The sequence below is a fragment of the Neobacillus drentensis NBRC 102427 genome, assembly GCF_001591445.1.
GTDB classification, from domain to species: domain Bacteria; phylum Bacillota; class Bacilli; order Bacillales; family Cytobacillaceae; genus Neobacillus; species Neobacillus drentensis.
The window spans coordinates 56985-110425 of sequence record NZ_BCUX01000001.1 but is presented as its reverse complement, the minus strand read 5'-3'; the positions used below and the strand labels follow the sequence as shown (position 1 = coordinate 110425).

At 39.0% G+C, this 53441-nt stretch carries 46 protein-coding genes, 1 pseudogene and 1 other annotated feature (1 of these 48 only partly in view); of the genes and pseudogenes, 26 read left to right on the top strand and 21 right to left on the bottom strand.

What is annotated here, in order from left to right; genetic code table 11:
• Positions 1-209 precede the first annotated feature (209 nt).
• Complete coding sequence (locus BDR01S_RS00530) at positions 210-1454, bottom strand: MFS transporter (protein ID WP_066253402.1); 1245 nt, start codon at positions 1452-1454, stop codon at positions 210-212.
• Between the two features lie 194 nt (positions 1455-1648).
• Between BDR01S_RS00530 and BDR01S_RS00525 the strand changes: the two genes are divergently transcribed.
• Positions 1649-2071: a MarR family winged helix-turn-helix transcriptional regulator gene (locus tag BDR01S_RS00525; protein ID WP_066253404.1), complete on the top strand. Its 423-nt coding sequence runs from the start codon at positions 1649-1651 to the stop codon at positions 2069-2071.
• A gap of 89 nt (positions 2072-2160) precedes the next feature.
• A complete protein-coding gene (gene aspA / locus BDR01S_RS00520; protein WP_439951468.1) occupies positions 2161-3579 on the top strand; it encodes an aspartate ammonia-lyase in 1419 nt (472 codons plus the stop codon).
• Positions 3580-3662: 83 nt separating this feature from the next.
• On the opposite strand, the gene BDR01S_RS00515 is transcribed toward aspA, so the two are convergent.
• Positions 3663-4829 carry a polysaccharide deacetylase family protein gene (locus BDR01S_RS00515; RefSeq protein ID WP_066253409.1) on the bottom strand — a complete coding sequence of 389 codons (1167 nt, stop codon included), beginning with the start codon at positions 4827-4829 and terminating at the stop codon, positions 3663-3665.
• Between the two features lie 350 nt (positions 4830-5179).
• On the opposite strand from BDR01S_RS00515, the gene BDR01S_RS00510 reads away from it, so the two are divergent.
• The gene (locus BDR01S_RS00510; protein ID WP_066259919.1) at positions 5180-6211 is read left to right on the top strand and encodes a VanW family protein; all 1032 of its coding nucleotides are present in this window, start codon (positions 5180-5182) and stop codon (positions 6209-6211) included.
• Between the two features lie 108 nt (positions 6212-6319).
• Here BDR01S_RS00510 and BDR01S_RS00505 read toward each other — a convergent pair whose 3' ends face one another.
• Together BDR01S_RS00505 and BDR01S_RS00500 are read right to left on the bottom strand one after the other, a co-directional pair.
• Positions 6320-6526, bottom strand: coding sequence for a methionine aminopeptidase (locus tag BDR01S_RS00505; protein WP_066253411.1), 207 nt, complete (start codon positions 6524-6526; stop codon positions 6320-6322).
• Between the two features lie 224 nt (positions 6527-6750).
• The gene (locus BDR01S_RS00500) at positions 6751-8169 is read right to left on the bottom strand and encodes a sigma-54 interaction domain-containing protein (protein WP_280513215.1); all 1419 of its coding nucleotides are present in this window, start codon (positions 8167-8169) and stop codon (positions 6751-6753) included.
• Positions 8170-8667: 498 nt separating this feature from the next.
• On the opposite strand from BDR01S_RS00500, the gene BDR01S_RS00495 reads away from it, so the two are divergent.
• The 5 genes from BDR01S_RS00495 to BDR01S_RS00480 all read left to right on the top strand — a co-directional run bounded on the left by BDR01S_RS00495 (position 8668) and on the right by BDR01S_RS00480 (position 12991).
• Positions 8668-10110, top strand: a complete 1443-nt coding sequence (locus BDR01S_RS00495) for an amino acid permease (protein WP_066253416.1) — start codon at positions 8668-8670, stop codon at positions 10108-10110.
• 93 nt (positions 10111-10203) lie between these two features.
• Positions 10204-10377 carry a hypothetical protein gene (locus BDR01S_RS25610; protein ID WP_166254322.1) on the top strand — a complete coding sequence of 58 codons (174 nt, stop codon included), beginning with the start codon at positions 10204-10206 and terminating at the stop codon, positions 10375-10377.
• Positions 10378-10494: 117 nt separating this feature from the next.
• The gene (locus BDR01S_RS00490; protein WP_066253419.1) at positions 10495-10842 is read left to right on the top strand and encodes a PadR family transcriptional regulator; all 348 of its coding nucleotides are present in this window, start codon (positions 10495-10497) and stop codon (positions 10840-10842) included.
• Complete coding sequence (locus BDR01S_RS00485) at positions 10823-11461, top strand: HAAS signaling domain-containing protein (protein WP_066253423.1); 639 nt, start codon at positions 10823-10825, stop codon at positions 11459-11461. The genes BDR01S_RS00490 and BDR01S_RS00485 overlap by 20 nt, the downstream gene beginning before the upstream one ends.
• 69 nt (positions 11462-11530) lie before the next feature.
• The gene (locus BDR01S_RS00480; protein ID WP_066253424.1) at positions 11531-12991 is read left to right on the top strand and encodes a DUF4153 domain-containing protein; all 1461 of its coding nucleotides are present in this window, start codon (positions 11531-11533) and stop codon (positions 12989-12991) included.
• Positions 12992-13055: 64 nt separating this feature from the next.
• Here the strand turns inward: BDR01S_RS00480 and BDR01S_RS00475 are convergent, their stop codons facing one another.
• On the bottom strand, positions 13056-13850 hold the full coding sequence (locus BDR01S_RS00475; protein WP_066253426.1) for a TIGR00266 family protein: 795 nt from the start codon (positions 13848-13850) through the stop codon (positions 13056-13058).
• A 345-nt stretch (positions 13851-14195) separates the two neighbouring features.
• Here BDR01S_RS00475 and BDR01S_RS00470 point away from each other — a divergent pair, with 345 nt between their 5' ends.
• The 6 genes from BDR01S_RS00470 (at position 14196) to BDR01S_RS00445 (ending at position 23296) form a co-directional block, all read left to right on the top strand.
• The gene (locus tag BDR01S_RS00470; RefSeq protein WP_066253429.1) at positions 14196-15944 is read left to right on the top strand and encodes a SulP family inorganic anion transporter; all 1749 of its coding nucleotides are present in this window, start codon (positions 14196-14198) and stop codon (positions 15942-15944) included.
• Between the two features lie 21 nt (positions 15945-15965).
• Entirely contained in the window at positions 15966-16319 is a 354-nt protein-coding gene (locus BDR01S_RS00465; protein ID WP_066253432.1) for an ArsR/SmtB family transcription factor, read from the top strand.
• 158 nt (positions 16320-16477) lie between these two features.
• Positions 16478-18295: a TIGR04190 family B12-binding domain/radical SAM domain protein gene (locus tag BDR01S_RS00460; protein ID WP_066253435.1), complete on the top strand. Its 1818-nt coding sequence runs from the start codon at positions 16478-16480 to the stop codon at positions 18293-18295.
• A gap of 324 nt (positions 18296-18619) precedes the next feature.
• Positions 18620-18820, top strand: coding sequence for a cold-shock protein (locus BDR01S_RS00455; RefSeq protein ID WP_007083969.1), 201 nt, complete (start codon positions 18620-18622; stop codon positions 18818-18820).
• A gap of 196 nt (positions 18821-19016) precedes the next feature.
• Positions 19017-20162 (top strand): exonuclease SbcCD subunit D, encoded by a 1146-nt coding sequence (locus BDR01S_RS00450; RefSeq protein WP_066253438.1) that lies wholly within the window; start codon positions 19017-19019, stop codon positions 20160-20162.
• Positions 20159-23296: an AAA family ATPase gene (locus tag BDR01S_RS00445; protein ID WP_066253440.1), complete on the top strand. Its 3138-nt coding sequence runs from the start codon at positions 20159-20161 to the stop codon at positions 23294-23296. The genes BDR01S_RS00450 and BDR01S_RS00445 overlap by 4 nt, the downstream gene beginning before the upstream one ends.
• 393 nt (positions 23297-23689) lie before the next feature.
• On the opposite strand, the gene BDR01S_RS00440 is transcribed toward BDR01S_RS00445, so the two are convergent.
• From BDR01S_RS00440 to BDR01S_RS00425, 4 genes are all read right to left on the bottom strand, one after another.
• Entirely contained in the window at positions 23690-24010 is a 321-nt protein-coding gene (locus BDR01S_RS00440; protein WP_066253443.1) for a putative quinol monooxygenase, read from the bottom strand.
• 34 nt (positions 24011-24044) lie between these two features.
• Positions 24045-25697 (bottom strand): FAD-binding dehydrogenase, encoded by a 1653-nt coding sequence (locus BDR01S_RS00435; RefSeq protein ID WP_066253446.1) that lies wholly within the window; start codon positions 25695-25697, stop codon positions 24045-24047.
• 236 nt (positions 25698-25933) lie between these two features.
• Positions 25934-27238, bottom strand: a complete 1305-nt coding sequence (locus tag BDR01S_RS00430; protein ID WP_066253448.1) for an Nramp family divalent metal transporter — start codon at positions 27236-27238, stop codon at positions 25934-25936.
• Positions 27239-27558: 320 nt separating this feature from the next.
• A complete protein-coding gene (locus BDR01S_RS00425; RefSeq protein WP_066253450.1) occupies positions 27559-27978 on the bottom strand; it encodes a hypothetical protein in 420 nt (139 codons plus the stop codon).
• Between the two features lie 185 nt (positions 27979-28163).
• Here BDR01S_RS00425 and selB point away from each other — a divergent pair, with 185 nt between their 5' ends.
• Positions 28164-30047 (top strand): selenocysteine-specific translation elongation factor, encoded by a 1884-nt coding sequence (gene selB / locus BDR01S_RS00420; protein WP_082797262.1) that lies wholly within the window; start codon positions 28164-28166, stop codon positions 30045-30047.
• 43 nt (positions 30048-30090) lie between these two features.
• Here selB and BDR01S_RS00415 read toward each other — a convergent pair whose 3' ends face one another.
• The 3 genes from BDR01S_RS00415 to BDR01S_RS00405 form a co-directional block, all read right to left on the bottom strand.
• The gene (locus BDR01S_RS00415) at positions 30091-31548 is read right to left on the bottom strand and encodes a TerD family protein (RefSeq protein WP_066253453.1); all 1458 of its coding nucleotides are present in this window, start codon (positions 31546-31548) and stop codon (positions 30091-30093) included.
• 184 nt (positions 31549-31732) lie between these two features.
• On the bottom strand, positions 31733-34873 hold the full coding sequence (locus BDR01S_RS00410; RefSeq protein WP_066253456.1) for an MMPL family transporter: 3141 nt from the start codon (positions 34871-34873) through the stop codon (positions 31733-31735).
• 4 nt (positions 34874-34877) lie between these two features.
• Positions 34878-35339, bottom strand: coding sequence for a MarR family winged helix-turn-helix transcriptional regulator (locus BDR01S_RS00405; RefSeq protein WP_066253459.1), 462 nt, complete (start codon positions 35337-35339; stop codon positions 34878-34880).
• A 325-nt stretch (positions 35340-35664) separates the two neighbouring features.
• Here BDR01S_RS00405 and BDR01S_RS00400 point away from each other — a divergent pair, with 325 nt between their 5' ends.
• Both BDR01S_RS00400 and BDR01S_RS24630 read left to right on the top strand, forming a co-directional pair.
• Positions 35665-35910, top strand: a complete 246-nt coding sequence (locus BDR01S_RS00400) for a hypothetical protein (protein WP_066253461.1) — start codon at positions 35665-35667, stop codon at positions 35908-35910.
• Positions 35911-35915: 5 nt separating this feature from the next.
• A pseudogene (locus BDR01S_RS24630) lies at positions 35916-36164 on the top strand (sensor histidine kinase); the annotation flags it as partial.
• Between the two features lie 41 nt (positions 36165-36205).
• Here the strand turns inward: BDR01S_RS24630 and BDR01S_RS00395 are convergent.
• A complete protein-coding gene (locus tag BDR01S_RS00395) occupies positions 36206-37099 on the bottom strand; it encodes a cupredoxin domain-containing protein (RefSeq protein WP_066253464.1) in 894 nt (297 codons plus the stop codon).
• A gap of 151 nt (positions 37100-37250) precedes the next feature.
• Positions 37251-37382, bottom strand: coding sequence for a hypothetical protein (locus tag BDR01S_RS26435; protein ID WP_268874639.1), 132 nt, complete (start codon positions 37380-37382; stop codon positions 37251-37253).
• Between the two features lie 153 nt (positions 37383-37535).
• Positions 37536-37752, top strand: a binding site (T-box leader).
• Between the two features lie 74 nt (positions 37753-37826).
• On the opposite strand from BDR01S_RS26435, the gene proS reads away from it, so the two are divergent.
• On the top strand, positions 37827-39257 hold the full coding sequence (gene proS, locus BDR01S_RS00390) for a proline--tRNA ligase (RefSeq protein ID WP_066253467.1): 1431 nt from the start codon (positions 37827-37829) through the stop codon (positions 39255-39257).
• Positions 39258-39607: 350 nt separating this feature from the next.
• On the top strand, positions 39608-40174 hold the full coding sequence (locus BDR01S_RS00385; protein WP_066253470.1) for a GNAT family N-acetyltransferase: 567 nt from the start codon (positions 39608-39610) through the stop codon (positions 40172-40174).
• A gap of 46 nt (positions 40175-40220) precedes the next feature.
• On the opposite strand, the gene BDR01S_RS00380 is transcribed toward BDR01S_RS00385, so the two are convergent.
• Positions 40221-40808: a YdcF family protein gene (locus tag BDR01S_RS00380; RefSeq protein WP_235846461.1), complete on the bottom strand. Its 588-nt coding sequence runs from the start codon at positions 40806-40808 to the stop codon at positions 40221-40223.
• Between the two features lie 163 nt (positions 40809-40971).
• Between BDR01S_RS00380 and BDR01S_RS00375 the strand changes: the two genes are divergently transcribed.
• Positions 40972-41637 (top strand): vWA domain-containing protein, encoded by a 666-nt coding sequence (locus BDR01S_RS00375; protein WP_066253474.1) that lies wholly within the window; start codon positions 40972-40974, stop codon positions 41635-41637.
• Positions 41638-41784: 147 nt separating this feature from the next.
• Here BDR01S_RS00375 and BDR01S_RS00370 read toward each other — a convergent pair whose 3' ends face one another.
• Positions 41785-42633, bottom strand: a complete 849-nt coding sequence (locus BDR01S_RS00370) for a DegV family protein (RefSeq protein ID WP_066253477.1) — start codon at positions 42631-42633, stop codon at positions 41785-41787.
• Between the two features lie 303 nt (positions 42634-42936).
• Here BDR01S_RS00370 and hmpA point away from each other — a divergent pair, with 303 nt between their 5' ends.
• The 5 genes from hmpA to BDR01S_RS00345 all read left to right on the top strand — a co-directional run bounded on the left by hmpA (position 42937) and on the right by BDR01S_RS00345 (position 47501).
• On the top strand, positions 42937-44151 hold the full coding sequence (hmpA, locus tag BDR01S_RS00365; RefSeq protein WP_066253480.1) for an NO-inducible flavohemoprotein: 1215 nt from the start codon (positions 42937-42939) through the stop codon (positions 44149-44151).
• 190 nt (positions 44152-44341) lie between these two features.
• Positions 44342-45115 (top strand): SGNH/GDSL hydrolase family protein, encoded by a 774-nt coding sequence (locus tag BDR01S_RS00360; RefSeq protein ID WP_066253484.1) that lies wholly within the window; start codon positions 44342-44344, stop codon positions 45113-45115.
• A 13-nt stretch (positions 45116-45128) separates the two neighbouring features.
• Complete coding sequence (locus tag BDR01S_RS00355) at positions 45129-46043, top strand: ABC transporter ATP-binding protein (protein WP_066253485.1); 915 nt, start codon at positions 45129-45131, stop codon at positions 46041-46043.
• Complete coding sequence (locus BDR01S_RS00350; RefSeq protein WP_066253489.1) at positions 46036-47016, top strand: ABC transporter permease; 981 nt, start codon at positions 46036-46038, stop codon at positions 47014-47016. Before BDR01S_RS00355 ends, BDR01S_RS00350 begins: the two co-directional genes overlap by 8 nt.
• Before the next feature lie 116 nt (positions 47017-47132).
• Entirely contained in the window at positions 47133-47501 is a 369-nt protein-coding gene (locus tag BDR01S_RS00345) for a VOC family protein (RefSeq protein WP_066253492.1), read from the top strand.
• Positions 47502-47671: 170 nt separating this feature from the next.
• Here BDR01S_RS00345 and BDR01S_RS00340 read toward each other — a convergent pair whose 3' ends face one another.
• Entirely contained in the window at positions 47672-48895 is a 1224-nt protein-coding gene (locus tag BDR01S_RS00340) for an NAD(P)/FAD-dependent oxidoreductase (protein WP_066253495.1), read from the bottom strand.
• Between the two features lie 284 nt (positions 48896-49179).
• Here BDR01S_RS00340 and BDR01S_RS00335 point away from each other — a divergent pair, with 284 nt between their 5' ends.
• Positions 49180-49746: a hypothetical protein gene (locus BDR01S_RS00335; protein ID WP_066253498.1), complete on the top strand. Its 567-nt coding sequence runs from the start codon at positions 49180-49182 to the stop codon at positions 49744-49746.
• A 168-nt stretch (positions 49747-49914) separates the two neighbouring features.
• Here the strand turns inward: BDR01S_RS00335 and BDR01S_RS00330 are convergent, their stop codons facing one another.
• The 4 genes from BDR01S_RS00330 to BDR01S_RS00315 form a co-directional block, all read right to left on the bottom strand.
• Complete coding sequence (locus BDR01S_RS00330) at positions 49915-50130, bottom strand: twin-arginine translocase TatA/TatE family subunit (RefSeq protein ID WP_066253501.1); 216 nt, start codon at positions 50128-50130, stop codon at positions 49915-49917.
• A gap of 11 nt (positions 50131-50141) precedes the next feature.
• The gene (locus tag BDR01S_RS00325) at positions 50142-51191 is read right to left on the bottom strand and encodes a M42 family metallopeptidase (protein ID WP_066253507.1); all 1050 of its coding nucleotides are present in this window, start codon (positions 51189-51191) and stop codon (positions 50142-50144) included.
• Positions 51192-51278: 87 nt separating this feature from the next.
• On the bottom strand, positions 51279-52229 hold the full coding sequence (gene corA / locus BDR01S_RS00320) for a magnesium/cobalt transporter CorA (protein WP_066253509.1): 951 nt from the start codon (positions 52227-52229) through the stop codon (positions 51279-51281).
• Positions 52230-52361: 132 nt separating this feature from the next.
• Positions 52362-53441, bottom strand: partial view of a TIGR04053 family radical SAM/SPASM domain-containing protein gene (locus BDR01S_RS00315; RefSeq protein WP_066253513.1) — the 3' portion only. 102 nt of this gene lie beyond the right edge of the window; 1080 of the gene's 1182 nt are visible here — the last part of the coding sequence; its start codon lies off the right edge, out of view; the stop codon is at positions 52362-52364.

The following is a 53441-nucleotide window of genomic DNA, read 5'->3' as shown; positions in this document are numbered from 1 at the left end:
TTTTAGCGTCAAATGGACTTGTACAACTTACTGGTGCTTTTATGAAAAAAAGGCTTAGAGATTTATGCTTCTCTAAGCCTTTTTTACTGTGCAATATACTGTGAATTGTGTTGTGAAATTCATGTGATTTGCTATGGATTAGGTTTGTGATTAACCGTTTTGCATCTCACAAGTAACCGTTAGAATAACCCCAGATCCTTTAATTAACATTAGTGGCCTAAACCAATATCATCGACATGCTGTACATGCTGTTTATTGACCCAGATAAAAAGTACCGACACTAAGACAAATCCTGCCCCAACAATAAATGGAATACTTGGATTGTAGATTTCGGCTAGCTTGCCAGCCGTAAATGGTGCAATGGCACCCCCAATAAAACGGAGGAAGCTATATGCTGCAGATGCCGTTGACCTTTCAACAGGGGCTGCATTCATCACGGCTGTAGTAATGAGTGTATTGTTATTTCCTAATAACGCACCTGCCAGGATAACAGCGGCGATGATCACCCACTGGGTTGATGTCCAGATACCCATTGCAACCAAAAGGAGTGCAAACAAGATTAACATCATACACATCGATTTTATGGTACCAAACCATTCGGAAAGTTTGGGAGCCATAAAAACAGAGGTGACAGCCAGTAAGATTCCCCAACCAAGGAATACGAAGCCTAATCCGTGTTCATCCAAGCCCATCACGAATGGTGCATATGCCAGCAAAGTGAAGAAGCCAAAGTTATACAGGGCTGCTGCAATCCCAAAAACTAATAGTGAACGATGCTTTAAAGCACGAAATGGATCTAATAATGAAGTACGAGCTTTTACCGTATTTTGAGGAGTTGATTTTGGCATGAGGATGAAAAGGCCAATAAAGGCAATGATCATTAAAGTGGCGACCCCAAGAAAAGGTCCTCGCCATGATATAGCCCCAAGCCACCCGCCCAGCAGGGGACCAACTGAAATCCCGAGTCCGATTGCTGCTTCATACAAGATGATTGCTTTTGCTGTTCCACTGTTCGACAAGGATACGATAGCAGATAATGCTGTTGCCACAAACAATGCGTTTCCAAGTCCCCAGCCGCCTCGAAGACCAACAAGTGTCCAAATGCCGTTTGAAAAGCCGCCTAGTGCGGAAAATAATGCAATAATCACGATACCAGAGAGTAATGTCCATTTGATGCCCAGCCTTGTTGATATTACGCCTGTAATAAGCATGGCAACAGCCATGACGGCATTATAGCTAGTGAATAGTAAGGTTACTTCACTATGTGAGGCATTTAATTGATCGGCAATTGCCGGTAAGATAGGGTCAACAAGTCCCAACCCCATGAACGCAATAATACTTGCAAAAAAAACAGCCCAAACTGCTTTAGGCTGGGTAAGTAAACCTGCCTTTTCAGTGTTCGCCTCCGATAGCTGTCGTGATGCTACTAATTTAGATTCCGGTCTTGGTGACATCTTATTCCCCCTGTTTTTTGTTTCCATCTTTTTGATTTAGTTGTATGATGAAAGTATGTAATTGTATTATACAATCAATTTACACTACGTCAATAGTGCTTTTGCAATGAAATTTAGACGGTGATTACTTATCAAAAGTTCGTATGTTATCATTAATAATATGTGGAAATAAGGTTAACAGTGAGGTAAAAGATATGGATGTACATGCATTAGAAATGATTGAACTTGAACTAGCAATTCTGATTCGTCGAACTACTTCAATTTCGAGCAATAAAAAATTCGGGAATCTTGATCGATCTGCCTATTTAATCCTTCGCCGTATCAAAGAAAAGGGGGCAGCAGGGGTTAAAGTTTTAGCAGAGGAATTCAAGTTAGATATATCTACAGTCAGTCGACAAGCTGCGGCTTTAGAGCATAAAGATTATTTGTATAGAATTCCCGATCCATTGGATGGCAGGGCCTATTCTCTTCAGTTAACTGAGCAAGGTACAAAGGAATTATCTGACTATAAACAGGAAAGATTGAAGCGAATTACCGAACTGCTAGAAGACTGGTCTGATGAAGAACGCAAACTTTTTGGGGTACTTTTGGAGAAGTTCAATCAGTCTTTCAATTAATCAATACTGTAAAAACAGAGACATAGATAGTTTAAACTGGTATTATTTTTGTGTGATAAAGTTTTTTAAAGGGTGGGAGACAGCTAATGATGGACACAAAAAGAATGGAACAAGACTTTCTAGGAAAAAAAGAGATACCGGCAGATGCCTATTATGGTATTCAAACTCTAAGAGCAGTTGAAAATTTCCCCATTACAGGTTATCGAATTCATGAGGAATTAATATATGCCCTTGCGATGGTAAAAAAAGCAGCAGCAATTGCAAATATGAATACGAAAAGGCTTTATAGTGGACTTGGCGACGTTATCTGCCAAGCAGCTGATGAAATTATCGAAGGAAAGTGGAATGACCAATTCATTGTTGACCCCATCCAAGGCGGGGCAGGGACATCCATGAACATGAATGCAAACGAAGTGATTACTAACCGGGCGTTAGAATTATTAGGACATGAAAAAGGTGCATATAAGCATTTAAGTCCGAATACACATGTGAATATGTCACAGTCGACGAATGATGTATTTCCGACTGCTATTCATATCGCAACACTTAGATTACTTGAAAAATTGCTTGAGACGATGAAAGATATGCAGAGGGTCTTTAAGGATAAAGCGAAGCAATTTGAAAAAGTGATCAAAATGGGCCGTACTCATCTTCAGGATGCAGTTCCCATTAGACTTGGACAGGAATTTGAAGCTTATTCTCGAGTGCTCGAAAGAGATATTAAGCGGATTCATCTTTCACGTGGTAATTTATATGAGGTTAATATGGGGGCAACAGCCGTTGGTACAGGATTAAATGCGGACCCAAAATATATTGTCGATGTCGTCAAACAACTAACAGTAATCAGTGGATTACCGTTGCTGAATGCGGAGCATTTAGTTGATGCTACTCAAAATACGGATGCCTATACCGAAGTTTCTGCAGCATTAAAGGTGTGTATGATGAACATGTCAAAAATCGCTAATGATTTGCGGTTGATGGCATCAGGTCCACGTGCAGGACTTGCTGAGATTTCTCTTCCTGCCCGTCAGCCAGGTTCTTCGATTATGCCGGGAAAAGTAAACCCGGTTATGCCAGAGTTGATCAATCAAATCGCTTTCCAAGTCATCGGAAACGATCATACCATTTGTCTTGCTTCACAAGCAGGTCAATTGGAATTGAATGTCATGGAACCAGTATTAGTCTTTAATCTACTTCAATCAATTAGTATTATGAACAACGGATTCCGTTCCTTTACAGATCATTGTCTTGTAGGGATTGAGGCGAATGAGGCCCACTTAAAAGAGAATGTTGAGAAAAGCGTGGGTATTATTACTGCGGTTAATCCGCATCTTGGCTATGAAGTGGCAGCAAGAATAGCAAGGGAAGCAACATTAACCGGCAAGTCAGTTCGTGAATTATGTCTAAAGTATGATGTTTTAAGCGAAGAAGAATTAGATATCATTTTGAATATATATGAAATGACCGAACCTGGAATCGCTGGTGCTGCTTTATTAGATAAAGATTAATAGTCTAATTTATTGCTGAAATAAATTCTTTTTAAATGGTGCCTGACACTCGGAGTGTCAGGCACCATTATTTTGCGCGTTTATTATTCTAATAAATCGCTCAATGGAACTAGTTGGTATCCTTGGGCTTTTAGCCATGGGATTACGTTATCAACTGCTGCAGGGGTATTTATTCCGCCGATATGCATGAGGATGATGTCCCCGTTACTTGCTCCAGTTTTAATGCGGGAGATAATTACCTCAGACGCAGGCTGCTGCCAATCAATCGTGTCTAGTGACCACTGGATGCTGTAAGGGTAACCTGCTTCTCCGGCAGTTTTTAAAGCGGCTGTGTTGTATGAGCCGAATGGAAAGCGGAAATACGGCTGCGGAGTCCTTCCTGTTACAGACTTTATGGCTTCTTCTGCCTTAATGATATCCTTTTTAAAAGCACTAGTTGTTGTTTTTACTGCATCCGGATGGGAATAGGAATGGTTACCTATGTCATGTCCTTCATCGGCTATTCTTTTAGCGAGACTTGGATATTTCACTACCCATTTTCCAGTCAGGAAGAAGGTGGCTTTGACATTGTGCTTTTTCAACACATCTAGTATCCCAATGCCCACTGCATCACTACCAGCATCAAAGGTTAGTGCGATTTTTTTCTGCTGGAGGCTGCCGTTGGAAATAATCACCGATGAGGCTGTTGTAGGCGTGGGCTCTTGTTTTGGTGGCTCTGCGGGCGGTATCGGCTCAGCATTCTTCCCATAAAGCTTTAATATTTGACCAACATAGATGACATCGGAGGGGAGACTGTTCCATTGCTTAATTTTTTCAACCGTTACATTTGCACGTTTGGCGATTGAGAATAATGTATCTCCTTTAACGACCTTATAGTCGACCGTTTTATTCTCAGGAACGATAATTTTCTCAGATGGTGTGGGTGCGGGATTACTAGGTTCTTCTTCGGAAGGTTCTTCAGCTGGAGGATGTTCATTTTCGGGTGGGTTTTCGTTTCCAGAGTTTGTTCCATTATCCTGTCTTGGCGTTGAAGGTTTTTCAGTTGTAGGTAAATCGACCTTTACACCACTTCTAAGGCTTGTAGTGTTCCAATTGCCAAAAAACAACAGGAATACAACACCTAATAAACAGATAATTGAAAGTAAGTAGTAAATCCATCGACTTCGATTTCGATTGACATGGGAAAGAACGCCCAAAACAAGAAAAATTGAAAATAAAAGAAAAATAAGAAGAATGAAGATTTCTATCATGACAATTCCCCCTTCATTTTAGGTAATAGCCGGGAGCTGAAAAAAGTAAACTTTCAAGAATAAACCAGAGTGGGAGTTTAAGAAGTGTATCCTGAGGTGTAATGAGTTATAATTGAATTCTAATTTAATTATAACATATGAGGCCATGGGCTTATTTGCTACGCACCCTAAAAATAGCCTATGATGAATCGAATATCATTTTCTTTTTCTTTTATTAAAAATGTACATGTCCAGTATTTCAGCAGGAAAATGTAATAGAATAGAAGAGTCATATGTAACAATGTTCATTTGAAATCGTCTAAAATAGTATAAAAGGGCATAAGGCTTAAAAAGGAGTCAAGTTGGAGAAAATGGCGAAGCAAAATTGGGTAATTTCATTATTATTAGCAGTGTGTTTAATTGGGACGGGGTGCTCGGAGCAAACCGCAAAAGAAAAAGCGGCAAAAGCAGCCGAACAGCAACAGAAAATCGAACAAGCGAAAAAGGTACAAGAAGAAAAAAAACTGGAAGAAGCAAAGAAACGTGAAGAAGAGCGGAAACGGGAGGAAGCTAGGCCTGTATACGTAAATATTATTGATCCCAATTCGAAAGACATAGTAAAAACCTTTAATACGAAGGATTTAGGGTATATAACGGATCCCGGAAATTATAAAACAGAACTTGCAAAAATAACAAGAGAATTAGCGCGGGGAACACAATCGACGCCTGGGTTTGACAAGCGAATGGTGCTTGATAGGCTGGATGAAAATGGTCAGGTTATTAAAGGATCACCTCAAACAATCCTTGAAGAGGACGAATTGATTGAAAAGATTCTCTTGGTATCAGAAAAAGGCGGCAATGTGGAGCTTCCTTTATATGTAACCGCAAGTGGATATCAAGAAGAGGACGCAGCCCATTTAGATGAAGTGGTAGTTGCCTCATATACAACGTATTTTAATAATGGTGTTGCCGGAAGAACGGAAAATATCAAACTATCAGCACAAGCAATTAACAATGTCATCCTTGGCAGCAAGGATTCCTTCTCGTTTAATACGACTGTTGGACCGAGTGATGCGGAGCATGGATACCAAAAGGCGAAAGAGATTAATGACGGAAAATTAGTCGAAGGATATGGCGGGGGGATTTGCCAAACTTCATCTACGCTATATAATGCAATCGATCAACTAGCAGTACAGTATATAGAAAAAAATCATCATTCTTTAAAGGTTGGATACGTGCCATTAGGAAGAGATGCAACCGTATCCTATGGCGGCAAAGATTTTAGATTTCAAAATACAGCTGGTGTACCCTTAATGTTAAAGGCAATCGTAAGAAATGGGTCGCTGACGGTAGAGGTAAGGACATCCAAAGCTTACCAAGGCCAAGTAAAGAAACGCAGTTAACTAGTAAGAAGGATGCATGCTATATATAAAAGTAACATTCATGACAAAAAAATCCCTGCCTCGAACCGAATGACGGATTTGATGCAGGGATTTTTTTTGTGCAAATTGTTACCTCATTTCTTCCCAATCTGTATATTGACCACTGCCCTGGCATCCTGGGCATTCAAACGAATTAAAGTATGCAAATTCATTATAGGGATACACCGTATAGCCACGACCATAACAATCAGGACATTTGGCCTGGTCTTTCATATTGGAGACATGATTTTGGTATTTGGTCTCTTTCCATTGGTTAAAAGAGTTAAGTAGTCCCATTTTATTCACCTCGTCTTTTTTCTTCTTAGTATGGAGAAAAAATGGAATTATTATGCTTGTATTACTTTATAGCATCTGGGGGAGGCGTTTGAATATAAGTTTCCATTTATCAAACATCAATACTTTTCTATAATAATTTTATGTAAAATAACATATTTTGGTGAGTGTTTTAACATGTAAATAAAAAAAATGGAAAGCTTAATCGCTCTCCATTTTCATATCATTCATTTCCCATTAATGTTTAATTTCTTCATCCGATACTGTAAGCTTTGACGACTTAATCCGAGGAGTTGGGCTGTCTTCGAAACATTGAAATTATTTTTAGTTAAAATATGGTCAATATATGACTTCTCAAATAATTCCATTTGATGTTTTAGTGGTACAGCTAACTCTGAATTTTCTTTAATAAAATGGTCAACGGTGGAAAGAGGAATCATTCTTTCTTTCATCTGCATTTTACTTCTGTATTGATATGGTAAATGGGAGTACATAATCCATTCTTCATCAATCATAATATTCATGGCGGCTTCAATAATATGCTCAAGTTCACGAACATTTCCCGTCCAGTCATATTCAAAGAAAGACTGTTTAACCTCCTCAGACAAGCCCTTTACATTCATCTGAAACAGCTCATTGTATTTCTCAATAAAACTTTGAACCAGTAGGGGGATATCTTCTTTGCGCTCTTTTAAGGGTGGGACAAAAATAGTTACAACGCCAAGTCGATAATATAAATCTTTACGCATCCGATTATTCGCAATCGCATCGATAGGATCTTCATTCATATTAGCAATAACCCGTACATCAACAGGTGTATCCTTCGTATCTCCGATTCGCCGGATGGTTTTTTCCTGAAGAACACGAAGTAACTTTGCCTGAAGATTTAAATTTAAGGAGTTGATCTCATCAAGTAAAATCGTTCCGCCATTGGCCTGTTCAAATAGCCCCGGGGTATCAACTGCACCTGTGAAGGCACCTCGCTTAGTTCCAAACAAGAGACTTTCGATTAAATTATCTGGTAAAGCGGCACAGTTTTGCGAAATAAATGGTGAAGTTAATCGACCACTCCCATTGTGAATACTTTGAGCAAAAAGTTCTTTCCCTGTACCTGTATCTCCGACAATCAATACATAGGAGGAGGTCCGGGTAGCACGTTTAGCTGATTCAATGACTTCCTTAATGGCAGGACTGTTTCCAATGATTTTATCAAAGGTATAACGGGTAGACGCCTTATTCATATTGCCTTTGATCAGCCGTTCCAGCTTTGTTACATCCTTAGCAATTTCAACTGCACCCTGTAGTTTTTCATCTGAATATATTGGAATAGTATTGTTAATAGTCGTAATTTCGCGACCCTTATTATTAAAATAGGTTTGTTTTACATTACTGGTTTCTTTTCCTTCTTGGATCGCTTTGACAAGAGTACTAGATTGATCGTCTTTAAACATAAACACATCTAATAGATTTTTATCGATGACGTCTTGAAGGTCCATCGACTCCATTTGCATCATTTTTTTATTATAAATAATCGTTTTTCCGGTTTCATCTACAGCATGGACACCGACATCTACTTCATCTAAAATTCGTTTATAGATTCGATTTACATACTGCAGGTAATGGACTGTATGATTTGTTTTCTCCAATGTGTTCATTCCCTTTGCTTAATCCTTTATGCACCTATTTAATCAAAAAAAACGTAATAATGCAAAATAAATTTGCAGAATGATAAAAAAGTAGAATGAATAAGCAAAAAATATTGGCATCTAACAGATCAAATCCTTGATTGAAAAATCCTGATAGAAATATAGTCTTTCCTTTTTTGTGGAAAACGTATTTTTGCAGGAAAGGTGCAAAATATTTAATCAACGTGCAATAATATTTTGCGATATTGTTCGAAAAATATTCACAGGCGGGCAATTTAATGTTGGCACGAAAATTGCATTTTAATATTTAAAAATATAGTGATAATTTAGAAATTAATGTCTTTTGAGCCAAATCCACTATTTTCATATAATTTAGTATGCAAATAGATGTATCAAAACTAGACAATTAACAAAAAAATTATCCTAATATTTTGGTGCTAAAATATTTGAAAGCGCATTCTTTTTTGGGGATTTTTAGGGGGAAAAAGGGGGATTTTTATGAATTTGCAGGAGAACAATTCTACGCATGAACTTCAGAGGACCATGAAGACGAGACATCTTTTCATGATTTCACTGGGAGGGGTCATTGGTTCAGGACTTTTCTTAGGCTCAGGCTACACGATTAGTCAGGCTGGCCCAATTGGGGCAATTCTTGCTTATATCGTTGGCGGATTTATTATGTTTTTAACCATGCTTTGTCTCGGTGAATTGTCGGTCGCCATGCCAGTTTCAGGGTCGTTCCAAACGTATACAACGAAATTTATTGGCCCTGGAACAGGATTTGCACTAGGATGGCTTTACTGGTTAGGCTGGTCCGTTACAGTTGCATTAGAGTTCCTAGCTGCCGGGCAAATGATGCAAAGATGGTTTCCTGATGTTCAAGTCTGGATTTGGAGCGGCATTTTTGCAGTCATTTTATTCTTACTGAATGCGTTATCTGCACGTGCATTTGGTGAAGCGGAATTTTGGTTTTCAAGTATAAAAATTGTAGCAATTATCCTGTTTATCGCCTTAGGTGGAGCTGCCATGTTTGGATTAATCGACATGAAGGGCAGCGAAGCGGCACCATTTTTTACTAATTTTACTGCACACGGATTTTTACCACACGGATTTTCTGCTTTGATTGTTACCATGATTGCGGTTAACTTTTCCTTCCAGGGTACTGAATTGATTGGGATCGCTGCAGGAGAAAGTGAAGACCCGGAAAAGACGATTCCAAAATCAATTAAGCAAACAGTTTGGCGTACCCTATTCTTCTTTGTTTTAGCGATCTTTGTTGTATCTGGATTAATTCCGATGGAAAAAGCCGGGGTTGTTGAAAGTCCATTTGTTGTTGTCTTTGACAGTATCGGCATTCCATATGCTGCGGACATTATGAATTTTGTTATCCTTACAGCCCTGCTTTCTGTTGCTAACTCTGGCTTATACGCTGGTACGCGGATGCTATATGCGATGTCCAAAGAAAAAATGACCAGTCCATTTCTCACAAAGGTAAATAAACGCGGCGTTCCAATTAACGCATTATTATTCACAATAGGAATTGCGTTATTATCATTGCTCTCAGGCTTCTTTGCAGAAGAAACAGTCTTTATGTGGCTTCTTTCCGTAGCAGGTTTAGGTGCTCAAGTAGGCTGGATTTCGATTACTGCTTCACAAATTGCCTTCCGCAGGAGATTTATCCGTGAAGGCGGCAAGGTTGCCGATCTTAAATTCAAAACACCACTTTACCCATTTCTACCAATTCTTGGATTGGTATTAAATGTTTCCGTGCTCGTTAGCTTAGCGTTTGACCCAGCCCAACGATTAGCTCTTTATTTAGGAGCACCTTTCGTAGGAGCATGTTATTTGATTTACCACTTCAGAATTAAAAAGCTTCGTGAACATGATATGGTCGATGAACATGAAATCGAATTAAACGAAAATAAAAAAATGGTCATTTAATACAACTAAACGCTTGGGAATCCAGGCGTTTTTTCTGTTATTAGTTGGATAAGTTGTAGTAAATTTCAAATACTATTTATCGAGGTGATGATGATGGGAAAATGGAATGAACAAGCTGCACCCAATAATAATATGCCGCGGAGGACCATCAAGCATGGTGAATTAGTAGGCGACGAAGCAAAACTTGAGTTTTCAGAGGAATTATCTGATGGCGGGGAACGGAACCAAAACATTCAGGTTCTAAGAAATAACGGAAGAGTCAAATAGGGAAGGTTAACCGTAGTGGTGATAAAAAAATCACCACTATTTTTTTATAGCTATTTACAATCAGAATCCTTTGGTATAGAATTTCTATGTACCTAATATATCTAGGTAGGTGATGAAATGTTTAATCGTGAATTAGTAAAGGGTAGTACTTCATTAATCCTCCTTCAGCTGCTAAACGAGCGGGATATGTACGGCTATGAATTAGTAAAAGAGCTTGAACAGCGCAGTGATAATGACTTGAGTGTGAAAGAGGGGACTCTGTATCCGGCACTTCATAAGCTTGAAAAGCAAGAATACATTGAGTGTTATTGGCAGGAGCAGGAGAAAGGTCCAGCACGTAAGTATTACAAGATAACCATGGCTGGGAAAGAATTATTGGATGAAAAAACGCGTGAATGGCAGGACTTTGTTAAAGTAATGAACAAAGTGATAGGGAGATCAAAGCATGGAACGGCCGAAGAATAGGTTTCTTGAACAACTGGCAAAAGGGCTAGGAGACCAATTAGATAAAGAGGAGATTCTTCGCGAATATGCTTCACATATCGATGAAATTCTGATTGAATCATTTGAATGCCAAGAAGAGGAAATGGTTTATAAACTGATTGTATCCCGGCTTGGCAGCCCTGAAGAAATTGCACAGTCTTGGAGAGAAGAGTTTTCTGTTACCCCAAGTAATATGAAATGGGTGTTTATCCTCTTAAATATTCTTTTCTTTGGTGGAGGCAGTTTACTAACGTTGGCGCATAATCTCTATCAGTGGGAATGGCTATCGGCCATTTGGAATCACTTGACGGCAATTCCAACCCTAATTGCTTTTCTGTATTTGTTTTTTTGGGCATTGCTGGGTTATGAAATTGGAAAAGGATTTGGGCATAATGGAAGAGCGCTCCTTAGAAAAACATTTTTACTTTCGCTGATTCCTAACTTGCTTTTAATGGTCCTAACTGTGTTCCATGTTATCCCACATTCTTGGTTCGCCCCATTATTAACCAAAACATTTATTATTGCTTGTATCTTTTTTACCATCATTCTCTACCCGGTAAGCTGGATTGGCTATCGATGGGGGAGGAAAGCATCGATATAAGCAGTTTTTTTTGCTTATATACCTAGTAAAACTATATATATAGAAATTCAATGTAAAAGAGGGATGAAGATGGAATCGAAAATTACGAAATCGGATGGGATTTTTTTAATTCTTTGTTTATTACTTGGGATTTTAGGAGAAGAAGCTTTTTTTCGCAGTGAGATAGGAATTTCGTACTTTGTATTTATTTCAGGTTTTTACTCTGTATTTATGTGGCGATACCGCCGCTATCAATTTTCACATCAGCGTTTAGGGTACTTGATTATTTGTTGTATTTGGCTTCTGTCAGCTAGTTACTTTCTAAATAATAACCAACTATTTTACGGCTTAAATATACTGGTCATCCCTGGGTTAGTAATCTTTCACTTGGTCTTAATCACAAGCCCGGAAAATATCCGCTGGAATAAACCGGCCTTTGTTCCTTTTATTTTTACCAAACTGATTCAATCCTTACAATTTAATATAGGTTTTGCCGCCTTGTTTGGAAAGAGCTTAAAACAAGGAGTAAAAGAGGATAAATTAATCATCTGGAAAAAAGTAATCCTTGGGATTGTCATATCACTGCCCATTCTGTTTGTTGTTTTGAACTTACTCATTTCGGCAGATACTGAGTTTGAACGATTAATTGGCGGCGTTCCTCAATGGTTTCATGTCATAAATGTGGAGCGAACGATGAGGCTAATGATAATTCTGTTCCTCACCTTTGCTTTCTTCGGTTTTATGCAAATTCTTGTTAAGAAACACTTGAACGTAAATCAACAACAAATATATGGGAAAAAATTTCAGCTGGATGGAATTATTACAATTACGGTTCTTATCATTATCAATGCCGTTTATCTTTTGTTTACAGTCGTACAATTTAGGTATTTCTTCAGCGGAACATTGCAAGCGGATTATACCTTTGCTGAGTATGCGAGAAAAGGTTTTTTTGAACTATTATTTGTCACACTCATCAATTTATCGATGACAGTAATCGTTTTAACCTTCGTGAATCGCACTTCAAGTTTCTTGCGGCGGGGGCTGCAAATCATGCTGACCATCCTCGTCTTGGCGAGCTCCGTGATGCTAAGTTCCGCGTTCCTGCGTTTAAGTATGTATGAAGACGCCTATGGATTTACGTTCACAAGAGTGCTGGTCCATTCGTTTATGATCTTCTTAGTCGTCATTTTTACGTATACACTAGTGAAGATTTGGGTGGAGAAGTTATCGTTATTTCACTTTTATTTTATTACTTCATTAATCTACTATACAGCGATTACGATTATTGATTTAGATAAAATCGTTGTAAAAGAAAATATGAATCGCTACGAGACATGCGAAAAGATTGATGTTCATTACCTTAATAACTTGTCCTATCGAGGGGTATTAGGCTTAGTCGATCTTTATGAAAAAAATCAGAACATACCTGACCTAAAAAAAATACTCCTAGAGAGAAAACAGGAAGCCCTTACTGAAGACCTACCATGGCAATCGTATAATCTTCAACGAGAGCAAGCATACACTGAACTAAAGAAGTTGGATATTAAATAATAAAAAAGACGATTCGGTCGCACGAATCGTCTTTTACTCTACAGAATTTAATAAAACCAACAAATCAGTCACCATTAAACATATCAAAAATTCCTCGGGCGATGCTACCTTCGTCTTTCGCTCCGCCGCGAGAAGGTGCTGCAGCAAATACACGGCTTGCTAGACGGCTAAATGGCAATGATTGAATCCAAACGGAACCGGGACCACGAAGAGTAGCAAAGAACAAGCCTTCCCCGCCAAACAATGCCGTTTTAACGCCTTTTACAAATTCAATATCATAGTTAACACTGCTGGTCATCGCCACTAAACAGCCGGTATCCACTCGTAAGGATTGGCCGGGTAAAAGGTCCTTTTTAATAATCGTTCCGCCCGCATGAACAAAAGCAAGCCCGTCGCCTTCCAGCTTTTGCATGATAAACCCTTCGCCGCCGAAGAAGCCCGCACCAATTTTTCGCTGAAATTCAATTCCAACCTGTACTCCCTTAGCTGCCGCAAGGAAGGCATCCTTTTGACAAATGATTTTTCCGCCATATTCGCTTAAGTCCATTGGGATAATCTTACCAGGGTAAGGGGAAGCGAATGACACCCGTTTCTTGCCCATGCCGCTATTGGTGAAGGCGGTCATGAATAAGCTTTCACCGGTAAGCACCCGTTTACCGGCGCTAAACAGCTTACCCATCAGGCCGCTTCCAGCACTAGCACCGCTACCATCGCCAAAAATAGTCTCCATATGTATGTCATCTTCCATCATCATAAAACTTCCTGCTTCAGCAACAACCGTTTCTTGTGGATCAAGCTCTATTTCGACAAACTGCATGTCATCCCCATAGATCTTGTAGTCAATTTCATGGTTATTCATATGTTTCCCTCCACTTTTTAAAAATGCAAACCTATATATATTATAAAAAACTTAGGTAAAAAGTGCCAATTTTTTAAAAAAATAAAAAGACGCCTGTTTACACAGACGTCTTTTGCGTATTGAGGCGAAAAACCACACTCCACATGTGCTCCAAAAAGGAATGTTTCTCGACTTACACAACTCAGCTCATCGCTTAGCTATTGTAACATGGTCGCACTGAACTAACAAGTAATTTTGTTAAAATTAAATTCTATTTTTTAAAAACAAAATACTTGCTTTATGAATTGAATTACCATATATTCAAATAATCAGATATACAAAAATAAGAAGATAAGAAGGGTTGATATGTTTATTGACAAAAGATTCCATAATTATTCTTTAAGGAGTGTACCAAAGGATCTCCTTTCAGGATTGATTGTCGGGGTAATCGCAATTCCACTTGGGATGGCTTTTGCTATTGCTTCAGGAGTGAAGCCGGAGTATGGAATCTATACGACGATTGTTGCAGGGATTCTTATCTCTTTATTTGGTGGATCGAAGTATCAAATTGGCGGCCCAACAGGCGCGTTTATTCCCATTTTATTTGGTATTGTAATGACCTACGGCTATGAGAATCTCCTCATCGCCGGATTTATGGCCGGTATCATTTTGTTATTAATGGGTGTATTTAAACTTGGATCACTGATTAAATATATTCCTAGACCAGTAACCATTGGGTTCACAACAGGGATAGCGGTGACGATTTTTATTGGTCAAGTTGCTAGTTTCTTAGGTTTAGTAGGAATAAAGAAACACGAGGAATTTATAAAAAATGTTCAAGAAATCTTTGTTCATTTAGATACCATTAATATTTTTAGTATTCTAACAGCAGGTATTTGTTTAGTAACCGTTATCGTTACTCCAAAAATTGCACCAAAAGTACCAGGTCCGCTGATTGGCTTAGTGGTTTCCTCTGTTATTGCAACATTGTTTTATCCAAGTCAAATTGCGACAATTGGAACAGCCTATGGTCAAATCCCAAGTACGTTACCCGAGCTTCATATTCCTAGTATGAACTTAGAAATGATAGTCAGGCTTATAAAACCTGCATTTATCATTGCCATGCTAGGCGGTATAGAATCATTGTTATCAGCGGTTGTGGCCGATGGAATGACCAATAGCAGGCACAACAGCAATAAAGAGTTGATTGGGCAGGGAATTGCCAATATGATTACCCCATTGTTTGGGGGAATTCCTGCTACAGGTGCGATTGCTCGGACTGCAACAAATATTAAAAATGGAGCGATTTCGCCGTTTTCTGGAATTATCCATGGAATTGTTGTTTTGTTCGTTTTGTTATTTTTTGCACCGTATGCCTCATTTATTCCATTAGCAAGTATGGCCCCAATTTTGATGGTCGTTGCTTGGAATATGAGTGAGCGAAAAGTATTTTCACATATTTTTAAAACAAAATCGACAGATTCTCTTGTCCTAACCGTTACGTTTTTATTAACCGTTTTTGTCAATTTGACGATGGCAGTTGAGGTAGGCTTAGTTATGTCTGCGATTCTTTTTGCGAAAAGAATGAGTGATGTTATGGTAACGGCTAAAGCTTTACCAAATCGAAAACATAAACATGAAAAGGTAGAGACAGGAATCGTTTCAGATACACATGACTGCCCGCAAATAAGTATTTTTAATGTAGAGGGGCCGTTATTTTTCGGCGCCGCTGAAACGTTTGAAAAAACAATCATGAGCACCATTAATTATCGACCAAATATCCTCTTGTTGCGTATGAGTAAGGTTCCGTTAATGGATACGACGGGAGAAGCAACTTTATCAAGTATCGTTCGTCACTTTTCAAAAAATGGTATAGTGATGATATCGGGTTTAAATCAGCAACCGGAAAATGTCTTGAAAAAGACTGGTTTATATTCAATTATTGGTGAAGAGCATTTTTTTGAACACACAGGAGAAGCCCTTCAATATGCCCTTGAGCATATTAACAAAAATAAATGCCTTGGCTGTAAGCATTACGCATTTAGAGAGTGTAAAAAGCTATCTGCCATGGAGGCAGTAGAGGGAAGCAGAGCAAAACTTACTGCTACTTTCTAATAAAGTATAGGAGTGGACAATTTGAATCTTGAAATGCAACGGTTTAAAGCGGAATTTTTCAAAGCACTGGCACATCCCTTGAGAATCCGCATTTTAGAACTTCTTGCTGAAGGGGATAAAAATGTAAACGAAATTCAAACCCTTGTTGGCAGTGAAGGTTCAGCTGTTTCACAGCAATTAACAATCCTAAGAGCGAAGAATATTGTTTCCGGTACGAAAGAAGGAAACAAAGTCATTTATACATTGAAAGACCCGATGATTTTTGAATTATTAGCCGTTGCGAGGCAAATCTTTAACAATCATCTCGTTGATACAATCACGATTCTCGATAAGTTTAAAGAAGATGAGGAAGATCTAGCGATACCGAAGAATTAATTTTCTTCGGTATTTTTTCTATACTAATAGTGAAAAAGAGGATATGTTATTTTTTGGTAACTCTCGATATTTTGTAATATTTAAACCAACTTTCCCACGATACTTTGTATTACTATTAAAGTGAATGAATCTATAGGAATATAGGAAGGCGGTTTACTATGTATGACTTAGTACTGTTGCATCCTCCTACAGTTTATGATTTCCGTAAAGAGATGCTGTTTACAGGTCCAATCAGTGATGTTGTTCCATCCTCTCCCGTTTTTGAAATGTACCCCATCGGGTTAACGAGTATTGGAGACTATCTTGAGCGTTATGGGCTAAAAGTAAAGATCATTAATATAGCCAATCGGATGCTTCTAAATCCAAATTTTGATGTCGAAAAGAAAATCAGAAAAATTAAGACAAAAGCATTTGGAATCGATCTTCATTGGCTTCCGCATGCACATGGCAGTGTGGAGCTGGCAAAAATTATCAAGAAATATCACCCTGATACGCCAGTTATGTTTGGGGGACTATCCAGCACATACTTTCATAAGGAGTTGATAGAGTACCCTTGTATTGATTTCGTTATGCGCGGTGATACAACCGAGAAATTAATTCTAATGCTTCTCAACAAGTTAGAGAAAAGAGAAGAGGACAGCCTTTTTGATATTCCCAATCTTACTTGGAAAAAAGGAAATGATCGTTATTATAATGAAATGTCGTATGTTCCTGATAGTCTTGATGAATTTAATCTACCTGGTTACCGTTATATTATTAGGTCTGTCTTTAAGTATTTTAATCTCTTGGATCCCTTACCCTATAAGGGTTGGCTGCAGTATCCAAACACAGCCATTCTAACTTCCAAAGGGTGCACTTATAATTGTCTGATTTGTGGTGGTTCCAAGGACGCCTATGAGCTCAATTGTAATCGAAAAAAACTTGTCATGCGGTCACCGAAAAAAATGCTTGAGGATATTGCATTGATTCAAAGATTCACCCGTGCCCCAATCTTCTTATTGAACGATATTAGACAAGGTGGCAAAGAGTACGTCGATGAATTCCTGAGTGGCTTAGAAAAAATGAATTTAAAAAATGAAATAGTCTTTGAGTTATTCAATTATGCTGATGAGGAATTTTTCAGGCGCTTAAACAAAGCGATGCCTAAATATAGTATTGAGCTTACGCTTGAATCGGCTGATGAAGATATTCGAAAATATAATGGGAAACTTCCATGCACGAATGCAAAGGTCATCGAAATGCTCCAATTTGCACTAAAACATGGCTGCGCAAAAATTGATTTGTTCTTCATGACGGGGATACCTAATCAAGATTATGACAGTGCGATGCGTAATGTCGATTTTTGTGAAATTATTCACAAACAGTGCGGTGAAAGTCAGCAAATTTCGTACTTCGTCGCACCACTTTCTCCTTTTCTTGACCCAGGCAGCCCAGCATTTGAAAATCCAGAAAAATATGGTTATAAAAAGTTCTGCCAAAAACTTGAAGACTTCCGCGAGGCAATGAAACAACCCTCATGGAAAAACATGTTAAGTTATGAAACCAACAAAATGACGAGAGAAGACATTGTCAGAGCTACCTATGATTCAGCGTTAAAATTAAGTGAATTTAAATACAGAAATGGGATCATTACCAAAGAAGTTCACGATGAAGTTGCGATTAAAATTGCAAAATCTGTTGAATTCCTTAAGCGTTTAGACGAAATCATACTCCTTCCTGCCGACAAACAAAAACTTGAAATGGCGAAAATAAAGGAAGAAGTTGACAAAATTAATCGACATAGTATTTGCGGGAAGAATGAACTGAAGTGGGAGGTGAAAAAGCTATTTGCGGATTTCCCATCGTTAACATATATTGGTTTGGAATTACTTGTGAAGGACATCATTAAAGGAATCAAGTGCCGGATTGGGAAAATTGACCGTAATAGGGCTGTTCCCCCAACTTCCCAACAAAGTAAGGTTGAAAATAGCAAGTAGACGATTTAACTTCACTAAAATCAGTTCGCTTTTTTAAATAGAAGTGTCCCGTTGAGAGGTTGTCGATTTAAGTCGAAAATACCTTGAAAATAAGCTAGAATTGTAGATTTATGAAGGTTTTTCTTGGGTTGTCTATTATTGACATCTAGACTGATAGAATGCTAAAATTTAATCAGCCGTTGCACGAGATTAGATTTATATTACAAGCTTGTTCAAAGTTTTAACCGATGTTTGGATGAGGAAATGAAGGTAAAGCTATCACGTTGTAATTTGGTGAATTTACACATGGCTTACGTGTATAAGCCAATAGGAGGATTTTTTTTCATGAAAAACGGTAAAGTAAAATGGTTTAACTCAGAAAAAGGTTTTGGATTCATCGAAGCTGAGGATGGTAACGACGTATTCGTTCATTATTCTGCAATCCAAACAGAAGGTTTCAAAACTTTAGAAGAAGGTCAAGAAGTATCTTTCGAAGTAGTTGAAGGAGCTCGTGGACCACAAGCTGCTAACGTAACTAAAAAATAATATTGTAATCTATTATAACAGCCCGGACATGGTTCCGGGCTGTTTTTTATAGTTAAAAGGCTTTTCAAATCTCCTCCTTAGTATAAATAACCATTATTCCAGTAATCTGCTAGCATTTCCAAGCTCATTCTTTTTTGTATTTTGCTATAATAGTAGTATTGGAAACAAAGCAGAATAAAATTATTGGGGTGAGCAGATGAAATTTATCCATACAGCTGATTGGCATTTAGGTAAATTAGTCCATGGAGTCTATATGACAGAAAATCAGCGCGAAGTCCTTGAGCAATTTGTGGACATCGTCGCAGAAGAAAAGCCGGATGCAGTAGTCATTGCAGGGGACTTGTATGATCGCTCGGTACCTCCTACTGATGCTGTGGAATTACTTGATGAAATGCTTTTTAAAATTAATGTTGAATTAAAGACACCTGTAGTCGCGATTGCTGGAAACCACGATAGTGCCGAGCGACTTTCATTCGGGAGCTCCTGGTATAAGCACAGTCAATTTTATCTTTCGGGAAAATTATCAAACAGCTTCACTCCTGTGCGAATAAACGGAGTAAACTTCTATCTAGTTCCTTATGCAGAGCCCGGAGTGGTCCGACAACTTCTTGGGGATGATTCGATCCATTCCCATCAAGAAGCGATGAAAGCTCTTATTGGCAAAATGGAGGAAAATCTTAATCCTAACGAGCCCAATATTTTAGTTGGACATGCCTTTGTATTAGGAGGGCAAACGTCCGATTCTGAACGTGTCTTATCAGTAGGCGGTTCCGGCTGTGTTGGGGCTGAATTGTTCGAACCGTTTTCCTATACCGCGCTTGGACACTTACACAGTCCAGATGCCATTAATCATCACAAGGTGAAATACTCGGGCTCCCTCTTAAAATATTCTTTCTCGGAAGCAAAACAAAAAAAGTCGATTTCTATTATTGAAATCGACGATAAAGGGAACTTTACCCATCGTTATCGAACGCTTAAACCGAAACATGATATGCGTGAACTAGAAGGGCAGCTTGAACAATTATTGGATCCTTATTTTTATGAAAAAGAAACGGTCGATGATTATTTAAAAATCACTCTCCTTGATGAAGGAGCATTAATTGACCCGATTAATAAGTTACGGCAAGTGTACCCGAACGTCCTCCATCTTGAACGAAAACTTGATATAACCGATTTAAAGAAAAAACAATCCTTCGCTGCAATTCGAAGTGAGAAAAAGTCTGAGCTTGAGTTGTTTGAACAATTTTACTCAGAAATGACAACCTCTGAATTTTCGCTTGATAAAAAAGAGGCAATGACCGAGGTAATTGAAAAAGTGTTAAGGGAAGAGGGATTGAAATGAAACCTTTAAAACTGACGATGCAAGCTTTCGGTCCTTATGCAGGAAATGAAGAAATTGATTTTACCGCCCTAGGGAATCGGACAATGTTTGTTATTTCTGGTAAAACCGGTTCCGGGAAAACAACGATTTTTGATGCCATCAGTTATGCAATTTATGGAAAAGCGAGTGGAGAAGATCGCAATGGTCCCGAGCTTCGCAGCCAGTTTGCTAAAGACGAGTTATTAACTGAGGTTTCACTTGATTTTTCCCTACGTAATAAAGCTTATTCGATTACAAGGTCACCGCAGCAATTGAAAAAGAAAGAAAAAGGCGATGGCTATACGCAACTTGGTGCCAAAGCTGAATTATACATGTGGGCAGAAAATGGCGAGAAGAAGCTGCTGGCTTCCAAGATTAACGATGTCGAGGAAAAAATTAAGGAAATTATGCTAATTGATGCGAATCAGTTCCGGCAGATTTTAATGATTCCGCAGGGCGAATTCCGAAAACTCCTCACCTCAGATAGTAAAGATAAAGAACTAATCCTCCAGCGGCTATTTCATACCCAATTATATAAAATGGTAGAAGATAAATTGAAGGAAGAAGCCACAGAGTTGAAAAGGACGGTTGAGGACCAGGTACAGTCAAGAAATGAAGCGATTCGCCGCATTCAAGCAGTAACGAATGAAGAGCTCCGTGGCTACTTGGATGCCGATTCTGTAAATGACACGATAATCATGCCGCTATTAAAAGCTGAAATTGCAGGCATGGGTGAAGTGTTGGAGCAACTAAACATTCAATTGAAAGAAAAGGTCCAGGAACAAGACAAACTGAAGGGGCAGCTTTTTGAAGCAGAGGCGATCTTAAAACAGCTGCAAACGAAAGAGGAGTTAAAGGGTCAAAAGGCCAGACTAGTTTCCCAAGAAGAAGTGTTTATTGAAAAAGAGCAGCAGGTCGAGCGAGCACAAAAGGCTGCGCTTTTAGCCAAGCAGGAGGAATTGTGCCACCGTTTAAAACGCGAGCTTGACCAGCACGAGGCTAATTTAAAGTCGATTCAACTGGAAATTGAAAAATGGACTGGACTTTTGAAAAAACATGAGCAACAACTCCAGCTAGAGCTTGAACGAGAGGATGAGCGCCAGGCAGCCCTTGATGAAGTAAACAGTTTAATAAATATGAAAGAGGATGTATATTCGTTTGCCGCATTGCTTAAAGAAACGAAAAACAAGGATGCTGAACTGAAAGCAGCGAAGGAAAAGTATACTCAGTCCGAACAACTAATAGAACAACTAGGAACACAAATCGGATTTCTAAATCAGCAGAAGGAAGAAATTGAAAAGGGAAAATTGACATATTTAGAAAATGAGGGCAGAATTGAAAAACTAAACGCTGAACTTGACCGTTATGAAAAATTTGAAACTCTTCTAGGAAGGCGTCAAAAGGCTGAGCAAACTCTTAAGACAACCACCGCCCGCTATGAAAATACGACCGCTCGGTTTACGGATGCGAGAGCTATGGTTGAAAATTTAGAGAGAAAATGGATGCACGGGCAAGCAGCGATACTAGCAGCAAAGCTTCAATCAGGGGAAGCATGTCCGGTGTGCGGTTCTGAACACCATCCATCCCCAGCCATCCAACATGATGACAGCATTCCGACTGAGGAGGAAATGAAGGCAGCCAAGGCCCAAGCGGCTAAATGGGAAAAAGATAAGTCTGCAGATGAAGCTCAATTTTACCAAATTCAGTCCTTAGTGGCAGCGCAAAGGGAAGCTGTAACCGAAATCTTGCAAGAAATAAGTATGGTTCGGCCAGATTTTACAGAGTCGGATTTACCTCATGCCAAACTTGACGCAGCTACCGCTAAGATCCAGCTTGTACAAAATCAAGAAAAGCTGGCTGCGCAGATTAAGCAATTAGATCAGATTAGATTGGATTTAGAAAAAAGAGAATCTGAAAAAATCAATCTACAAAACACTATTCATCAGGTTTCGGCTCAGGTCAATGAATTAACAGCACAATTTACCGAAAAGAAGACCAATCTTTCACGGATGATGAAAGTCATTCCCGAAAATCTTCGCTCGGAAGCGGAATACGAAAAGGCACTCGCATCCTCTCGAAACCGCCGGGAAACACTAATTAAACAGCTAGAAGAGGCACAGAAGCAGTTACAGATGGTGAACGAAAAACTTTCAAATGAAAAGGCGAGATTACTAGATGCTGAGAAGCACTTTGCTAGTAAACAGCAGGAGCTCGAGACTGAAAGGGAAATCTTTATTAACAAACTTACAGAGCAGGGCTTTGAAAAGTACGGCCTGTATGCAACTTCGAAACGGACAGAAGTAGAAATTCGCAACCTTGAGTCAGAAATCCGCAGCTATCGTGAAGAGCTACGCTCGGTATCAGACCGTTTGAAAGAACTAACCGATCTTTTAATCGATGTGAAAACCCCTGATGTGGAGGGATTAAAGCTAGAGTTAGCGAAAGCTTCAAGTGAAATTGACGCTTTAAATCAACAAATCACAAATCTCTTTGTTAAAAAGCGAGATAACGAAGAAATTTACCTTCGGGTGGAAGGTTTGAATGAACAAATGAAGGTCTTGGAAGAACGCTACAAGTTAATTGGGCATCTTTATGAAATAGCGAAGGGCCAAAATAACTTCCGAGTTACCTTTGAACGATATGTGCTGGCTGCATTCCTGGATGATATTTTACGAGAAGCAAATGGTCGCTTACGAAAAATGACGTCCGGCCGTTTTCAGTTGCTGAGAAAAACAGACCGGTCCAAAGGGAATGCGCAGAGCGGCTTAGAATTGCTGGTGTTTGACCAGTACACGGGCCAGGAACGACATGTTAAAACATTATCGGGCGGGGAAAGCTTTAAAGCTTCCTTGTCGCTGGCACTGGGTCTGGCAGATGTAGTTCAAAATTATGCCGGCGGGGTTTCGCTTGAAACCATGTTCATCGATGAAGGCTTTGGGACACTCGACCCTGAATCCCTTGATCAGGCAATTGAAGCATTAATGGACATCCAAAGCAGCGGCCGTTTGGTTGGAATCATCTCGCATGTTCCGGAGCTGAAAGAACGAATTGATGTCCGACTCGAAGTTATGGCAGACCAGACCGGCAGTCGGACGGAATTTATGTTTACTAATTAATGGATTTATAGTTATCACGGTTGGAGCGAGCCCCTAGAGCTACTTTAAGTGACCGCGGAGCAAGAAAAAAGCAGTGGACGGTAACATAGAGAGGCTTTAAGTGACCGCGGAGCAAGAAAAAGGCGGTTGACGGTAACATAGAGAGGCTTTAAGTGACCGTGGAGCAAGAAAAAAGCGGTTGACGGTAACATAGAGAGGCTTTAAGTGACCGTGGAGCAAGAAAAAAGCGTCCGACGGTAACATAGAGCCGCCTTAAGTGACCTCAGAGCAAGAAAAAAGTGGCCGACGGTAACATAGAGGTCTTTAATTATCCGAAAAGCAGTGGATTCATTTACATCAATGAATCACACTGCTTTTTGTGTTTTTCTGCTAACTATTAAAGATAGCCATCCCTCAAATAAGCTTGAAATTAGGAAACCGTTCTTGTGCCTCGGCTAGGGTTGAAAGACTGGTCAATTCTGCTAACGAACCAATTTTGTCCCATACTTCCATAACTGCAGCTGATTGATGTGCTTTCTCTATTGCTTCGGTTGACCTCCACTCAGCAATTTCGATAATCGTACCATCCTCTGCTTGCAGCGAGAGTAATTCTAGGTTTGTAATCAATTCTTCTTTTCTTAAAGTTGGGATATGTACTTTAAGAACTTCTCTCAATTCCTCCGCTTTTCCAGGATGCGGACGATAAAGGGCCATGAATACTAATGATGATGACATATTTTTCACCCCCTTAACAAGATTCTCTTCATAGTTATGATAATTCTTTAGCAAGTGCACGTCCAGCCTGTCTCCCTGTGAACAGACAGCCCCCAACAAAGGTTCCTTCCAATGAGCGGTAGCCATGAATCCCGCCTCCTCCAAACCCTGAGACCTCGCCAGCTGCGTATAAACCTGGAACAGGACTACCTGTTTCATCGAGGACTCTGCCAGATAGGTCAGTCTGCAGTCCACCTAGCGTTTTTCGACTAACAATGTTTAACCGAACAGCTATTAATGGGCCCATCTTTGGATCGAGAATTCTATGTGGGGATGCCACTCTAATCAGTTTGTCACCAAGGTAATTTCTAGCTCCACGCATCGCCGTAATTTGAAGATCCTTCGTAAACTTATTTTCGATCTCCCGGTCTCTAGCTAAAACCTGGCGTTCGATTTCTGCAAAATTAAGTAAGTTATCACCTGAAAGTTTGTTCATTCCATCCACTAGCTCAACTAGGGTATTTGCAATAATAAAATCCTCGCCCTTATCCATAAATGCCTTAACTGGTGCAGTAGGGCCGGGTAGGATACGTGCTAACACTTTTTTGATACTTTTCCCAGTCAAATCGGGATTTTGCTCAGACCCTGAAAGGGCAAACTCTTTTTCAATAATTTTCTGAGTTAAAATGAACCAGGAGTAGTCGTAGCCTGACTTCATAATCGCTTCAAGGGTCCCCAAAGTATCAAAGCCAGGAAAGTTTGGCGCTGGAAAACGCTTTCCTTTGGCATCGAACCAAAGCGAGGATGGACCAGGCAGGATCCGAATACCATGTTTAGGCCAGACCGGGTCCCAGTTTTTAATGCCTTCGGTATAGTGCCACATTCGGTCGCGATTTACGATGCGTCCGCCGGCTTTCTCTGTTATACCAAGCATTCTTCCGTCCACATGGTCCGGTACCCCGGATATCATTTTAGGAGCTTTACCGAGCCGCTCGGGCCAATTTTCCCTAATAAGATCATGGTTTCCACCAATACCGCCGCTTGTCACCACAACCGCAGAGGAATGAAATTCGAATTCATCAATTACCTCCCGTGAACTTGCTTCCCCTCGGGCCGCAGTACTTGGAACTAGAATGTCACCTTGGACACCAATAATAGCACCATTTTCCTTTATTAATTCATTAACGCGATGGCGTGGACGATAATCGACAAGTCCGTTCTTCATTGCCTGTCTGACTCTATCCTCAAATGGCTTTACGAGACCTGGACCTGTTCCCCATACAATGTGGAAGCGTGGCACTGAATTGCCATGTCCTTCAGCAGTATAGCCGCCACGTTCTGCCCATCCGACAACGGGAAAAAAACGAATGCCCATTCCGGATAGCCATTCACGTTTCTCACCCGCGGCGAATTCAACATATGCCTCAGCCCACTTTTTTCCCCAATAATCCTCATCTTCTTCTCTATCAAACCCTGCGGCCCCTAACCAATCCTGCCAGGCTAGTTCTCGGGAATCCTTAATGCCCATTCTTCGCTGTTCGGGAGAATTGATGAGAAATAGACCTCCAAAAGACCACCACGCCTGCCCACCGAGAGACGCTTCAGGTTCTTGGTCTAAAAGGAGCACCCTTTTTCCTGCATCCGCCAATTCAGCAGTTGTAACTAACCCTGCGAGGCCGGCACCAATTACAATCGCATCAAAATTCAAATAAATCCCCCCGGTATTTATTAATATGTTATTGAATTTTCTGAAGAGTTAATATAATCTAGTATAACATAACTTCTTTAGGATTTTGGTTGTTATATACATGTCTGCTAGGATCAAACGAATTGAGAATAGTATAGAAGACTGACTGTTTCCCATTGAATAATGAAAACGAAAAAAGACGTGTGCCATTTCACACGTCTTTTATAATGCCATTTAAATAACGATTAATCCTTGCTCTAACCCAAAAACGTCTGAACTACCAACCAGATATTTAAACCTAATATAATTAGTCCGAATAATGATGAAGCAATCGTTGTGATTCGTTTATTAGTTAACACGCCCATGAATTCTTTTTTTTGTGTAAAGTAGATTAAAGCAATAATTGGGAAGGGTAACACCATGCTTAGAACCACCTGGCTGATCACAAGTGTACGGGTAGGGTCGACCCCAATCGCAACGATGATTACTGTTGGGAGCATAGTTACTAGACGGCGGACCCAAACGGGAATTGTAAATCCTACAAATCCCTGCATGATGACTTGCCCGGCCATTGTACCGACCACAGAACTTGATAGTCCTGAAGCAAGTAAAGAAATTAAGAATACACTGGCCGCTGCAGGACCAAGCAACGGTGTAAGCGTGTGGTAGGCTGACTGGATATCTGCAATCTGACTGTTTCCAGTAGTGTTAAATACAGACGCAGCCATGTACATCATTGATAAATTAATAAAGCCGGCTAAAGTCATCGCAATGAATATTTCTTTCGTGCTAAATTTTTGTATTTTGATTTTCTCCTTATCGTTACGAGGAACGATTCGTCCTTGAGTTAAGCTTGAATGTAAATAAATCGCATGCGGCATAACTGTGGCACCGAGTACGCCAACTGCAAGGATCAGGCTTTCGCTATTACCTAGCCATGGCACAACGCTATGATAAGCTATTTGCGCAATATTTGGTTTAGAAAATATTGTTTCGACTAAATAACATAAACCTATTAAAACGGCAAATGCTGCAATAAATTTTTCAAGCGGACGAAATCCATATTTCTCTAGCATTAATATTAGATAGGTGACGACCCCAGTTATGATCGTCGCTAACAGCATTGGAATACCTGCCAACAAATTTAAAGCCAGCGTAGCGCCCAAAAATTCAGCAAGGTCAGTCGCCATTGCGGCTAACTCAGAAACAATCCACATAATAATAGTAAGCCATTTTGGAAAATTCTCGCGGCAAATTTCAGGAAGACTTTTGCCTGTGGCAATGCCAAGTTTCGCAGACATGTTCTGTAAAAGCATGGCCATCAGGTTGGCTAATACAATAATCCAAAGCATTTTATATCCAAAACGAGCACCGCTTTGGATGTTAGTTGCAAAATTTCCAGGATCTATATATGCAATGGAAGCAATGAACGCGGGGCCTAAGAAAGGCAATAATGCCCGAAATCCCTTTACTTTACCATTTATGGCATCTCTAGCAGCAGAAACAGTTCGTTGTTCAGCTACTTGAGCCCGGTCTACTGCGAGTGAATTTGTGTGACTCATAAGATATCCCCTTTCATCTATCTTTCGTATAGGAAATATTTATTCGTTAAGGAATAAAAGTTGCGCTAATGCAAAACTATATTTTTATTATACAAAATTTCGAGAAAATTGTGTAGCTTTTTCAGAAAAAAGTTTTAAGCAGGTAATTTATTGAAATTATTCTACTTTTCATAAAAGAAGGAAAAGATAGTGGTAATAAGATTCATGGGGATGAATAGAAGAGGGGATAGTATGGTAATTACTCTTTATTTCACTTTCACTTGTTCTTAACAGTAAAAGAACAGGTAAAATAAAAAAACCAGATGAATTTCTGGTTTTTGTTATTTTAAAGAATTTTTTGCGAGGAAGCTTTTCAGATCTTTTAAACTTTTTGATTGATAAACAATTCTACTATTATCAAAAAGAATATAGCTTGATTGATTTTCAATTGCTAGGTTAGGATAAATTTTTTCGACCATTTTAAGTGTGGGTAAACTCAAAATGTTAGTAACCACTTTAATAATTTTCTCGTCCTTCTCGATGGGTGTTTGTTCTTCCTGTTCTCCAATCGTCAGGAGGGAATAAGACTGGTCATTATCCGCCAACAAATTCGGGTAGGGGAACGTGTTGTCTTTTTTTATTTCAACTTTCTGTTGAGGCTGTTTGCTTGGAGTGTTTACTTCTTCTGCCTTTGGTTCACTATTCTGACAGGCTGTTAATAGGAGCATTCCTGCGATTATCGGCCAAACCATTTTCTTCATTTGTAATCTTCCTTTGTTGTTTATATGTTCTATCTAACAACATAGCACATTAATGAAACATATAGATGGTATGAATGTGGAGATATCTTGAAAAGAGAAGGAGTAATTGTACTAAAATCTACTCTTGAACAATCAAGTTATAAAGGCTACAGTAGAATGGAAGAACGATAAAGTAGGTGGCAAACGTGGAAAAAAGATTTTTTACGATTGGGATGGCAGGGCATATCGATCATGGGAAAACGTCACTAACCAAAGCGTTAACCAATGTGGATACCGACCGGTTAAAGGAAGAAAAGGAACGTCAAATTTCTATTGAACTCGGTTTTGCACCCTTATATGAAGATAATGAAATACAAATTTCTGTCATAGATGTTCCAGGACATGAACGTTTTATCCGGCAAATGATTGCTGGTGTTGCGGGGATAGACCTCGTAGTGCTAGTCGTTGCCGCAGATGAAGGTGTGATGCCGCAGACGAGGGAGCACCTGGACATCTTGAAATTTTTAGGTGTCAAAAATGGTTTAGTCGCTATTTCAAAAATTGACCGGGTTGATGGGGAATTTATCGAGCTTGTTAAGGATGATATTTTAGAAGAACTTACTGATACTGTTTTTGAAGATGCACCGTTTGTTTTGATTGATAGTCTCTCTAAAAAAGGGATTGAAGAATTGAAGGAGTTAATCATTAATACATTAAAGGAACAAGAAATGCGTGATGCGAAAGGCGCCTTTCGTCTGCCAATCGACCAGGTATTCACGGTAAAAGGTCAAGGGACGGTCGTTCGAGGCACTGTGTATGAAGGAACCGTTGAGGAAGGGCAAACTTTAAAAATAATGCCAAAAGGGATTGAGGTTAGAGCGCGTCAGATTCAAGTACATCATAAATCGGCAGGGAAGGCCTATGCCGGACAAAGGACGGCACTTAACCTTTCCGGTGTTTCGAAGGAAGACGTTGAACGAGGAGATGTCCTTGTGTCATCCGAACATTTCCTAGTATCGAAGACTTTGGATGTAGCTATTCGTGTAGTGGAGGACCTCGAGCATATAGTCAAACAGCGGATGCCGATAAAGCTCCATCTCGGTACGGCAGAGGTAATGGGGCGGATTGTCTTTTTTGACCGTAATGAAGTAAAGGAGGAGAACGGCGAAATCCTTTGTCAGCTTCGACTTGAAGAAGAAATTCTTACGAAACGAGGCGACCGCTTTATTTTGCGACGGCCAAGCCCTCAAGAGACGATTGGCGGCGGATGGGTGATTGATCCTCGCGGGGACAAATATCGATTTGGCAATCAAACGATAGAGGACCTGGAAAAGAAAAAAGTCGGCTCACCAAAGGAACGGATATCCGCAATTTTAATGGAAGCGAAAAGTTTACCGTTGAATGAGTTGATTAAACGGACTTCTCTAGATGGAGAAACATTAACAGAGCACTTAGCCGAAGCAGAATTTGTTTTATATGATGGAAAAGAATATACGCTTCAACTGTTAATCCATTCCATTGAAGAAGATATTTTTGATAAACTGCAGGATTTTCATCATCTCCATTCAATGAAGATAGGCATTAATAAAGCGGAGCTTTTCCAAACCATGCAGAAAAGATTTCCGAAAGCTCTGCTCGATTATGTACTGGAAAATGGAATTACAAATCATCTCTTTAAACGGAAGGGACAGTTTGTTTCTTTGGCAAGTTTTGTCCCTCATGTACCAAAAAGCTGGGCGAAACGGACTGAAAATCTTATTAATGAATTGCAGAGGGATGGATTAAAGGTTCGTTACTTAAGGGACTATTTTGCTGATTCAGGTATTCCTGAGAACCTTGAAGCGGATGTACGACGCTTCCTTGAAGACGCTGAACAACTTGTTCAGTTGGATGAGCAATTCGCATATCATGGGGAAGTGTTTAAACAAGCTGTAGCTAAACTACGCAGCCATACAGGTTCAGAGTTTGAGGTCGGTGATGCAAAAGATGCTCTTGAACTTTCACGTAAATACATGATTCCATTCTTAGAAAAATTAGATTCACTGGGTCTGACAAAGCGTGTGGAAAATAAGCGAGTTTGGAAGAATTAAAAAAAGCCTCTATTCCGTGATGGAATGGAGGCTTTTGCTTTTCTTAATTTAAAAACTCTGCAGGGTTTAGTCCAAGTTCGCGACAAATATCACTTACCATTTGTTTTTCATTGTTGTCAAAATTTCCATCTGCATAGCCAATTGCGATGCAATATCGGGCGACAAGACGAGCAATTTCCGGTTTCGTTCTTATTTTTCCAAGTGCACGAAATGCTTCGGCACGCCCTAGCATTCGATCGTTTTCCAGCTTAGCAATGAAAAAGTTAAACTTTTGGATGACTTTATTGGTGTCAAAAACACGTAATTCCTCACTTGAATTGACGAATTCAATCATTTTCTGACGCTCAGAAGCATCCAAGTATCCGTCGGCCATCGCAACTAAAGCACAGGCTGCGACAACCGCATCAAGTACATCCTGACTTTTATAACGATTAAATAGATCTTGGGCTTTTCTCTTTTGATTATTAGCCCACTCTGCGTAATCTGTTTGTGAAGGGGACCAGTTATTGCCGCAGCTATTACAAGAAAACTTCAATTGGTTTTTTCCAATAAAACCGCCCAGTAAGCCGACAGGACCAAGGATTAACCCGCCAATTGCTGCTTTTCCTAATCCGAATCCCTTTTTGCCTGTCCTGACATTGGCTGAATGACAGCGTGGGCATATGATATCATCTCCACCATACGATTGGTGTGAATTTGTGGGCGCTGGATAAGACTGGGTCGGATATCCGTAGGCGGGTTGCTGATGGGATGATTCAGGTTGAAGATGTATAGGCTGTTGGTAAGAACCAGGGCTTGTTTGGTTTTGTTGGTATGGATTACTTTGCTGAAACGGATTAGGATTTGCTTGATTTTGCTGATACGAATTCGGGCTTTGTTGACCATTCATTGGCTGGAATGGTGGCGACGTGACGCTCGCAGGTGGGTCGTCAACCGAAATACCAAAGTTCCGACATAATGCAGCTAACCCCCCTTGAAAGCCACTGGCGATTGCATTAAACTTCCATTCTCCGTTGTGACGGTAGAGCTCTGCTGCTACAATTGCAGTTTCTACGGTGAAATCCCGTCCAAGGTTAAATCTCAACAATTCTTCATTTGTTTGCTCATTAAAAATACGCACATAGGAATCTGTAATTTGTCCGAAATTTTGCCCTTTCATTTGAGCATCATGGATAGTTATCGTGAAGGCAACCCGGTGAATGTGGGAGGGAACCTTGTTTAAATCAATCCGGATCTGCTCATCATCATGAGCTCCTGCACCGGTACGATTGTCTCCGCTATAGATAATCGAGCCATTTCCACCTGACGGATTGTTATAAAATACAAAATCCTGATCACTGTTCACCGTACCGGTTTGACCTAATAAAAATGCTGAAGCATCTAAATCAAAATTGGATCCTTGCTGACTAATATTCCAACCTAACCCGACAACGACATTTTGCAGACCGGGGTGAGATTTGGTCAAATCAACCTTTTGGCCTTTGCTAAGTGTAACACCCACTTTTTTTCACTCCTCATCGATTCTTGTTCATATGTACATTATAAATGTATTTTTGAAAAAGGGAAAAATTTCATGAAAGATATATTTCTTCATTATTCTTAACACTCTATATGTACGAGAATAAAGTGGAAAAGTTTCAAAAAAGGTAAAAAAAGCACGCTGACCCATGGGCCAGCGCAACTAATTAGTCGAGAGGATTGTCATGATCTTTAGCTTTTAGAAATGGCCACCAATTGGCTTCACCGAATGTTTTTACCATAACTGGAACAAACAATGGGAGCACAACTAGTGAGTACAAGGCTAAGCCGATTAATAGAATTGTAGCAATTTCAACCAAGGATAATACACCTGATGGCATCATAGCTGCAAATGTACCGCCCAAGATAACCGCTGCAGAAATAATTACTGTACCCATCTTTTTCATCGAAAGTAGAATTGCTTCTTGAACCGGCATATTTCGGTATTCGTTAAACCGATCCATTAAGAAAATACTATAGTCTATTCCCAAAGCGACTAAAATAACAAAGGCGAAGAAGGGAACCGCCCAACTTATTCCTGTATAGCCTAATAGATTAACGAAAATCTTTTCTGATATGGCCATCGCAGTAAAATAAGTTAAAACTAATGACCCAATCAAATAAAGCGGCATAATCAGTGATCGGAGAAGAATGATTAAGATTAGACTAATTCCGATTAGCATCAATAGAACGGTTCTAGAATAATCCGCTTTTGAAATTGAATCAAGGTCTTTATGCATACTCGAAACCCCGCCAACAGCAACTTTAGCATTTTCGAGTTTGCTATCCTTAATCACACGTTTGACGGCATGCTTAATCTCAGGGATCCGATTGATCGCTTGATTCGAGTATGGATTTTTATTAAAAATCACATCAATGGTCATTACTTTTCTGTCATTTGACATATATGCATTCAGTGATTGCTCGAAATCTTTACCATCAAGAACCTCCTGCGGAATGAAAAACCCAGTTTGCTTCTGCTTTGATACCTCTGAAAGATAATCTTGGGCAGAATTAAGGCCATCTGAAACTTTATTTAATCCATCCGCACTTTTGGTTAAGCCATCAGAAAGCTGCGTGATTTGCCCACCGATGTCTTGGAAGCCAGAAAGGAGCTGCTTTTGCCCGTCATTTATTCCAGAAAGTCCACCAGTAAATTGTGGGAGTCCGTCGATGACTTTTCCTTGTCCAGCGGCCATTTTATCTAGTCCTGTTTCAAGGTCGGAAATTCCTTTGATCAGTCCCTCCATCCCGCTAATCAGGGCTTTCTGACCATCAGTTATTTCAGAAAATTTACTGTTGGCAAACTGAATCCCTTCCTGCGCGTCTGTTAGTCCTGCATTTAATTTCTGTAATCCGCCTGCTAATTCCTTTGTTGCAGTTTGGGACCCTTGTACCGTCATTTTGATAGCTTGATAATTTTGGTTTTTCCCAATATCACTATATTGTTTTTCAAGATTAGCAAAATATTGATTGGTTGCCGTTAGGGATTTGTTCAATGAATCTAATCCTGTAGCTACTTTTTCATAATTCCCCTGAAGGGTAGCTAATCCTGTACTTGCCTTTTGATAACCAGCGAGCAATTGTTTACTACCAGCTAAAACTTCAGCAGATTTTGTCTTAACCAAAGTCATCCCATCTTTAATCTGCTGAGAACCAGCGGAACCAGATTTTAGTCCTTTTTCAATTGCCGTTAATCCGCCTTGAATGTCGCCCATCCCATTTTTTAGTTTACTTGTTCCATTTATTAATTCGTTTATACCAGAAGTGGCTTCCTTCATTTTCGGCTGATTAGCGGCCATTTGGGTGCCAGCTTCTTCGAGTCCGTCACTGATTTTTTTAATCCCATCATTCCCCTTACCAAGTCCATCCCCTAGACTTGCCACCTGTTTGGACAGATATAAGTCATCAATGGGTTCACCGGTAGGACGGGTTACAGAACGAACGGTATCTACATCATTTACTTTAGCCAGCTCCTGACTAATTTTTTCCGTAATGGAAATATACTCTGAAGTATTCATTTTATCATCATTTTTAATAACAATTTGGGTGGGCATTACCTCACCAGGGCCAAAGGAATCAGCAATGATATTAAACCCTTTTATGGAGGAAAAATCATCACTGATTTCCTCAAGTGAATTAAATGATAATTGATCCTTATAGGAAAACAAGAAAGGTACAGAAATAATGCCGACAATAATAAAAGCAATTAATGGACGTGCGAGCGCAAATTTTCCGGCAACCCCCCAAAATTTACTTTCACTATGTTCAAGGTTACCCTTGGATGGCCAGAACAATTTTTTGCCAAGCACAGCCATAAAGAAGGGGACAATGGTTACAAGTGCAATCAGGAGGATTGCCACACCGACAGCCACTGCAGCTGCTGATTGATAAAGCTTAAAGGTGGAAAAGCCAATCGAGGCAAAACCGATCATAACGGCAACGCCACTAAAAAAAACTGTTTTTCCAGCAGTTCGATAGGTTGCCAGAATTGATTCTGTGACACTATCATTTTTGGCCATTTCCTCTTTAAAACGACTAAGCAGCAAAATGCAATAGTCGGTTCCAATCCCAAACAGGACGGCAACTAAGAAAATTTGCGTAAATGTGGAAAGAGGGAAGTTAACCTTATCCACTAATAAAGAAACGATTGATTGGGCCGTAAGATAACTGAAACCAACTGTCACTAACGGAATGATTGGCGCAATAGCCGACCTAAAAACAAGAAGGAGTACAATCAGGATAAATCCAACAGTAATACCCTCTGTTTTCTTCAAACCTTCCTGAGAATTGGTGACAAGATCATCACTGATGACCCAGTTTCCTGTGTAGTAATGGTCAAGCTTGATGTCATCAATCGCTTGATATAAATCATCCGAAATTTCCTTTGCTTCACGGTCCTTCACATTCACTTTAAGAGAAACAAGAATGGTTTTACCATCCTTTGAAACAAGCTGATCTTTTAGCTTTGCTTCATTAAAATGAGTTAAAATTTCGGAAATTCCAAGTTGACCCTTGTTTTTATCAAGCACATTCACAGCTTTTTCTGCATTTGCAAAATCAGTTTTTGTTAACTTTTTATCACTATGAAAAACCAAGGCGGTTTGAAGACTACTGCCGCTGTTTTCACTTGATTGGACATCCTTGAGAATTTTTTCAGCGATGGTTGAGGAATATCCTTCTGGTACTGTAATTTGTCCCTTATCCCGTACAAGTGCCTCCATATTTGGGGCCACCATGAAAAGTACTGCAATAACAACAATCCATGCAGCTAAGATGAACCATTTACCCTTTAAAATTGCCCTCACTTGTTTATTCCTCCCGTTCTTCCTGTTTCTTGTTGATTAAGAGTTGAGCCAATTTCTCATAAGTATTTATAAATGTGGTAATTTCGGTTTCGTCAAATTGCGTAATAATTGATTCAACGAGAAGCTGAACTTTTTCTTGGCAATTTTCGTAAAGGGTATTACCTTCCTTTGTTAACGTTAAGTAAACTACCCTCCGGTCATTTACATCTCGTGTCCTTTGAATTAAGCCTCGGTCTGCCATCCGATTAATGATTGCCGTGATCGCACTTTTATTTACCTCGAAAGCGTCTGCCAATTCCGTGGAAGTGCAATCATTTGATTGATGAATATATCTTAATATGTAGTGCTGATCATTGGTTAAATCGTCGCCGATTTGCCCCTTGATTAAATATTCCGCTTTTTTTTGTACCTGAAAAGAAACGGCCACATAACGGTCAATTAGCTCCTGAATGATCTTTTTATCCATTATTGTTCACCTCTTTAATTTTTAATAAATTAGTTAAACTCTTTAACTATTCACTTGCTTAACTATATATAAAATAAAAATTGATGTCAATTATGAACTTTTAAGGAAAAGTTAAGAAATAAACATAATAATGGGTGTAGATTAGAATATTTGGCATCCTCGGTACGGTCATTTATTTTTAAACAGATAATAAATTATATAAGGATGTTAACCAATCATTGCTTGGATCTATTGATCATTTTCAACATCAGACGGAGGGACCCGGTGAAATCCGTGAGAATAGTGGGGGCCCCATTCCAAAGTTTAAAGGGAGAGACCCGCGGACATGACCCTCATTTGGGACGAAAATAATCAGCTGATGTTGGAACAAAACCGTGATTCGGAAATTTTCCAAGATAATGAGAAGTTGATCCGCCCGAAAACATTAAATACCTTAACCGATGTGGATGTAGATGATTTTTCGTTTAGATATATTGCTCTTAAAGTGGATCATCCAGAGTTAGGTAAGGTAACAGTTCAATTCATTCAATACTGCTTTCATGTTCACAGAACCACTCCTTCATCATTCTAAAAATTAAGGATACCGGAATCGGGATTCCTGAAAATGATATTCCAAAGATCTTTGATCGTTTCTACCAGAGTGATAAAGCAAGGACGGCTGCCGAGGGAACAGGGCTGGGCTTGTCGATAGCTAAGTGGATAATTGAGAAACATCATGGAAAAACAAAGGTACAAAGCACCCTTGGTAAAGGAACATCCATTGAAATTATTTTTCCAAAAACCCAAAATAATTATTTTGGGTTTTTTGCTTTTCTTAGCTTATAAAAAGAAAAGGCACACGAAAATTTTTCGTGTGCCTTAGTTATTTATTGAACAATAATCGTCCCTTTAAACATTTGCATTCCACAGCTAAAGGTGTATTCGCCTGATTTATCAGGAGTAAAGGTTAGTTTAGTTGTTCCTGTTTTTAAGTTGACATTGTTAATATTAAAATCAGGAATCATAAAGGTGGAGATACAATTACTACTATCAAGCGGATTATTAATTTCTAGTTCTACAGGTACGCCTTTTTTAACTCGGATAACATTAGGTGTGTACCCTTGTGTGGTTACTTTCATCTTTATTAGCGGCTTGCTTTCCTTTGTTACATCCACTTCTGTTTTGGGAACCTCTGGTGTAGTAGCTGCTTGTTGAGTTTCTGTTTGAGTCGCTTTACTTTGACCGGGAATTTCAACCATATCACTGCTATACATAAATAAAAATAATGATACTAGAACGACGCCTCCTGCGATGATGGCAAATGGTGAGAGCTCTTGTGTATCAAGCGATAATTTATTATTCGATTCCACGAAAATATACATGATCACGAATCCGATAATTAAAATATAAAAACCTAGTAAGATTCCTAGCAAAATAGTAGGGTTAATAAATTGAATGAATGCACCAAGAATGGAACCAATAATTCCGCCCATTAAACCCGAAATAGATCCCATCAGGATCGCTAATATTCCGACAGGGTGTCCAGCTAAGAAGCCGACGACGAAACCGATGATCATACTGACTCCTACCACTAGAAAAATCTCACCGGAAAGAATACCAATGATACTCCCGGTCAGTAACCCGGTGATTACAGCGATGACCATACTAATCATAACTCCAGATGTGTTGGCAAGCTTATTTTTATGCCGGTAAACAGAATAAATGGAATATCCAGTGCCCATCGCCACAATAATTGCCGAAATAATCGCAAATATATTCATTTTTTGTCTCCTCTGATGTGTAAGTGTTTTAACAACATAAGAGTATTATAAATGTAAATTACTTCTTCAAATTTGTATTTTCAGTGATTTATTTGAACGTTTAATGAACTTTGTTGAGGTATACGAGCAAGAATCATATAAGGAGATCGTTCTATTCTTCTTCTTTTTTATCAAGGGTATTTTTATAAATTCTTTTCATAGCTTCATTTTGCATTTTTATGTACTCAAGGAGAAATTCTTTTTCTTCTTCTTCTTGTTGGAGATCATCCTTTTCTTTTTCCAAGTAAGCCACCCCACCATTTTTCTAATTACTAGCATTTTAACCGATAAAATCAATTGATTAAAGTAAATTCAGTGTAAATATGCCCACTTCAGCAAAATATTCCAAAAAAAATTGACTTTTGTTCGGATGAAATATATAATTTTCAAAAATACTATTGAAACTGTGACGGGGATTAGTAAAGTGAAAAGGTCTTACAAAGAGAGGGAACCAATGGTGCGAGGTTTCTTAAGACAGTCATTTGAACCTGCCTCTGAGTTCTGTATCGGATTCATTTGAAGATACATGCGGATAATGTCCGTTATCATGGAAAGTGTATAAAGCTTTTTGCTTTATGAATTTAGGGTGGTACCGCCAGGCCTTGGTCCCTTTTTAGGATCAAGGCCTTTTTGTGCTGAAAAGCGGAAGCGCCCGTCTCTATATAAAAAAATTAATGAGGTGTCAAACATGGCAAAAGAATTTGTTAAAGATGTTACAGCGATGGACGATGATTTCGCTCAGTGGTATACAGATGTCGTCACAAAAGCTGATTTGATTGATTATTCAAGCGTGCGTGGTTCGATGATTATTCGTCCCTATGGCTATGCTTTATGGGATAATATTAAAAATGAATTGGATCGCCGGATTAAAGAAACCGGGCATGAAAATGTTTATATGCCTTTATTTATTCCTGAAAGCTTGCTTCAAAAAGAAAAAGACCATGTGGAGGGTTTTGCACCAGAAGTGGCATGGGTTACACATGGCGGGTCAGAAAAACTCGCAGAACGCTTAGTTGTCCGCCCGACATCTGAGGTTCTTTTCTGTGAGCATTATAGCAACATTATTCATTCTTACAGAGATCTTCCAAAGCTATATAATCAATGGGCAAACGTCGTTCGGTGGGAAAAAACTACTCGTCCGTTCTTACGGACATTAGAGTTTTTATGGCAAGAAGGTCATACTGCACATGCTACTGACGAAGACGCAATGGAAGAAACCATTAAAATGCTCAATGTTTATGCCGCTATTTGCGAAGAAATCCTTGCGATTCCAGTTGTAAAGGGGCAAAAAACGGAAAAAGAAAAGTTTGCCGGCGCGAAAGCTACGTTTACGATTGAAAGCTTGATGCATGATGGAAAAGCGTTACAATCTGGCACATCTCACCACTTTGGTACGGGGTTTGCTGAGGCGTTTAACATTCAGTACACAGACAAAGAAGGAAAGCTGCAATATGTGCATCAAACATCTTGGGGCTTTACAACAAGGATTATCGGTGCTTTAATCATGGTCCACGGCGACGACCGCGGTCTAGTAATCCCTCCAAAAGCTGCGCCAACTCAAGTGATGATTGTGCCGATTGCGCAGCATAAAGAAGGCGTGCTTGATTTTGCCTACGATTTGAAAAAGTCGCTTGGTCAAGTTGCCCGTGTTGAAATTGATGCCAGCGATAAAAAGCCAGGCTGGAAGTTCAATGAGTATGAAATGAAAGGTATTCCAGTCCGTCTTGAGGTTGGACCTAAAGATATTGAAAACAAGCAAGTGGTTCTAGTGAGACGCGATACTTTAGAGAAAGTATTTGTGCCGCTGGACCAATTAGAAACAAAGCTTGTTGAATTATTAGATGAAATTCAAACAAATTTATATAATAAAGCATTAACTCATCGTGAAGAAAGAACTACCGTGGCTGTGACACTTGATGAATTAAAGCAATCTCTTGAAGCAAAACCTGGTTTTATTAAGGCTATGTGGTGCGGCGATTTAGCTTGTGAAGAAAAAATTAAAGAAGATACAACGGCAACATCTAGATGTATGCCATTCGAGCAAGAACAGGTATCGGATAAATGCGTATGCTGTGGAAAAACTGCAGATAAGATGGTTTATTGGGCAAAAGCATACTAAAAATAGAACATTTAGAGGCTCTTCCTTACGGGGAAGGGTCTTTTTTTGAAAAAGTACTCAATAAAAGGTCGTTTTTGAATAAATTATATTTCAATGTGCGGATTTTTCCGTTTAATGAGAGGATTTCACGGTTTAATGGGCGAATTTATTTATCGAGCTATCCTCGGATTTTCCTATCAGCGAATTTCTTGATTCTATCGGCGACTTCACTCATTCTATCAGCGAATTTCTCTATTCTATCAGCGAATTCCTCAATTCTATTGGCGAATCCTGATTTCAACAGTTTTTTCAGAAATAAGGAAATAAAAAATCAGTAGAGAATATCTTATATTCAGAAGGAGGGCGAGTTTATGAAACCAATACTATTAGACTTTCCTAATCAATTTTATACAGATAGATTATTAATACGCATGCCGATGCCCGGGGATGGTAACGTTGTTTACCAAGCAATGCAGGCATCCTTAAACGAACTAAAAGAATGGATGCCTTGGGCCCATCGCGAGCAAACTGAGGAAGATGTAGAGGCAAACATGCGTGAGGCAAATGCTAAGTTTTTAACTCGCGAGGATTTGAGGTTACATATTTTTAATAGGGAAACAGGAGAATTCATTGGGTCTTCTGGTTTGCATAGAATCAATTGGGATATCCCGAAGGTTGAAATAGGTTATTGGATAGATACGCGATTTAGCGGAAAGGGGTATATCACGGAGGCAGCAAAGGCGATAACGAAATTTGCCTTTACCGAACTTAATGCAAAACGAGTTGAAATTCGCTGCGACACCAATAATATCAAAAGCCGCGCCATTCCAGAACGATTGGGTTTTACCCTAGAAGGCATTTTAAAAAATGATCAAATATCAGCAAATGGCAAAGAATTAAGAGATACGTGTGTCTATGCGAAAATAACCCAAAGTTAATAACAAAAGAGTACTGGGTCCCAGTACTCTTTTACTATTAGATATCTCAGTTGAAGATATATCTTTTTAAATAGAATTTAGTAATCGCCAAATATTCGCGGGAATAGGATTTTACCACGGCAATCCATGGAGTTTCTGCCGGGAGGCCCTGTACGTCCAGACCATAGTCACGGGCAATTGAGACAGCTCGGTAAAGATGAAAGGTATTGGTAACGACAAGACCGTACGCAGCCCCTTTTGGAATAAGCTTTTTCGAAAAATTAATATTTTCATATGTATCGGTGGATTGATTTTCTAAGATGATCCGATTCTTGTTGATTCCTTGCTTGATTAGCTCTCTCCTGATCGATTCTGCTTCGGAAATATCCTCACCCGGACCTTTTCCCCCTGAAGCAATGACAAATGTATCTTTGTTGTTCTTTAAATATTCAGCAGCTGCATTTATTCTGCTCGCAAACGACAAAGAAGGTACAGTTCCTTTAACCCTTGCTCCAAGAACAATTAAATAGTCTACATTATTAGGTGCTTCTTTATGACTATATTGACTGATTTTAAATTGTAAAATACCAATATATATCAAACCTAAAGCAACAAAAATTCCTATCAACAAAAACACTCGTTTCCTATTTTTCATCATTTCAAATCCATTCCATTCTAAGTTTTCTATTAAACCAATTATACAAAATAATACATTTAGTTGGTGTAAAACACTAACATATTTTTGAAATGAAGTATAATAAATGAAGAATAAGTTTCGTATAGTGGACTCGCATCATTACATTATGGGAGGGTTAGAAATGTCATCAATTAATTTATTGAAAAGAACGGCCGGTATTGTCTTGGAAAAGAAAAAGCTAACTAATGTAGTTGCTAGAGTTGGATTAGTGTTGGATATTTCAGGTTCAATGAGAAATTTATACAAAAATGGAACGGTTCAAAAAGTTGTGGAGCGGATTCTTGCGGTTGCTAGCCAATTTGATGATGATGGATCATTGGATGTTTGGGTATATGATAACGAATTTTCTCGATTAAAATCTATTAAGGATAGTGATTTTACTAACTATGTTGAAGATTACATTTTGTCTAACGATTTAATACATAAATTCGGAAGAAACGATGAACCACCTGTAATGGAGGACGTAATTCAGAAATACACGGTTGAATCCCCGTCAAAGGAACCTGCTTTTATTGTTTTTATTAATGATGGTGGCTGCAAAAGAACAATTAAGAAACCTGTAGTTGAATCATCAACAAAACCGATTTTTTGGCAATTTGTTGGTATCGGTGATTCCAACTTTGAAGTCTTGGAAAAATTGGATACGATGGAAGGTCGTTTTGTAGATAATGCTAACTTTTTCCACATTAAAGATATCGAAAAAACAACGGATGAAGAATTGTATAATCAGTTGCTGAACGAACTCCCATCTTGGTTAAAAGAAGCGAAATCAAAGGGGATTTTGTAGATTACTATTTTAGCATTAAACTTTTCAGTATAAGGTCTCTTATCGCTACCGTATCCTCAAATTTTTCGAGTCTGCGGGCACGATTAGCTTCGAAATTTTTGAAATTACCTCGTTAAAAAAAGGACTGAACCCATCAGTCCTTTTTATCTATTCACAAACCCAAGACAATCCAAGCGTTCCTACCCCTGTATGCACGCCGGCAACAGTAATCAGCATCATTGATTCCGTTTCAATATCAGGGAATGTTTCGTTGACTAGTTTTTCAAGCTCGGCAGCTTTCTCAGAGTCGTTTGCATGGACGATCGCTACTTTTTTAACAATCTTTGTTTCCAGGTCTGTTTTTAAATTGTTGAGTAGCCAGGCTAGTGCTCTTTTTTCAGTGCGAACTTTATCCTTTATCTTTGCGCCTCCATCTTCAATCGACAATATCGGCTTAATGTTAAATAGAGAAGCTAAAATTGCTTGACCGCCAGAGACTCTGCCACTTTTGCGCAGTTGGTCCAAGCTTGAGGGAACTAAAAATAAGCGGGTGTTTTCTCGTAATTCATTTAATTTAGCTACAACCTCGCTGCTATCGAGATCTTTTTCCATTAGTTCAATCCCTTTTTTTATTAAAAAGGAAAGTGGGTAGGAACCTGTTAGTGAATCGATTGCCAACAATTTAAAATCAGCCATTTCCGCTGCCATTACAGAGGTTTGAAACGTACCGGATAATAGACTGGAAGCATGAATGGCTATTCCATAATCATAGTCTTCCTTTAACCTTGTATAAAGTTCCACAAAATCACCTATTGCCGGCTGCGAGGTTTGGAATTTCGAATCTTCCTTCTTCATGCGCTCATAAAACTCTTTTTGTGTGATGTCTATTGTTTCCTTATAGGATTCTTGGTTAATGACAACATGGAGCGGAACGACGTGTATATTATATTGCTCTATAAATTCTTTGCTGAGAGAAGCTGTAGTATCGGTAATCCATGCGATTTTTGCTGTGTTCATGTTAATCCTCTTCCTCCAGTTAAATCTTAATTCATTGCTCTCTAATTATGTTAATTTTTTTAGTAAAAGAATTTGTTAGTTTTGCTTAATAGAATCAACATTACTAGAAGGAATATTAACCAACAAGTTATATTTGTCATGTTAAAATGTGAAGACTTTGTGAAGTTTTTAGGGTAAAAAATGCTATTATTGCCCTAGTTCGAATTATTCAAATATAACTGTGTGTGATTTAGATCACTTATTGTTTGTGAAATATTTCATATAATCACTGTAGATATAGTGATTACTTAAGGAGTGTTATGAATGTTAGATCAAAAAACGATTGAAATCATCAAATCAACTGTCCCAGTATTAGAACAACATGGTGAAAAAATCACGACTCGATTTTACCAATTAATGTTTGGTAATCATCCTGAATTATTAAATGTCTTTAATCATGCCAATCAAAAACAAGGCAGACAACAAAAGGCATTAGCTGGAACAGTCTATGCAGCAGCAATGTACATTGATAATCTGGGAGCAATTCTTCCGGTAGTAAAACAAATTGCTCAAAAACACAGAAGCCTTGGGATTAAGCCTGAACAATACCCGATTGTCGGAAAACACCTTTTACTAGCGATTAAGGATGTGTTAGGCGATGCAGCCACAGATGAGATTATCGATGCATGGGCCCAAGCGTATCAAGTAATCGCGGATGTTTTTATCAGTGTAGAAGCAGAGTTATATGATGAAACGCAAAATCAACAAGGTGGTTGGGAGGGCTTCCGCAACTTTATAGTTGATCGTAAAGTAGTCGAAAGTGAAGAAATTACCTCTTTCTACTTAAAACCTGAAGATCATAAAAAAATTGCAGATTTTACCCCTGGTCAATATATAAGTATTAAACTAGAAATAGCTGGTGAAAAGTTCACCCATATTCGTCAATACAGCCTCTCAGATGCGCCAGGTAAAGACTATTACCGGATTAGTGTGAAGCGCGAAGCGGGAATGGAAAATCCAGACGGAATGGTCTCCAATTACCTACACGATGGAGTGAACCAAGGAGATATATTAAAAGTAAGTGCTCCTGCAGGGGATTTCATGCTTGATACTGAAAAAAATTCACCAGTTGTGTTACTAAGCGGCGGCGTTGGTTTGACACCGATGATGAGTATGCTGAAAACAGTCGTTGAGGTCCAGCCTGAACGAAAGGTAACATTTGTTCATGCAGCTGCAAATGGGAATGTACATGCATTACGAGATGAAGTTGAAGAGGTATCAACCCTTGAAAACGTAACCTCCTATGTCTTTTACGATTCACCGACAGAAGAGGATCGTCTGAATAATCGCTTTGATGTTGAAGGCTATGTAACACGTGATTGGCTGAATGAAAAAATCGATACAAAGGACGCAGATTTTTATTTTTGTGGCCCTGTTCCGTTTATGAAGGCTATTAATCGTTCATTAAAGGAACTAGGGGTTAACGAAGAAAAAATTCACTTTGAATTTTTTGGCCCGATGGGGAATTTAGAAGAATAATAGAGAAACAGCCGATTTCCAAAAATGGAAGTCGGCTTTATTTATTTCTATTTTGGGGAAAATATATAAAAAGTTACCAAATATCGAACCTTTACATATTTCACACGATATAAAGGCATTGAAAGTTTGATTCGTCTCGCAACTATGATTTAATTTAAATAGAAGAAGTGGCCAGAAAGGATGTAAATGAATGAATAAGAATGTGATACGTTCGATCACGGGCATAGCTGTATTATTTTGCCTGCTCTGGCTGATCGGACTTGGCTGGGCTGTAGGTGAATATTATGCTGGAACCCCAGAGAAAATTCCCAAAGCAAAAACCGTTTCCCAGGTGGAAAATAAAAAAGGGTTAACCATCGTAGCCTTGGGCGATTCATTAACGAGAGGAACTGGTGATGAAACCGGCAAGGGCTATGTTGGTGTCTTGATCGATGAAATCAAGGGAAAAACTAAGCGTCCTGTCCAGCTTACAAACCTTGGCATTAACGGGCAAAGATCCAACTCACTAAGAAAGCAAGTACAGGAAACGGAAGTCGGGCGACAAATTCAAAGAGCAGATATGGTGCTGGTAACGATTGGCGGAAACGACTTGTTCCGTGGCGGCCAAGCTTTAATGGATTTTAAAACAGGTGACATAGCAACCATTGAAAAGAAATACCTGAACAATTTAAAATTTATTTTTGAACAAATCCGTAAAAATAATCCGAAGGCCAATGTGTTTTTCATTGGATTGTATAACCCGTTTATTGATTTGGACCAAGGTAGAGAGATGTCGAAAGTGGTCCGTCACTGGAATTATGACAGTGCTGAAGTTAGTGCCTCTTTTCCAAAAATTGTATTTGTACCAACCTTTGATTTATTTGAGTTAAAGGTTAATGACTATTTGTATTCTGATAAGTTTCATCCGAACTCAAAAGGATACCGTTTAATTGCCGAACGGGTAGCCTCATTGCTTACCTGGTAAGGAGAGGAAATTGATGGAGAAAAAAATCACACTTTCTGTAAAGAATCTTAAAAAGGTTATTGGAAAAAAAGAAATCATCAAGGGATTGTCTTTCGATTTACGTGAAGGAGAGGTATTTGGCTTTCTAGGACCAAATGGCGCAGGGAAAACGACGACAATCCGCATGCTTGTCGGATTGATTAAACCCACATCCGGCACTATTCAAATATGTGGGGCTAATATAGAAGATAATTTCCAAGAAGCGATGACAAACCTTGGTTGTATTGTAGAAAATCCAGAATTATATCCGTATCTTTCCGGCTATAATAACCTACTTCATTTTGCCAGGATGCTCGATCGGGTTGGGGATGATCGCATCAAAGAGGTTACTAAGCTTGTTGGTTTAACGGAAAGAATTCATGATAAGGTAAAGACGTATTCCTTAGGCATGAGGCAGCGTCTTGGAATCGCCCAAGCTTTGTTGGGAAGACCGAAAGTGTTGATACTGGATGAGCCAACAAACGGATTGGACCCTGCAGGAATCCGTGAAATGCGGCAATTTATTCGCTTTCTTGCAGAAGAGGAAGGCTTAAGTGTCTTAGTTTCCAGCCATTTATTGAGTGAAATTCAACTATTATGTGACCGGGTTGCGATCATTTCCAAAGGGTCAATTATACGAACGGATACGGTTCATCAACTGCTGGCAAATCGCGAACGAGTCATTTGGCATGTTCAACCGCTTGAGAAGGGCAAGGAAGTATTAGGGTCCCTTACAGGAATTGATGTAACAGATGATGGTGCCATTTTGACGGAATATAATGAAGAAAAGATACCACTTTGGAATAAACAATTAGTTGAAGCAGGGATAGCTGTGACGGAAATGAATCGAAAGATGCCAGTGTTAGAAGATTTATTCCTCGAACTTACCGGGGGTGATACGATTGAATAAATTAATTCAAAATGAAATGATGAAACTGATTGCTAAGAAGCGTCTGATCGTCATTGCTATTATTATTGGCGTTCTTGTCATGTTATTTACATATGCACAATATAAACAAGTTCAAACCCAACGGGAAAAATTGGGGACTAGTGATTGGCGAACAATATTACAGCAGCAGATTGTTGATACAACTAATCGCTTGAGCAGCAGTAGAATCACAGACGAATGGAAGAAGCAGCTGCAAATTTCCTTACAGCAGCAGCAATATTATCTCGACCATGATATTAATCCTTCAGAGCCTGGTGCACCAACATTTATGAGGATTTTCTTAGAGAACTCCATTGATCTGTTTATTCCACTAATGGTCATGGTGATTGCCAGTGATTTGGTTTCATCGGAGCACAGTTTAGGATCGATTAAACTGCTTTTGACGAGGCCGGTCAAACGATGGAAAGTGCTCTTAAGTAAATATTTAACTCTTTGCTTAGCCATTTCGTTAATCATCGCGATCGCAGGAATTCTTTCTTATTTAATCTCTGGCTTAGTGTTCGGCTACAAAGGATGGGGAGCGCCAATCCTGACGGGCTTTAATGTAACTGAAACAGGATTAAATACATCAGAAGTTAAACTTATGGGTCAGTGGAAATTTTTATTAATGGATTTTGGATTGGTCTGGTTTGTTTCTATCGTCGTAGGTACTCTTTCTTTTATGCTGTCTGTGTTGATTCGCAGTACGGCAGCAGGAATGGGGGTAATGCTCGCCTCATTAATCTCAGGAGCTATACTAACAAACATGGTATCCTCATGGGAATCAGCTAAGTACTTTTTTATGGTTAATTTACGATTAACCGATTATATGAAAGGAACAGCCCCACCGATTGAAGGGATGAACCTATCATTTTCCATTCAGACCCTATTTGTATGGTGGGCAGTTGCTTTATTCGTTTCATTTTTTGTTTTTACTAGAAGAGATGTGTATTAAAGAAGTGCTATTTCTGTCTCGACGGGAATAGCCTTTTTTAAAAAATTTTAACTTGAAAGAATATTAAAAAATTTATAGAATATGAAAGAGGAGAATTGACAAATGGGGGAATATTTATGTCATTTGCAATAAAAAAGATCGATCATATCCAGCTAGCTGCACCAAAGGGTTGTGAAGAGGCAGCACGGGAATTTTTTAGTGGAATTCTGGGGTTAACTGAAGTAGAAAAGCCTGCTGAATTAAAGAAACGCGGCGGTGTTTGGTTTGAATTTGGAACCTTTCAACTTCATATCGGTGTAGAGGAACCATTTTCACCTGCTAAAAAAGCACATCCGGCTTTTATGGTTGAAAATATCGAGGAATTAAAAGCAAATCTTCGGAATAAAGAAATTACTTTTACAGAAGACGATCTTCTTCCCGGGGCGAGCAGAATTCATGTACATGATCCATTTGGAAATCGAATCGAACTATTAGAATGGCTCTAGATATTTAGTTGATATAGGTAAAAACAGCCCCACTCTAGAAAGCTGGAATGGGGCTGTTTGCCTTAAATTGGGGGATTGAAGGCATTATTTACTTAGGGATGATTCTATTCAAATTCCAGTAGGGGAGGGTAACCCGGCTGGAAGGGAAGTATGCGATTTTAAGGGTAAGGTTACTGTTTCACAGTAACTTTTACCTGTTCTCTGTTTACACCAAAGTGTTGTTTGAGTATTAATGAAGGACCGCCAAGATTAAACAGGTAGCGGGCTTCGATAACTAGTTTCATAAAGGCTCCAATCAAGCCTGATAAACGGACTGTACCTACTTTTCCAACTCCGGCAGAAAGTCCAATGGAAGCAACAGAGCCTTTGTGGTGATATTCAAAGGAAGTTAATGATTCACCTCTTAGTGAAGCAACGATGTTTTTTGCACAGACAGGCGCTTGCTGCAAAGCCACTTGTGCAGTCGGAGCCAAGGAGGTTTTATCATCCTTCATGAATAAAGAGCAGTCTCCGATACTAAAAACATTTTTCGTATTCTTAACCCGAAGATAAGAATCGACAGCAAGTTTCCCTTTTTCAATTGGTAAACCCCATTTTTGGACAATGGTGTTTCCTTGAACGCCACATGACCAAACTAAGGTCTTAGCAGGAACTTCGATATTATTTTCAAGGATAATTTTATCAGCTGTACAGCCAAGTATTTTTGTGGATGTAATTAATTGGATATTCAGCTTGCGCAATACTTCTGTCGTATATTCAACGGATTGTTTAGGAAAAAACGGAATAACAGATGGCGCTGCCTCAATACCGATTATCTTTACTTTTTCAAAAGGAACATTGTGTTCTTTACATAGCTTTGGAAGACCATCAGCTAATTCTCCAAGTAATTCAATTCCTGTGAACCCTCCACCGGCAACGACAAATGTTAAACGAGAAGGGTCTTGATCTTCTTTATAAAGGTTAAGTTGTTTTTTGATGTGGTGGTAGATCGCCTTTGAGCTTCTAAAACTGCGAAGTTCAAATGCATTCTCTTTAACACCGGGAATGCCAAATGTTTGACCTTCAAATCCTAAAGCAATTAATAGATAGTCATAGTTGACTGTCTCACCGCCTTCAAGTTGAACTTCTTGGTTGTCTGTATCCACATGGGTTACTGTAGCTTTTAAAAAGTGAGTTTTGCTTATATCGATTAATTCAGGAATGGACATCGCGATTTGACGATCCGCAGCTGTCCCAATGCCTGTTTTATGTAATTGTGTTGTAATGTAATGATAATCATGTTTATTAATTAATGTAACATCTGCTTCACCAGATTTAAGTAGCTTCTCTAATTTCTTGCTTGTGATAATTCCGCCGTATCCGGCACCTAGGATTACAATTTTTGGTTTGTTCAAAACTTCCCACTCCTAACACTTTTAAAAAGTATTTTCTCTTTTTTATTGTGAAACATTTCACATATATAATTTTAAAAATAAGAGCGAACGCCCTGATTATCTTGTGAAATACTTCACATATGTTCTATATTCATAGGATACGATAATTCGCATGAAATCTCAAGTGGTTTTTTACTAAATATTTGTCCATTTGGTAAATTTTTTTTAGAGAACTGGGAATGATAATTCCGTACCGTTAAAGAAAGGTTTATTTTACTAATTTAAAGGATTGGAAGGAGATAATTATGAGATTTAAAATGTTACTTTTATCATTAGGACTATTATTGTCTGCGCCTGGATTGGCTGCGGCAAATCATACGTCCGTGCCTGACGCCACTAATGGAGAGCAGAGGGAAAAAGCACCTTGTGATTGTAAAGAGGGCAGTCATCATCATATGATGCATAAAGATTGGCAAGCAAAGATGGCAGAAAGAGAGAAGATGCTTCTTTCTTGGGTTGACCAGTATACTCCTGATAAAAAAGGGGAGTGGACAACAGTTCTTGCTGAAAAGAAAACTTTAAGCGATCAATGGATGAGTCCAGGAAATGCAGGAAAACGTGAGCAATGGAAAAAAGAAAAAATGGCAAAAATCGAAAAACTAAAAAAACAATTTGATGCTGGAAAGATAACCAAAGAAGAATTTATTAAACAAGCACATGGCGGAAAAGAAATGTCACATTGGAGAACGTTCCATGAATTAAGAAATGCCGTGGAAAAGAAGGATAATAAGAAGGCTGCAATCCTTCTAAATCAATTGTTAGATCAAATGAAACAACACAATGAAAAAATCAAAGGACTACTGAAGAAGTAATGAGAAGGAAGAATATAATGATGACCACTGCTGCACTTGGGGCTGCCTATTTACTACGTAATCCAAAATCAAGGCAAAAATTAATACATCAACTCCAAGCGTTTGCAAAAAATAAATAAAACAACATCCCCTCCAATCTGTTGGAGGGGATGTTTTCTGTAGCTAAGGTTACTTCTTTAAATTAATTGTACCTTGTTGAGTTTCTTTGATGTCTTCTTTTATTTCTTCCTTTATATCATCTGCAATGCCTTCGGTGGCTTTTTTAAATTCTCGTAAAGATCTACCAAACGCACGGCCAACTTCCGGGAGTTTGTTTGGACCAAAAACGACTAGAGCTACGATTAAGATTAAAATTAATCCTGGCACACCAATATTTGAAAACATACTTTCATCTCCTATTGGATTAATTCAGCTTGCACGTAATGATACAGCAGTTTGGCTGTATTTTCAATAGATGACTCGTGTGTTCGTTCAAATGCATGGGATGAATCGATACCAGGTCCTATCAAACCATGGACGATATCATTGCCCGATCGAATTGCTGCTGAAGCATCGGAACCATAGAAGGGATAAATATCTAGTTTATAATCGATTTTGTTCTCTTCTGCTAGACGAACTAAATTTTTCCTCAATTCATAGTGATAAGGTCCACTAGCATCCTTCACACAGATGGAAACTGTATACTCATCAGTCGACTGTCCGTCGCCCATTGCACCCATATCGACGGCTAAATACTCCACCGTTTCTGGTGTGATATTCGAATTCCCACCGTAGCCGATTTCCTCATTATTAGAAATTAAGAAATGGGTGGTATAGGGTAAGGTCAGGTTTTCAGTCTTAATTTGCTTTATTAATTGAAGAAGAATGGCCACACTTGCTTTGTCATCCAAATGGCGAGATTTAATGTAGCCACTCGGAGTTACTTCTACACGAGGGTCAAACGAGATAAAATCACCAACCTGAATTCCAAGAGCATGAACCTCCGCTGCGTTATGTACTTTTTCATCAATTCTAATTTCGATATTCTCCTGATTTCGTTCTGCTTTTCCAGCATCTTTATAAACATGGACAGATGTTTGGTGCATCAAAATAGTCCCTGTATATTTTTTACCGCTGCTTGTTTCGATTTGGCAATATTCGCCTTCAATCGAGTTATATTTAAAACCGCCAATCAAGTCAATCTTCAAACGCCCATTTGCTTTTACCTCTTTTACCATCGCACCGAGTGTATCGACATGCGCCGTCAGCATCCGATGCTTGCTTGAATCTTTTCCATCGATTGTGGCAATTAATCCGCCTTTCCGGTTTCTATAGGTTTTAATTTGTAATTCAGATAGGAATTTTTCTACAAAGGTAATTACTTCATTTGTATTTCCTGAAGGGCTTGGAATGGATACCAAGTCAGTAATTAATTTCAGCGTTTCTTGTGGATTTGTATTGTGCACAGCTATACCCCTTTCAGATTGTTCATACGTTTCTATTATACCTAAAGACCAAATGATGTGTCTAAAAACAGGGCGATTGCGCTTTTCTTATTTAAACCAACCCTTCTTCTTAAACCAAAGGGACATGCCAATCGCAACTAAAACCATCAGGATAAGCGTGGCAAAATATCCATATTTCCATGTTAGTTCAGGCATATAATGAAAATTCATCCCATACAGTCCAGCGATGAAAGTAAGCGGCATGAAAATCGTGGTAATGACAGTTAAAACCTTCATGACATGATTGGTCTGATGTGAGTTAAGTGAGATATAGCTGTCACGGATATCCGTGGTCAGTTCACGGTTTGCCTCAATCATCTCTGTTAACTTCAGTAAATGATCATGAATATCTGAAAAGTATTCTCTTTTTCCATTTATGTAAGTCATTCGCTCAGAGTTCAGAATTCGATAAATTAGGTCACGCATCGGTGTAATCGTATGTCGTAAAGATAAAAGGTGATGCCTTGTGACAAACAAATCCTCAAGTAGTGCCTCCATCGTTCTCCCTTTAGAATTCTCATCAATTTCATTTAACATATCCTCGATTTGATAAACAAGCGGGTAATAATTATCCACCATTTTATCGAGAATAAAGTATAAAACATGGGAGGGGTCCCACTTTTCTATAGTTGTTGATAAGTTAAATCGTTTCCACATCTCATCAATTTCAGAAGAAGGTTGGCGGTGAAAAGTGATGATATAATTCTCACCAAGGAAAAAATCAATTTCTTCTCTTGTCATCGTTTGTTGATTTAACGACTGTGTCACAAAAAAAGTATGGTCCTCATAATAATCCAATTTTGGTCTTTGAAGATTATGCATACAATCTTCAATCGCTAATGGATGAAACCGAAGTGGGTCACGAAGGAATTCAATTTCCTCATCTGTGGGCATATCAAAATCTATCCAGAACCATTGGAAATCCCCGTTTAATAATTCCAAGATTGTAACATCCTTAACCAATTCGAACTTCTTATTTACAGCAATTGTTCTTAACATAATAGCTCCTTCTCATATTTGACCATTCTTTCATAGGTTGTTATCGTTTAGGATTAAAATACCATCAATTGACGAATTTATAAAGAAAGAGGCACTCCTGAAATGAAGGAGTACCTCTTTCTTTAGATAATTTTAAACGGTTGGAGTAGTTTCTTTATTCCGCATCGCTTGTGGGATATAAACGCAGAATGGTTCGCTTTCCATATAGTCTCCTGTTACTGCATAGGTACGTGAACGGGAACCACCACACATTTTGTTATATTCACATACGCCGCATTTGCCTTTGTAGTTATCAGGCTGACGTAAATCTTTAAATACTTTTGCTTCTCGATAAATTTCTGCCAGTGGGGTATCACGGATGTTACCACCAACGATCGGTAGTAATCCACTTGGCATAACATCTCCAATATGAGAGACAAATGCAAAGCCGTTGCCGTCATTTACACCTTTTGGAGCACGTTTTAATCCGTCATGCATGGACGCAAAATCAGTTGTGATCGAGTCTTCGTAGTGTATTTCACCTTTTTCAATTAACTGGTCACGCGTTTTTTGCTGCAAAACAACTCTGCGGTAATGTTGTGCCGCGGTCGTTTTAATATCATATGGAGCAGTTTTGCTTAATTCATACAACCAACGAAACACCTTTTCATGCTCAGCAGGGGAAATACATGCATCCATTTGTCCTCTGCCTGTTGGAACAAGTAAGAAAATGTACCACATAACAGCACCTAGTTCAGCAACTAGTTTTGACATTTGCTCTAGTGAGTCGTAATTCCAACGTGAGATTACAGTATTTATTTGGAGCGGCATATCTAATTCATTAAGATATTTAATTTTTTCAACAGTCAGATCAAATGACCCAGGAGTACCGCGGAAATGGTCATGAATTTCAGGTGTTGGGCCGTCTAAGCTAAAGCCCCAACGTGATAAGCCTACATCTTTGAAAAGTTTCATTTTTTCCTTTGTTACATTATCAGTGGCACTTGGTGTCATCGAAACGCGCATGCCTTTTTTGATTGCATAATCTGCAAGCTCATAAAGGTCCTCACGCATCATACAATCCCCGCCTGTAAACACGAGCATAGGGTTATCCATTTCATAAATCTGATCGATTAGGTTAATTCCTTCTTGATGTGATAGTTCACGAGGGTCTGGAGTAAGCTGTGCATCTGCACGGCAGTGAATACACTTAAGTTGACAAGCTCTGGTTAC

What these genes read in the sequence shown, in the direction of transcription:
- BDR01S_RS00490 (WP_066253419.1), top strand. Translation starts at nt 10,495, where the DNA reads ATGTTTAATCGTGAATTAGTAAAGGGTAGTACTTCATTAATCCTCCTT.
- BDR01S_RS00330 (WP_066253501.1), bottom strand. Translation starts at nt 50,130, where the DNA reads ATGTTTTCAAATATTGGTGTGCCAGGATTAATTTTAATCTTAATCGTA.
- corA (WP_066253509.1), bottom strand. Translation starts at nt 52,229, where the DNA reads ATGTTAAGAACAATTGCTGTAAATAAGAAGTTCGAATTGGTTAAGGAT.
- BDR01S_RS00510 (WP_066259919.1), top strand. Translation starts at nt 5,180, where the DNA reads ATGGCGAAGCAAAATTGGGTAATTTCATTATTATTAGCAGTGTGTTTA.
- hmpA (WP_066253480.1), top strand. Translation starts at nt 42,937, where the DNA reads ATGTTAGATCAAAAAACGATTGAAATCATCAAATCAACTGTCCCAGTA.
- BDR01S_RS00460 (WP_066253435.1), top strand. Translation starts at nt 16,478, where the DNA reads ATGTATGACTTAGTACTGTTGCATCCTCCTACAGTTTATGATTTCCGT.
- BDR01S_RS00335 (WP_066253498.1), top strand. Translation starts at nt 49,180, where the DNA reads ATGAGATTTAAAATGTTACTTTTATCATTAGGACTATTATTGTCTGCG.
- BDR01S_RS00495 (WP_066253416.1), top strand. Translation starts at nt 8,668, where the DNA reads ATGAATTTGCAGGAGAACAATTCTACGCATGAACTTCAGAGGACCATG.
- BDR01S_RS00440 (WP_066253443.1), bottom strand. Translation starts at nt 24,010, where the DNA reads ATGTCATCATCATTAGTATTCATGGCCCTTTATCGTCCGCATCCTGGA.
- BDR01S_RS00380 (WP_235846461.1), bottom strand. Translation starts at nt 40,808, where the DNA reads ATGAAAAATAGGAAACGAGTGTTTTTGTTGATAGGAATTTTTGTTGCT.
- BDR01S_RS25610 (WP_166254322.1), top strand. Translation starts at nt 10,204, where the DNA reads ATGGGAAAATGGAATGAACAAGCTGCACCCAATAATAATATGCCGCGG.
- BDR01S_RS00530 (WP_066253402.1), bottom strand. Translation starts at nt 1,454, where the DNA reads ATGTCACCAAGACCGGAATCTAAATTAGTAGCATCACGACAGCTATCG.
- BDR01S_RS00385 (WP_066253470.1), top strand. Translation starts at nt 39,608, where the DNA reads ATGAAACCAATACTATTAGACTTTCCTAATCAATTTTATACAGATAGA.
- BDR01S_RS00515 (WP_066253409.1), bottom strand. Translation starts at nt 4,829, where the DNA reads ATGATAGAAATCTTCATTCTTCTTATTTTTCTTTTATTTTCAATTTTT.
- BDR01S_RS00470 (WP_066253429.1), top strand. Translation starts at nt 14,196, where the DNA reads ATGTTTATTGACAAAAGATTCCATAATTATTCTTTAAGGAGTGTACCA.
- BDR01S_RS00395 (WP_066253464.1), bottom strand. Translation starts at nt 37,099, where the DNA reads ATGAATATATTTGCGATTATTTCGGCAATTATTGTGGCGATGGGCACT.
- BDR01S_RS00480 (WP_066253424.1), top strand. Translation starts at nt 11,531, where the DNA reads ATGGAATCGAAAATTACGAAATCGGATGGGATTTTTTTAATTCTTTGT.
- BDR01S_RS00485 (WP_066253423.1), top strand. Translation starts at nt 10,823, where the DNA reads ATGGAACGGCCGAAGAATAGGTTTCTTGAACAACTGGCAAAAGGGCTA.
- BDR01S_RS00370 (WP_066253477.1), bottom strand. Translation starts at nt 42,633, where the DNA reads ATGAACACAGCAAAAATCGCATGGATTACCGATACTACAGCTTCTCTC.
- BDR01S_RS00360 (WP_066253484.1), top strand. Translation starts at nt 44,342, where the DNA reads ATGAATAAGAATGTGATACGTTCGATCACGGGCATAGCTGTATTATTT.
- BDR01S_RS00450 (WP_066253438.1), top strand. Translation starts at nt 19,017, where the DNA reads ATGAAATTTATCCATACAGCTGATTGGCATTTAGGTAAATTAGTCCAT.
- BDR01S_RS00355 (WP_066253485.1), top strand. Translation starts at nt 45,129, where the DNA reads ATGGAGAAAAAAATCACACTTTCTGTAAAGAATCTTAAAAAGGTTATT.
- BDR01S_RS00445 (WP_066253440.1), top strand. Translation starts at nt 20,159, where the DNA reads ATGAAACCTTTAAAACTGACGATGCAAGCTTTCGGTCCTTATGCAGGA.
- proS (WP_066253467.1), top strand. Translation starts at nt 37,827, where the DNA reads ATGGCAAAAGAATTTGTTAAAGATGTTACAGCGATGGACGATGATTTC.
- BDR01S_RS00405 (WP_066253459.1), bottom strand. Translation starts at nt 35,339, where the DNA reads ATGGATAAAAAGATCATTCAGGAGCTAATTGACCGTTATGTGGCCGTT.
- aspA (WP_439951468.1), top strand. Translation starts at nt 2,161, where the DNA reads ATGGACACAAAAAGAATGGAACAAGACTTTCTAGGAAAAAAAGAGATA.
- BDR01S_RS00505 (WP_066253411.1), bottom strand. Translation starts at nt 6,526, where the DNA reads ATGGGACTACTTAACTCTTTTAACCAATGGAAAGAGACCAAATACCAA.
- BDR01S_RS00430 (WP_066253448.1), bottom strand. Translation starts at nt 27,238, where the DNA reads ATGAGTCACACAAATTCACTCGCAGTAGACCGGGCTCAAGTAGCTGAA.
- BDR01S_RS00345 (WP_066253492.1), top strand. Translation starts at nt 47,133, where the DNA reads ATGTCATTTGCAATAAAAAAGATCGATCATATCCAGCTAGCTGCACCA.
- BDR01S_RS00425 (WP_066253450.1), bottom strand. Translation starts at nt 27,978, where the DNA reads ATGAAGAAAATGGTTTGGCCGATAATCGCAGGAATGCTCCTATTAACA.
- BDR01S_RS00525 (WP_066253404.1), top strand. Translation starts at nt 1,649, where the DNA reads ATGGATGTACATGCATTAGAAATGATTGAACTTGAACTAGCAATTCTG.
- BDR01S_RS00455 (WP_007083969.1), top strand. Translation starts at nt 18,620, where the DNA reads ATGAAAAACGGTAAAGTAAAATGGTTTAACTCAGAAAAAGGTTTTGGA.
- BDR01S_RS00375 (WP_066253474.1), top strand. Translation starts at nt 40,972, where the DNA reads ATGTCATCAATTAATTTATTGAAAAGAACGGCCGGTATTGTCTTGGAA.
- BDR01S_RS00400 (WP_066253461.1), top strand. Translation starts at nt 35,665, where the DNA reads ATGACCCTCATTTGGGACGAAAATAATCAGCTGATGTTGGAACAAAAC.
- BDR01S_RS00475 (WP_066253426.1), bottom strand. Translation starts at nt 13,850, where the DNA reads ATGAATAACCATGAAATTGACTACAAGATCTATGGGGATGACATGCAG.